Below are 57671 nucleotides of genomic sequence, written 5' to 3' on the forward strand. Positions count from 1 at the left end.
GAAAGGCTTAGAGGCCGAATTACCGGTGTATTTGTCAAACGGACAGAATAACCTTGAATTGGCTGAATGGAAAGAGGAAATGGAATACTTAATTGATAATATTGAAGGCAACGGCAATTATGGAGAAGAGATGGAGGCTAGTGTAACAGCCGTTTTTTCATAATATAAACCGACGTACATAATAGAAGAAACCTATTTAAAATGGGGTGTTATATATGCAGTGGGAGCAATTTTTAGCCCCTTATAAACAAGCGGTTGATGAACTGAAAGTTAAGTTAAAGGGCATGAGGAGACAGTTTGAGCATGAAGAGGAGCATTCTCCGATTGAATTTGTCACAGGAAGAGTAAAGCCGATTGCAAGCATTCTTGATAAGGCCAATGAAAAGGGTATACCTTTAGACAAATTAGGAACAGAAATGCAGGATATTGCCGGCTTGCGTATGATGTGTCCGTTTGTTGACGATATTATAAGAGTAGTAGAATTATTAAGGGCTCGCAATGATTTTGAAATTGTGGAGGAAAGAGACTATATTCTCCACCGAAAAGAGAGCGGCTACCGTTCCTATCATGTCGTTATTAGCTATCCGGTGCAAACAATCAACGGAGAGAAAAAACTCCTGATGGAAATACAGATTAGGACGCTTGCCATGAACTTTTGGGCAACGATTGAACATTCGCTTAACTATAAATATAAAGGGCAATTCCCGAAGGACATCCAAATGAGACTTCAAGGAGCTGCCGAAGCTGCATTCCGCCTGGATAAGGAAATGTCGCTGATCCGAGGGGAGATTCAGGAAGCACAAGCCTTTTTCAATCGAAAAAAGGAGCAGAAAGACAGGAAAAAATGATGGAAATCATTTCAAAGAGGAGCTAATCGAAAATGAAATTTGCCGTAACCTCAAAAGGTGATTCAAAGTCGGATAATTTAGTACAGCGGTTAAAGCAATATTTATTGGATTTTGAGCTGGAGTATGAGGAGGAAGAGCCAGATATCGTCATTTCAGTCGGCGGTGACGGCACGCTTTTATATGCATTCCACCGCTACAGCAGCCGCTTGGATAAAACCGCATTTGTCGGTGTTCACACAGGCCATCTCGGCTTTTATGCAGACTGGACGCCTGATGAAATTGAAAAGCTTGTTATTGCTATTGCTAAAACACCATACAGTGTAGTCGAATATCCATTGCTTGAAGTGACTGTTCAGTATCAGGATGAAGATAAGGAAACACGATATCTTGCCTTGAATGAATCTACTGTAAAAAGCATTGACGGCACATTTGTTATGGATGTAGAAATCAGAGGAGAGCATTTTGAACGGTTTAGAGGAGATGGACTATGTGTATCTACTCCTTCCGGCAGCACGGCGTACAATAAGGCTTTAGGGGGAGCGCTGCTGCACCCGTCTATCAGAGCCATTCAATTGGCTGAAATGGCTTCTATTAATAACCGTGTTTTCCGGACAGTCGGCTCACCGCTCATCATTCCTGAGCATCATACTTGTGTGCTGAGACCTGTCAATGAGCCTGATTTTCGTATCTCCATCGATCATTTGACATTATTGCATAAAAAGGTTAAATCGATTCATTATCGAGTTGCCGAAGAAAAAATACGGTTTGCGAGATATCGGTCATTCCCTTTCTGGAAAAGGGTTCATGACTCTTTCATCTCAGAATAGAATTAGGAGTGCAAGGCATGTGACATTTAAGCTAGACTGGGTTATGGAAGAAGACGGGAAGATAATGCTGAAGGAGTTTCTGAAAGAAAGGTCCATCTCTAAGTCTGCTCTGACGGATATCAAGTTCAAGGGCGGCAGGATTACTGTCAATGAGGTGGAGCAGAATGTCCGTTATATGGTGAAAAGAGGCGATCGGATTTCAGTATTATTCCCTGTTGAGAAGCCGAGTGAGGGCTTGCTTCCCGAAGAAATACCGCTGAATATTATATATGAAGATGACTATCTTCTTATCGTGGAAAAGCCGAGCGGGATGAACACCATTCCTTCAAGAGAGCACCCTTCCGGCAGCCTTGCGAATGCTGTTTTCGGCTACTATGTGAAAAAAGGCATTGCAGCAACAACACATATTGTCACGAGGCTTGATAGAGATACATCGGGGATGGTCCTTATTGCGAAGCATCGTCATGTTCATCATCTTTTGAGTGAACAACAGAAGGCCCGCTTGGTCAAACGACATTATACAGCGTTAGCAGAAGGGTTGTTCTCCAATAAGAGCGGCACCATCAATTCGCCTATCGGCAGGTGTGGAGACAGCATCATTAAAAGGGAAGTAAGAGAGGACGGGCAGACAGCCATTACTCATTACAACGTGCTAACTCAGCTGTCTGATTTTGCCGCTGTTGAGCTGTCTTTAGAGACTGGCAGAACACATCAGATTCGTGTACATATGTCTTATATAAGCCATCCATTAATTGGAGATGATTTATATGGCGGTTCACGCCATAAGTTAGGAAGGCAGGCGCTGCACTGCTCAAGACTTGCTTTTATCCATCCAATCACACAGCAGGAAATGGAATTTTCCGTCAGCCTTCCTGAGGATATGAAAAGGTTATTTACATTAAATAACCAGGCTGGGACATAAATATGTAAATTCGCATAAAAACCGAACTATTTTTATTATTTATTGATAAAAAGTTTGGTTTTTTATGTTTTCGTTTAAATAAAATAATAAATAATCTTAGTGGAATGGAGCGGAGGACACTCGACTCCTGCGGGAAATAGAGGAAAGGCTATAGACCCCGCAGGCGAAGACGAGGAGGCTCAGCTTCCTCCCCGCGGAAAGCGAGTGGGACGAGAGCGCAATGAAACGAACTAATTTTAAAGCCATATTCTATTTTTATTGTTTCAAAGTTAGATGAAATTTTATTATTCTTGTTTAGATAGGCTTATTTTGTTGTGCCATCCCCTTTATTTATGCTAATCAAATGTCCGGAATTTCTCTGCTATATAAGGCATTGCAGAAGAAACCGATTGAACAGTCATTTCAGGGTAGCTTAGTGCGGATAAATGTCCACCAAAAACAGCTCCTGTATCAATATTATAAGTATTGTTAATGGCACGCACCTCTTTAACAGGAGTATGTCCGTAGACAATCGCTGCTTTTCCTGTATAAGATTTAGCCCAATCCCGTCGGACTGGTGAACCGTCAGGATGGCTTTCTCCCGTAATATCACCATAAAGAACGAATGTTTTTACCTTCTCAGAATGCTTGCCAATATAATCTTCCTTAATCCCTGCATGGGCAATAACTAACTTTCCACCATCAAGTACATGGTATAAAGGAGAATGATCATACAGCTTCATGAACTTGTTTTTGATAATTTCCCTGTCCTTTTTTTTCAAGCTCTCCAATTCTTCTACTGTTGTTTCCAATCCATGCTTAATTTGCACCTTTCTTCCTAAAAAATAACGGTAAAGCTTGTTGCAGTGATTTCCTGGCACATAATATCCAAGTTTTTTTTCAATAAGTGTGCAAACAACCTCTATCACACGCAGAGAGTTAGGACCTCTGTCTGTTAAATCCCCGACAAAGGCAAGCAATCTGTTCTCTTGATGAACGGGATAGCCTAAATCCCATGTATAGCCAAGCTTTTCTGTTAATGCTTGCAGTTCTTCATAACAGCCGTGTATATCACCGATAATATCCAGTTTCATATTTGTCCTCCCAATTCAATCCTTCGTACCAATTATCTTTTGTAGGGAAACAAAATATTATAAGGTCACAATCTAAAGTTTTACATGTAAAAGAATGGGGAATATATATTAGCTGTCTCCTGTTTCCTTTAGGTTGTTTGTAAAGGTATCATAATTTTTTTATTGGAAATTAGTGAGATGGACGACAAACTCTAAGAGATTTGTTAGTATAGAGAGAAACTTTTGAAAGGAGTATGTTTTGAAAGAGATAACGAGCAGCTATGAAGAAAAACTAGAAGAAATCCTCCATTCTTTACAAAATGAAAACTTACAAACATTCAGAGAAGCATTTTTAGAGCTGCATCCATATGATCAAGCTTCATTTTTTAAGGAATTGGAGAAAGTAGAACAAGAGAGTGTATTTCATTTTTTATCACCTGAGGAGATTGCAGAGTTATTTGAGCATCTCGATATGGAAGACCATGATTACCAGGAGCTGTTTGCAAGACTGCTGCCTTCCTATGTGGCTGACATATTCACACATATGTCAGCAGATGATGCAGCAGATATCCTCATCGCTTTGGAAAAGCAGCAAGCACTTAGTTATATCGCCCTTATGCCGCTTGAAGAGGCAAGCAATGTCAAGGCACTAATGGATTATGAGGAGGAAACTGCAGGGAGCATCATGACACTTGAATATGTCAGCCTGTATTCTCATATGACAGTTCATGCTGCAATGGCCTTGCTTAAAGCGGAAGCACCTAATGCGGAGACAATTTACTATATTTATGTGGTGGATGAACAGAAGCATCTTGTCGGAGTAGTATCCTTAAGGAATTTAATCGTAAGTGATGACAGTACAGTGATTGCTGACATTATGAATGACAGTATCTACTCTGTTTCTGTCACTCAAACCCGTGAGGAAGCAGCAAGGAAGATGCGGGATTATGACTTTCTTGCATTGCCTGTCATTGATTTTCAAGGGAGGCTGCTCGGCATCATCACGATTGATGACATTGTCGATGTATTGGAGGAAGAAGCAACTGATGATTATTCAAAGCTTGCGGCTGTTTCTAATATGGACTATGTTGATCAACATCCCGTTTCTGCTGCAAAAAAACGATTGCCGTGGCTGATTATCCTGTTGTTCTTAGGAATGTTTACGGCAAGCTTAATCGGCAGGTTTGAGGAGACGTTAAACAAGGTTTCTATCCTTGCTGTTTTCATTCCCTTGATTGCAGGGATGGCAGGAAACACGGGGACACAGGCACTCGCAGTTGCAGTGCGGGGCATTGCGACAGGAAACCTGGAGAAGGAAAGCAAGTTCAAGCTGATCATGCGCGAAGCGGGAACAGGACTAATAACAGGTGGAGTCTGTGGAATACTTGTAACATTGGTCGTTTATATTTGGAAAGGCAATATTTTTTTAGGGCTTTTAGTTGGTGCATCTATTTTAGGAACACTAATTGTAGCGACAATTGCAGGTTCTATAATCCCTCTATTGATGAATAAATTAAAAATTGATCCTGCCGTTGCATCTGGACCATTTATTACAACTTTAAATGATATTATCAGTATCCTCATTTATTTTGGAATGGCAACGATGTTTATGGGATTGTTGACCAGTTAAGTTATTTTAGAAAGAAAAAAGCAGTTATCAAGGAGGAAATAAAATGGAACACGGCGCTTCTGTAATGTCCTTAATGATTGTAATCATTGTGGCATTATTGACACCGATTATTTTGCACCGCCTAAAGCTAAATGTTATTCCTGTCGTGGTTGCAGAAATTATCATGGGGCTTATTATTGGAAAAAGCGGTTTTAATCTTGTCGAGCAGGATACTTGGCTGGAGACTTTATCAACATTAGGCTTTATTTTTCTAATGTTCTTAAGCGGGCTGGAGATAGATTTTAAATCTTTTTCCAGCAATAAAAAAAGAGAGACACTGCCGAATGGGAGGCTTGAACCGAAGCCGTTCTCAACATCTGTCATCATCTTTGCCGCTATTTTTGCGTTATCGGTTATTTTGAGTTATCTATTTGTCCTTGCAGGCTTTGTAGATAGTATTTTCTTAATGACTATCATCATTTCTACTATTTCACTTGGTGTGGTTGTGCCAACATTAAAAGAAGCAAATATCATGAAAACGGCAATAGGGCAAATCATCCTGCTTATAGCAGTCATTGCTGATTTAGCGACAATGATATTGCTGGCAGTTTTTGCTTCGATTCATGAAAGCGGCGGTAACACTTGGCTGTTACTAATCCTATTTGCAGCAGGGGTGTTATTATATTTTGCAGGCAGACGCTTCAAAAACAAAAACACTTCAGATTCGATGTCAAGAGGAACAGTGCAAATCGGAACAAGGGCAGTGTTCGCATTAATTATTTTCTTAGTAGCGCTGTCTGAAACTGTCGGTGCAGAAAATATTCTTGGTGCTTTCTTAGCAGGGGTGCTTGTGTCGCTCTTGTCCCCGAATGAAGAGCTTGTGCATCAATTAGATTCCTTTGGCTATGGCTTTTTAATTCCGATATTTTTTGTAATGATTGGTGTTGACATGGATTTATGGTCACTATTTACAGATCCTATGCTTCTTTTATTTATACCGCTCTTATTGCTTGCTTTGCTAGCAAGCAAGATGCTGCCTATTTACTATTTGAAAAAATGGTATGATAACAGGACAATAGTAGCATCAGGGTTTTTATTAACATCGACATTGTCTCTAGTAATTGCAGCTGCAGCGATTGGGGAAAGAATGAATATAATAACCTCGCAGATGAGCGGGATATTTATTCTTGTAGCAATTATTTCCTGTATTATCACACCGATTGTTTTCAAAAAACTTTTCCCAAAGGAAACAGCAGGAGAAAGGGCAGTAAATATTTCAATCATCGGTGTGAATCAGATTACTATGCAGCTATACCAAGAGTTAAAATCCCCTTACTATAAGGTGGAATTCTATCATAAAAAACAAGAAAAACATGATCTGCAAATTGCAGATTCTCTGTTTGAAATCACAGAGCTGGACAATTATACCGAGGAAGTTATCAAGGCTACAAACATTTCGGCAGCGGACATTGTAGTAGTTTCTACTGGCGATAGCAGTGAGAATGAAAGAATGAGTCTTTTATTAAAGCAGGCAGGGATTGATAGGGTTATTTGCAGAATGGAAGATCTCGATAAAGAGGCCTCTTTGCAAAAGGAAGGAATTGAAGTGTTTTCATCCTTTACATCAACTAAAGCACTGCTAAAAGCGATGATTCAATCTCCGAGCATCCTTGCTTTGTTAGGGAATAATGAAACATCTTTACATGAAATTACAATTAGGAACAAGGGGTTTGAGGGAATGACATTAAGAAAGTTCCCGTTCACTGGAGATGTTATTTTTGTACGAATCTTCCGTGGAAGAGATTCCGTTATTCCCCATGGAGACACCGAGCTGCAGCTACATGACCATTTAATTGTAACAGGTTCTGAAGAATATGTCAGGGAGCTGAAAAGAAACCTAGAACGTGAGTACTAAGTGGCAACGGAAAAATAAGCCAAATGACTACGGTAACAGCACTTTTCTTTTTGAAGATAGTATAGTAAAATTAGTACTAGGTACTAATAACTTGTAATATAATTTAGGAGGATAAATTATGAGCTTTTCATTAAAGGGCAAAACCTATGTTGTAATGGGTGTTGCGAACAAAAGAAGCATTGCATGGGGGATTGCTACATCTCTTCATAAAGCAGGTGCCCGTCTAGTATTCACATATGCTGGAGAAAGACTGGAGAAAAGTGTTCGTGATCTTGTAGCAACACTTGAAGCAAGTGACAGCATCGTTTTGCCATGTGATGTTACGAATGACCAGGATATCGCACAGTGCTTCCAAACGATCAAAAACGAAGTTGGAACTATTCATGGAATTGCTCATTGCATCGCTTTTGCAAACAAGGAAGAATTGCAAGGGGATTACATGAATACAACAAGAGAAGGCTTCTTGCTTGCGCATAATATCAGCTCTTATTCTTTGACTGCTGTAGCGAAGGAAGCTAAAGGTTTGATGACAGAAGGCGGAAGCATTGTTACATTAACATATCTTGGTGGAGAACGTGCTATTAGAAACTATAATGTTATGGGTGTTGCAAAAGCTTCACTTGATGCAAGTGTCCGTTATTTAGCATCTGATTTAGGCAAGGACGGCATCCGTGTTAACTCTATTTCAGCAGGTCCGATTCGCACACTTTCTGCAAAAGGTATCAGTGACTTTAACTCAATCTTGAAAGAGATTGAAGAACGCTCACCGCTAAGAAGAACAACAACACCTGATGAAGTGGGAGATACGGCTGTATTCTTGTTCAGTGATATGGCAAGAGGAATTACAGGCGAAAACATCCACGTAGATTCAGGCTTCCATATTATTTCATAAGCAATAAATAAGCGCTGACCTAAAATGGGTCAGCGTTTTTTGTTTTGCAGAATAGAGCAGCACCATGATGAATATCTTTTTTAAAGAAATACCTGACACAAACTCCTTGATTAACATTAAAGCATGCCCCAGCATAGATTAAGATGAAGTAGGCAAAAAAACCTGCTGTATATTATGTATTAGGAGGTGACTTTAACTTTATGAGGAAAAAAACAGCAAGAAAAGCTTCACCTCTCTTGTTTCAGCATACTCCTTTTCCTGCTGAAAACATGCAAAGCACATTCTCTGCTCGTAAAGCGCAAACACGTAAGCGAAGAGAGGAAATAGAAAACGCAGCATTGCAGGCTGCTAAAACTAAAACAGAAAAACAAACCGATAAAGAGCATATCGGTATGATTGAGTCTCCAGGGGCTGTTCGGGATAAAATACATGACTACAATGTAGAGCAGGCGGAACAACAAGAAAGCCAAGAACGGAAACCTGCATTCCGCAGGCTGAAAAGCTTTAGGGAGATGGGGATAGAGGAAAGGCTGACATATCTTTTTAACTTTCCGAAACAGCTTCCTCCTGTTGCATGTATCCTGACGGTTGAAGAAAACCAGCAAATAAGAGGATTTATAACTGGCAAAGATGACAAGAAAGTGTCAGTAAAGTTGATGGATGGCGAGGAAATCTCCCTTTTTACGAAGAAAATTACAGATGTTAGAATGGTCGGTATTTAAGCATCGGCTCAGGAAAAAAACGCACTGTTAAAAGTGCGTTTTTTTTGCACATATGTAGCTTTCTTTAGTCTAGGGAATTAAAGAAAAGGGAGCCAGCACCTATTACCAGAAATAATAGGGAATAGGCAACAAGAGCAATTTGCGTAGAATGATTTGCTTTGTGGAAAATCTTTATCAACACTCTCACCTCCGAAGTAAGATAAGATGAAGTTTCCTATATTGCAAAAAAAAATAAACAACCAGCCATATAAAATGACTGGTTGTAGGGTGTAAATTACGCTTATATTAATCACAGATGTCTAAATCAACGTCAGCAATGCATTGTACGGCACAGAAGCATTTCAAGTCAACTGTAATGCAGTCGCTTGTGCGACGGAATCCATCCACTTCACAGACTTTGCCAAGGTCAATGCCTTTTGGTCCTGTGATATCAAGTGTTTCTCTGCCAGAGTGAGTGTTAGTAATTGGTGCAAGCACTCTCAATACTGCACAGCAGTTGTCAAACACATCTTCTACGCGGAAGAAGATAGACACACATGCACAGTCATCTCCTCTGAAGAAAGCATGGAAAGGTGATCCGTCAGCTGTTTTTAGAACAAATACACGAGTATCTGCTTTACTGCGTTTTGTTGGGGAAACAAGTGAACCTAGTGGCTCAGAAAAGCAGTTTGTTTCACATTCGCAGTTGTCTTCTGCACTATCTTGAATATCTTTAATGGCGCGAACCACTTCGCAAACACAGCTAGAAGTACCGAAAACATCATCTTTTTTTCCACAACCCATAATTGATTTCCTCCTTGTTTGTTTCTTTCTTTGTGATACTACACTACTAACATATTGCCAAAGACCGTTATGGGTTACGGACAAACGCCTTTTTTCTTGAAATTTAGGCATATGCCCAAATTTCCAAGTGTGTTTAGATGTCTGTCATGAAAATAGGCACTGAAAGACTGCTTTCTTCATATTAGTGTGTGTATAGAGGAGGGTAATAAAAGTGAATATAGAGTGGATAGAACTGCTGCTGTTAGTGTTAGCCACATTTCGCCTGACTAGATTATTAGTGTTTGACCGCATAACGGAATTCCTTCGCATGTTAGTGCTTGATGAAAAGCTTGAAAAAAATGAAAATGGTGAAGATGAGATATATTATGTTCCAAAGGACGGTTTGGTTAGAGGCTTTTTAGGGGAATTGATTAGCTGTTATTGGTGTACTGGAGTTTGGTCAACTGGCTTTCTTGTCCTATTGTATTTTTTCCTTCCAAGCATTTGCACACCAGTTGTACTGATACTTGCCATTGCAGGGGCTGCTTCTATAATCGAGGCTATCGTGCAGAAATTGACGGAATAACATTGAAATTCATTTTCTATATTTAGGCTAGTTGTTTACACATAGACAAAAAGAGCCTCATACAATATGGTAGACATATTCTAATGTCATTCTAAAAAAAACGGGAGTGCTTGTAATGATGAAAAAACTGACAAAAAAAGAAGAAGCACCTGCTGCTATTTCCCGGAAAAAAAAGGTGAAAAAGAAAGGCTGCGGCTGTGGGAAAAAAGTTAAAACAAATGGCTAAAAGCCAAGAAAGAAGAGCGGATCTGCCGTTCTTTTTTTTGTCTTTACAAAAATTGGGGCTGTATGCTTCCTTTTTTTTTTCATAAAAAACAGTAAAAACGAAAAAAATAAACAAAGGAAAAACATACATCTTTTACATAGGAAGGGACAAATATGACACATCAAAAACGTTTTTTTGTATTTTTTATTTTCATGTGCTTTCTTCTGGCCGGTTGTGAAGAATCATCTCCTTCCAGCCGGACCGCTTTATTCAAAAGGGTTGATCCTGCTCCATTAACAGTTACCAAAAATCCAGATCAGCTTGAACAAATATTAGTGCGTCAAGTAAAAGATGAAGCAAGTTCGGTTAAATCCATCTATGACGTAGCGGTGATTAAAGGCCAAAAGGAAATTCTGGTTGCTTATAAAGTAAAGCATATGTCCAGGTTTAGAATGAAGGGCATTGAGAGTGACTTGAACAAAATCTTAAGTGATAAGTTTCCCGACCATACATTCACTGTATCAAGTGACTATAAGATATTTCTAGAAGCGATAAGGCTTGGGGATAAGATGAAGAATGCCGATTACAGTGAAAAAAATGCGGATAAGCGGCTTAAGCAAATAATCAATCTCACCAATGAACTAACATAAGGAGAAGGTATTAATGGCGAAGAAAAAGAAAACACCACAGCAAAAACAGTATGAACAATTAGAGAAAAAATACGAAACGAAAAGACCAGTAGTAAAGAACTGCATAAAGGCTTTTTTTGTCGGAGGCTTTATTTGCATGCTCGGACAGCTGTTGTCTTTTATGTATATTTATTTTTTCCACTTTACAGAGCAAACTTCCGGAAACCCTACAAGTGCCACAATCATATTCCTGTCTATGCTGCTCACCGGATTTGGCATTTATGACCGGCTTGGCCAGTTTGCCGGAGCTGGAAGTGCAGTGCCGGTTTCAGGGTTCGGGAACAGCATTATTTCTGCGGCAATAGAGCATCGGACCGAAGGCTTTGTATTAGGTGTAGGAGGAAATATCTTCAAATTAGCAGGCTCCGTTATTTTATTTGGTGTCTTTGCTGCCTTTGTTGTTGCTTTAATTAAAACGCTTATTCTAATGGCCAGGGGGGTTATGTAATTGCTTAAAGGAAAACAGTCATGGCTTTTTGACAATCATCCTGTCATACAGTCTACAGGTGTAGCAGGCGGTCCATTTGAAGGGAACGGAAACTTAGCGAAGGATTTTGATATTTTGCATGAAGACTTATGGATGGGCAAGACATCTTATGAGCAAGCGCATAGAGTGCTTTTGGAGGAAGCAACAGAGACTGCTTTAAAAAAAAGCGGACTGTCTGCAGAGGATGCCCAATTTTTTATTGCAGGCGACCTTATCAATCAAATCACACCAACCAGCTTTGCTGCCCGTGACCTGAAAGTGCCTTATTTCGGCTTATTTGGCGCTTGTTCTACCTCGATGGAGGGGCTGGCAATGTCTTCTTTTATAATCAACTACAAAGGTGCTAAGAATATCCTTACAGGTGCTTCGAGCCATAACGCAGCTGTTGAAAAGCAGTTCCGCTATCCAACAGAATATGGCGGTCAAAAGCCGCCGACAGCACAATGGACTGTCACAGGCGCAGGCGTTGCTTTGTTAACAGAAAATGACGGAACGCATGAAAATTGCCCGTACACGACGTCAGCAACAATAGGAAGAGTAATGGATATGGGTTTAATTGATCCATTTAATATGGGCGGGGCAATGGCTCCAGCTGCTGCTGATACTATTTGTGCCCATTTCAATGACTTAGGTGTTGATGCATCTCATTATGATTTAATTGTTACTGGTGATTTGGGTAAAATTGGCAGAGATTCTGTACTCGCACTTCTTGAGGAAAAAGGAATTCATATTGATAAAAATAAATTTAATGACTGCGGTTTACTTATCTATAAAGCTGATCAGCCAGTCCAATCAGGCGCTAGCGGTCCTGGATGTTCTGCGACTGTATTATACGGTCACTTGTTGAACGAAATGAAAAGAGGTGTTTATAAGCGGATACTTGTCGTGGCGACAGGTGCATTGTTATCTCCGCTTACGGTTCAGCAGGGAGAATCTATTCCATGTATTGCTCATGCAGTATCAATCGAAATATAGAAGGGAGGAAATTGAGTATGCTGCCAATGTTTTTTTGGGCATTTGTAATAGGTGGCTTGATTTGTGTAATTGGCCAGCTAATGTTTGATGTGGCCAAGCGTACACCAGCACATACTTTAACGACTTTAGTTGTGGCAGGTGCTATATTAGATGGACTAGGTCTGTATGAGCCGTTTGCCGACTTTGCCGGTGCTGGTGCAACTATTCCTATTACGAGCTTCGGTAACGCACTGGTTCATGGTGCTATGCAAGAAGCAGAGACACATGGGTTAATTGGGGTACTCACAGGAATGTTTGAGGTTACCAGCTCAGGAATTTCAGCCGCAATCGTCTTCGGTTTTATTGGCGCTTTAATTTTTAAACCAAAGGGTTAAGAATTCTTCCGTTTCATCCGCTAATAGTCAATCGTACAAATTCACATAGCTTAGGAGCTTGCCTATACACAATACCTCAATTTCCATATGCTATTAAAGAATAAAGGAGAAGTGAGGTGAAGGTGTATGTGTTTCGGCGGATATGGATATGGAGGCGGCGGCTATAGCGGCGGCGGTTATGGTTCTTCATTTGCTTTGATCGTTGTACTTTTCATTCTATTGATTATTGTTGGAGCTAGCTTCTACGCTTAATAATTAGTAAATGAACGAAAGGATAGGCTTTCCATGGGAAAGCCTATCCTTTTTAATTTTTTTAACTGAAAATTTTCACCTTTTACTTTTACCTACATACTATGTAAAGTAGCTCAAGAAGGAGGAAATACAGGTATGAATAACAACTTCTTTAAGAATATAGAATCAAAAACAGGTGTGAATATGAAAGACATTTTTGACCTGGCTAATTCATTACAAAATGCAAACTTCAAAGATGAAAACACAGTAAGAGGGGTCATTCGCCGAGTATCCCAAATCGCTGGCAAACCTGTTCCTAAAGAAACAGAGGACAAAATTGTTCAATCCATTGTTAAGGATGGGAAACAGCTTGATTTCAACACACTATCCAAGATGATTAATAAAAAGTGATTTGGCGGGTAACCTCTTGTCTAAAGGTTACCCTTTTATTCTTTATTCTTGTGTATTGGTGCCAGTCTTAAAGCAGATAAGAACCGGGAAGCTTTTGCTTTTCTTCCCCTCAAGTGCATCGGAATGGATACATACAGCTCTGCCATTGATCTTGTCATCGCAACATATAATAGTCGCCTTTCTTCTTCCATAGGCAGATTGTCGCCATTTCGGAAGGCTTCCAATGCATAATCGTGAGGAAGGGAACCGTCAACACCGCCTAGAATATAGACGATTTTATATTCTAGTCCTTTGGCACGATGAATGGTTGTCAGGCTGATTGCATTTTTTGTATCTTTATATTGTTTTTTCAGTTCTGCGTTCATGGCAATCATATGGTCTGTATAGGCAACAAATTCAGCAATGGTGCCAAACTTTTTAGCGACAACTTTAAGATCTCGAAGATCGTCAGAGCCTTTATCCCATTGATTTCCTTCATTTCCCCGTTTTTTAATGAACTCTTGGAAGCCGAGTTCTTTTTCAATAAAGGCAATGGCCTCTAAAGGGGGAGTTGATTTTAGTTTTTTCAGAGCGTCTGGAATTTTTTTTAGTCTCGATTCCTGAAAGGCAAATCCGGTTTTAATTTTTGCGAATCCGTCAGCCAGGCTGCAATCTTCCAAAATACTTAATGCTTTTAAGTCTTGAAGCACACTTTTCTTGAGAAATAATGTCGGCAGCAAACTGTTAACAGCATGCTGATCATCTGGGTCAACAGCAAGCTTTAAGTAAGCAATCATGCTTTTGACGATAAAGCGGCTGTAAAAGGAACCAGAATCCTGCTCGAGTCTAAATGGAAGACTTGAGGAAGACAGTCTTTCAAACATTGCCCTGCTGTTTGTATTAGTTCTAAACAGAATGGCGAAGTCCGTCGGTTCTGCCCCTTTTTGAATTTTTTCTAATATGTCTGTGACTATCATTGTTGCTTCTTCCTCTTCATCATAAGGATAGAAGAGGAGGGGATTTTGTCCAGTATAGGTCGCAGCCATTTTTTTGGGACGTCTGTTTTTGTTTGCTTTTATAATATCATTTGCTGATGATACAATTTCATTAGTAGAGCGGTAATTATTCTTCAGATAAATAATTTTGGCGTTTTTAAAGTCCTTTTCATAATCCAGCAGGTATTTCGGGTCACTGCCTCGAAATGCATAAATAGCCTGATCATCATCTCCAACTGCATAAATACTTTTCGCTCGTTGGGACATCAATTTTATCCATTCATACTGGACTTTATTAATGTCTTGAAATTCGTCTAGCAGGAAATAGGAAAATCTGTTTTGGTATGTTTCAAGTATTTTAGGATTTTCAAGGAAAAAGTAATATCCGCCGACAAGCATATCGTCAAAATCATATTGGCCTTTGTTATGCTTTGTCTCTTCATATTTTTTGTAAAGTGGCAATACCTTCTCTTCCCAATCAGAAGCAGGCTTAATTTCATTTGGAAATTGCAAAGAATTCTTCCATGCTCCAATCAATTGAAGGGCAGCATCATATGGGAATTCTTTCATATCAATTCCTAATTCTGTGCCAATTTCTTTTAGGATTAATTCTTTCTGCCAGTTGCTGCTCAGCAAATTGGTCCTTTTCCATTTATTTGGTTCGTGAAAAAGGAGTATTTGATACAGGATACTGTGGAAGGTCCCTGAAACAATCCGGCTGATTACCGTTTTGGTCATGTCAGGATACTTCATAAGCCGTTCTTTCATTTCTAATGCAGCTTTGCTCGTAAATGTTACTAGCATGATGGAGGCAGGATCAATTTTCTTCTCATGGATGAGATAGGCAGTTCTCGCCGTCAGAACTCGTGTTTTTCCGCTTCCGGCACCTGCAACAACCAATACTGCTTCCTCATCTGTTGTGACGGCATTGCATTGGGATTCATCAAGCTTGACGCCACTAAGGGAAAGAGCATGAAGATAACTGTCTGGCGCGTTATAATCAGGTCTGCCCACCTTAGCAGCAGTATCTGTAACAGTTTGGATGATTTTAGGCTGTTTAAAGCTAATTTCTTCAATCGGTGTTGAAATGCTTCGAGATTTAGGAAAACGAAATCCGTTTCTTTCTTCATATTCAACAGCAGCAGCTGCTTCACTGACAGCTGGAGTAATATTTTGCTGGCAAGGCTCTGAAGTGGAAGCATGGTAAAAATGCGGTTTTGCTTTAATACCCAAATAAAGCTTTACAGCCTCACCGCAGACTGAGCAAGCAAGAAGGCCTTTTTTTCCAGCTTCATGCCAAGTCTGCCAGTCGCTTCTCGTATCAGCATATAAATGTATCAATCTATCATAATAGTAGGCTGTTTCCATAGTTAAACCTCATTTTCATACAATACTTCTTTTTTTAACGTACTTATTATCATAGCAAAATAAAAGAGTATATAAAAGGGAAGAAGGAAGTTTAACAAAACCATTAATTGGGTATGGATAAAAAAATCAAGTAGGAGGCAATTCGTATGGGTTATATTCTTCCAGTAAATAACTATCAATATGAACAGTATGTTAGACAGGATATCGCGCAAAAAATTAGACCTGTTAAGAGCCAAAAGGTTTTTGCACCTGCTGTTATTTCCAATACATATGAGAGATTTGACCAGCCCTATTCTGCACATAATAAAGAGGCTTCCAAAAGGAGAATGGAAGATGCGGAGAAGCTCATTGCCGAACTGACAGGAAAAGGTCGGCAATTCAACAAGCTTGTCTAATTAATAGCTTTGAACATATAAAGGAGCATCTTCCTGCCATTCGGCATACAACACTGTTTTAGGAGAATGAATTCCTATTTGAGCTAATTCTGCGTTTAGCTTTTTTTCATCCCAGCCGACAGTAGTCAAATTTTCCTCGATGATTTCTCCATCTAGTATGAGACTTAAAGGCAGAGTGCTGTCTTGGACATTCAGCTGCATTTCTGTCCGGGAGGGACTTGTATATGCCTGTTTTTTAATCGTGTTAACCGTTCCATCTGTTTCTAAAATAGCATAATGGCATTCTTGGATGGAGAAAATATCCTTGGAACGGAGAAGATGCTGAAGCTGGTTCAAATCGAGATGGTTTTTCTTCAGTTCATCATAATCTATCTTTCCTTTTTGGATGATGATAGATGGCTTTCCTTCAAGTAAGCTGCGTGAGCGCCGGAACTTTTGTGTCAAAAATTCTGTCAGGAAGATTAAAAAACCCCAAATAATGACAGCATATAATATTTCCTTTATGCCTGTATTGTCATCATACATTGCGTTTCCGACTAATTCCCCAATAACTAGCACACAAACAAAATCGAACGTTGTTACTTGGGTTATAACGGTTTTACCGAGTATTTTAGTAAAGAGAAGAAGTGCAATAAATCCAAAAACAAGCTCTGAACCAATATGCAGGAAATCCATAAGTTTATCATCCTTTCTCCTCCGTTATTCTAGGCAAGAACAATAGAAAATAAACAAAGGGGAATGTCAGCTGACATTCCCCTAAAAATTTGTAAGTTCTCTTATTCATTATTACCGAGACGGAAAGTCTCAAATACAGTCCAAGAGCCGTTTTCCAACTCATACAAGAGATGAAAGCGGTCCGTACTTTCCTCATGGCTGAAACTGCGCATTCTTAAGCTGCTGTATAGATCGAGATGCTCATCGTTAGACAGCTGCTGCCCAAGTGTTACGTGAGGAATGAAAGGATGCTCCTCGGGCACACCGATTGTGTTAATGATTTCCGTATGTAGATCCTCTAAATCGGAATTTTGTTCGATCTTTAAATAAATAACATTATTAACAGGCTGAAATGTGCTTATTTTCAAAACTTTAATCGCAATGGAATGGTAATGGCTCGCCACCTTTTGCAACTTGGCACTGATTGTCTTAATTTCATCATTGTCTGCGTTGAATTCGCCTACTAGCGTGATGTGAGGCGGTACTAAAGCGTATTTCGGATCATAGCGTTTACGGTAAGAATTAGCTAAATCTTGCAGCTCTTTTCCTGGAAAAATAGCGATGCCATATTTCATGGTTGAAACCCCCATTTCTTCTCTTCAATAATGTATATTCCTTAAGACAGGTATTCATTGCCTTACAAGCAGTTTTGCAGTATCTGTAAGATATTATAACAAATTTATAAATTGATGTTCAAAAATATCTGTTTTTTCATTATTTTCATATATAAAAAATTGTTTTAACTGCTATACATATGTAACAGAATAGTCCTCAAATAAGGCTGCCAATATTTCCATGTATGATTTCCTTCGTATTCTTCGTAATGATAATCGGCATTAGATTCGTGCAGCAGTGTAGCCAAGTTCCGGTTTGGTTCAAGGAAGTCCTCGATTGTGTTGCTGGACGTTTTAACTGCTGTTTCCTCGCTTCCTATTATATGGAATATTTCGAGAAGATGAAAGGTCTGAAAGGCGTTTACTTCAGATAACACTTCCTCGTTAACATATGGAGACTGAAGCATCACTTTGCCGAATGTATGTGGATATTTCAAGGCTGCTCTAAGCGAAACGGTTGCTCCAAGGGAATCACCGATAAGTCCTCTGCCGAGCCCCATTTGGTATGTCGGAAATTCACTATCCAAAAACGGGACAAGCTCATGTGCGAGAAAGCGGATATAGCTTTGTGATTTTTCGCCATCTGGGTGATATTTTGACCTTCTGTCTGCAACATCCGCATATGGAATACCAACGATTATTGTTCCTTCTATGTCGTTATTCAACTGCAGTTCATCTGCAGTTCTGCCAATCCTGCCAAGCTGGAAATAATCTTTCCCATCTTGGGCAATCAAAAGCTGGTATTTATATAAATCAGAATAGTTTGGTGGTAAATAGACGAGCAGCTGAATTTCTTCATTCAAAGCATTGCTGTAAAACATGATTTCTTTAATTGTCCCTTGAGTAGACATAATTTGCTCCTCCATTTTTTATTATTATTTACGTTTAGTTTAGCATAAAATCCCTTTTCCTTGCAGATTCTCCGTTTATTTTCATAAACTGCTAATTCACTATATATTGTGTACATTCGGTGAACAAACCTACTATATGTTGATGTTTTTAGAGACGGTTATTTATAATGAGGAAGAATTGAGTGTAGAGGGAGAGAAGGAAATGGGTACATATGAAAAATTAATGAATGAATTTGCTGATATAACAACAGGGGAGCGCATAGACCTTATCCAAGAAAATGCCAACATGGACGGTGTTTCTCCGATGAGCCATATGATGCATTTTGCTTCTGCTTCAACAAAGCATTTTACAATCGAACAACTTTTGTCAGAAGAAGCGAAAAATGCGTATTTAAGCGGTTATATCCATATTCATGATTTAGACTTTTATGCGTCAGGAACGGCTACATGCTGCCAAATCCCAGTCGGCAAGATTTTAAAAGAAGGCTTTAATACGGGCCATGGATATATGAGAGAACCGAAGAGCATTATGAGCGCCATGGCGCTGACATCAATAATCCTGCAGGCAAACCAAAACCAGCAGCACGGGGGACAAGCAGTGCCTTTGTTTGATTATGACTTGGCTCCATATATCAAGAAATCCTATATGCGCCATAAAAACCGACTTGAAGGGCTTTTTTCAAGTGTCAAGCAAAGGGATGAAATTGCCTGGAAATGGACAGAGGAAGAAACCTATCAGGCATGTGAAGCGTTTGTGCATAATTGTAATAGCATGCATTCAAGAGGAGGGGGGCAGACACCGTTTGTCTCTGTTAATCTCGGTACCGACATATCAGTGGAAGGAAGATTGCTTACAAAAAGCTTGCTGCTTGCTGTAAAGGCAGGATTAGGGAAAGGGGAGACGCCAATTTTTCCAATTATCGTCTTTAAAGTAAAGGAAGGTATCAATTACAGCAAGGAAGATATAAACTATGATCTTTTTCAGCTTGCAATCGAGACAACAAGCAAAAGATTGTTTCCGAATTTTCTTTTTCTGGACGCACCGTTTAACAAAGAACATTATGACGGCACACCAGAGTCAGAAGCAGCAACAATGGGCTGCAGAACGAGAGTGATGGGAAATATTCATGGGTCAGCCAGCTGTATTGGAAGGGGAAATCTGTCTTTCACAAGCCTTAACCTGCCCCTTATCGCACTGGAATCCAACACTGTTGAGGATTTTTTTACACGCTTGGACAGTTATATACATATTGCCATTGAGCAATTGTATGATCGTTACGAGTATCAAGGGAATAAAAAGGCAGCAAACTTCAAATTTTTGTTCACTCAAGGAGTTTGGAAAGGAGGGGAGGCGCTTAGCCCTGAAGATAATCTTGAAGAAATCTGGAAACAGGGCACGCTGTCTCTTGGGTTTGTAGGCCTTGCTGAAGCTCTGGTTGCCTTAACAGGCTATCATCACGGAGAATCGGAAGAGGCTTATAAGCTTGGGTTGAAAATTGTTGCTCATATGAGAAAAAGAACAGATGAAGCAACGAAAGCTAAGCAAATGAACTATTCTCTTATCGCCACTCCAGCTGAATCGTTTGCAGGCAAAGCGCAAAGAGAAGTCAGAAAAAAATACGGAATCATAAAGAGGATTACCGACCGGCCTTATTTTACAAATAGCTTTCATATCCCCGTTCATTACAAAATTATGGCAATTGATAAAATTGAAAAGGAAGCGCCATTCCACCCATTGACGAACGGAGGCCACATCACTTATTTAGAATTGGATGGGGATGCAAGCAAAAACCTTATAGCAATGGAGCAGATTGTCCGGGCAATGAAGGAGGCCGGCATTGGATATGGAAGCATTAATCATCCTGTCGATCGGTGTCTTGCTTGCGGGTATAAAGGGGTTATAAATAACAGCTGCCCTAGCTGCAATATTGCGGGAGAGGAGAATTTTGAGCGTATCCGGAGAATTACAGGCTATCTCGTCGGGTCACTAGATAAATGGAACTCAGCTAAACGGTCGGAAGAGAAGGACAGAGTGAAGCATAGATGAGAGTGCTAAATATTATACAAGACAGCATTGTAGACGGCCCGGGACTGAGAAGCACTGTTTTTTTTGCCGGCTGTCCTCATCGATGCAAGGGGTGCCATAACCCGAACAGCTGGAACAGAAGAGGCGGTACAGAGATGGAAGCTGCTGATATTTTTAATATATTGATGGCCAATCCCTTTAATGATGTCACCTTCAGCGGCGGGGAGCCTTTTTATCAGAATCATCACGAGCTCCTCACACTTGCATCAGAACTGAAAAGGAATGGAAAAAATATTTGGTGTTATACTGGATATAAATGGGAACAATTAATTAGCTGCGCAAGCAGCAAAGCCGTTTGCGAATATTTAGATGTTATTGTAGATGGCCCGTTTATTATGGAGAAGAGAGATTTAAATCTGCAGTTTATGGGAAGCAGCAACCAGAGACTGATTGCTGTTTCCCGCAGCTTGGCAGCGCAAGAACCCATTCTTTTTGAATGATAAAAAAAGCATGTGCTTTTCGCACATGCCTTTTAGCTTCTATATTTACGCTCTTAAATTTGGAGATAACGGCTTTTCTTCTTTGTCTTTCATGATGTACTTTCGCAAGATTGGCAGCACCCATCTGTCTAGGCCATAGTAGCCTGCATTTGCGCCAGCAAACATAATGATCATTCCCATGAGTATATCTGTTGGGTTATGAGAAATCGTACCTGCGAGAATGAAAGAGAAATTCATCACAACTCCAAAGAATGTAGCTGCAGTTGTCAGACAGCCAAGAATTAAGCCTAACCCTACCAGCAATTCGCCAATCGGAATTAATACGTTAAATAGTCCAACATTAGGAAGTGCAAATCCTTCTATAAAGCTCGTATACCAGCCGTAAACGGCACCGTCAGGACCTGTGACAGGATTTTTAATCGCATTTGTTAAAAATCCGCTTGCATCAAAGCCCTCGCCAGTCAGTTTTCCGAAGCCGGATTTAAACCAAGAATATCCAAGGAATAAACGAATAACAGTTAAAACAATGGCAGCAATCTTATTTTCTCTAATAAAGGCATTAATCATAGTTTTCATCCTTCCTTTATTTCAATATTTCTTACAAGTTAAATATAGCAAAAAAAGAGGGAAGAAAATGATTATTGTGAAACAGTTCACAAAGAAGCCAAGATATTGTGTCTGATATTTGAACATTTATTAAAGAGTGTGTCAGAAATCACTGTAATGTGATTAAGGAGAAGCTCCCAGTTACGAAGGGAGCTTTACTTCTCGATGCTTGGTTTTATTACAGAAGCTGTTGTATTTCTATTGATGATTAGCAATAATTGCTCTGCCATATAGCTTGAGCTGTATTTAAAACCGCCTTTAATCCATTCAACGAGCAGACCAAAGAGGGCGTAGGCAGAATAACTAGCAGCTAGTTCTTTGTCTATGGGGGAGTCCACTACAGGTGTATGAAAATCTTGGAGCGATAATTCCTTTAGAATTTCACACAGTCTATACTGGAAACTATGCAGCAATTCTGCATGGATAATCAGCTTATAAAAGTTTGCGTTTTTTTGGACATGGTCGAACAATTTAATGGCATTTGCCGTCAGTTTACTTACTTCAAAGATTTCGGAATTTTTATAAGGTTCCCGGTAAGAAGCAACCAAATCAGTAATAATGTCATCAATAATTTCATTCAGCAAATCTTCCCTATAAGTATAATGCTTATAGAAGGTGCCGCGATTCAAGTCTGCTAGCTGGACGATATCTGTTATGGTTATTTCCTTAAAGCTTTTTTCCTGCATAAGGGAAAGAAATGCTTCTTTTAGTGCTCGTTTTGATTTAATCACTCGCCTATCAAGGTATTCATTTTTATTAGACATATTCCACCTCTAATGTTCATCAAAAAGGATTTGGCAGCAGAAAGCCTGCGATTTGTTGACTAATAGACAAATTCCACTTTATTTGCTGATTGTCCTTCATCGTTTAGTGTCATTATACTATAAGTGTAGTAAAAATTCGCAATGTTGAAAGCGTATTCTAACAGTTCATATATGGGGGTATCTTAATGAGACTTGAAAACAAGGTTGCAATCGTAACAGGTGCTGGTTCTGGTATGGGAAAACAAATTGCTCTTCTTTATGCAAAGGAAGGAGCAAATGTGGCTGTATCAGACATTAATTTGGATGCAGCAAATGCAACAGTAGAAGAAATAAAAGCAAATGGCGGCAATGCATTCGCAGTATCAGCGAACGTGGCAAAAGAAGAGGACATACAAAATCTTATAGATACAACAGTGCAAAACTATGGAACGCTCGATATTCTTGTTAATAATGCTGGAATTATGGATAATTTTGAACCTGCAGGCGATATTTTGGACGAGAATTGGGAAAGAGTATTTGCCGTCAATACAACAAGTGTTATGAGAGCAACACGGAAGGCGCTGCCGATTTTCTTGGAAAAAGAGAGCGGTGTGATTATCAATGTAGCTTCAGCTGGAGGCTTGCAAGGAGCAAGGGCAGGTGCTGCTTATACAGCTTCTAAGCATGCTGTTGTCGGCTTCACTAAAAACACTGGCTTTATGTATGCCCAAAAGGGAATTCGCTGCAATGCAATAGCTCCAGGAGGCGTGGAGACTAATATCAGTGCTTCAATGACAAATGTTAACCCATTTGGAATGGGCAGAGTACAACCGGGGCTAGGTGTAAACCCTCGTATCGGCAAGGCGGAAGAAGTCGCAACCGTTGCTCTATTCCTCGCATCAGATGAATCAAGCTTTGTTAATGGAACAGTGATCACTGCAGATGCAGGGTGGACAGCATTTTAATAAAAACAGGCGTACCAGAAGGTACGCCTGTTTTCTTAGATTAAAGTACTTTGTTTAAGAAGTCTTTAGTCCGTTCGTTTTGCGGATTACCGAAGATCTCCTGTGGAGTGCCTTGTTCGACAATATAACCGCCATCCATAAATATAACTCTGTCTGCTACTTCTCTTGCAAATCCCATTTCATGTGTCACGATAACCATAGTCATGCCTTCTTGTGCCAATTGCTTAATAACATTGAGCACTTCTCCAACCATTTCAGGGTCAAGGGCACTTGTTGGTTCATCAAACAGCATAATATCTGGATTCATTGCAAGCGCACGGGCGATAGCCACCCTTTGTTTTTGACCGCCAGATAACTTCGCTGGGTTTTCTGGAGCCTTATCCTTTAATCCAACACGATCTAAAAGCTGAAGGGCTTTTTCTTTTGCTTCTGCCTTGGTTGCTTTCTTCAATTCGACAGGAGCAAGTGTAATATTCTCCAGAACACTCAAGTTTGGAAAGAGGTTAAAGTGCTGGAAAACCATTCCGATATTTTCTCTTACCTTGTTAATATCAGTGTTTTTATCTGTCAGCTTTTGGTCGTTAACAACAACTTCTCCGCTTGTTACTTCCTCCAGCATATTCAAACAGCGCAGCAAGGTACTTTTTCCAGAACCAGAAGGACCGATAAGGCAAACGACTTCACCTTCTTGGACCTGCACATCAATCGATTTTAAAACTTCAAGGTTTCCATATGATTTTTTCAGATTGGTCACTTTAAGCTTTGCCATTTTTAATCCTTCTTTCTAAAACATTTGATACTTTAGTTAGTATTGTAATAACAATTAAGTAAATCACGCCGACGATAATCCACATTTGGAATGATTCCAGATTTCTTGCAATGATGATTTTACCGCTTTGTGTCAATTCGTTTATGCCAATAATAGACAGAATCGATGTATCTTTCAGTGTTATGACAAACTGGTTAATAAATGCCGGAATCATCAATTGAATAGCTTGTGGAAGAACTACCTTCATCATAGCTTTTCCATAAGGAAGTCCTAAACTGCGGGCAGCTTCCATTTGGCCTTTATCTACAGATTGAATACCGCCTCTGACGATTTCAGCCATGTAAGCACCAGCATTTAAGCTTAATGTAATGAGACCTGCAACAAATGCAGTGATTCGGAAATCAAATGCAGCCGGTATACCAAAGTAAATGAAGAATGCTTGGACAATCAATGGTGTTCCACGGAAAATATCAATATAAATCATTGCAATAGTGCTTAAAACTTTACTTTTTGCAATTCGCATTAAGCCAAAGACAATTCCCACTATTGTTGCAATAATTAAAGAAACAACAGTAAGGATTAATGTCATTTTTAATCCTGTCATCAAGCTTGGCATGCTTTCTTTTAGAAGTCCGAAAAATCCAGTGTCTTCTGCAGCAGCGGTGTCAGAGCCTGTTTCCAAGTATTTATCCATGATTTTCTGGTATTCACCAGATGCTTTTAAGTTTGCAAGTCCTGCGTTAAACATTTCTAAAAGTTCCGTGTTTTGGCCTTTTGAAACAGCAAATCCGTAAGAAGCGCCTGCTTCTTTTTCAGTCACTGTTTTTAAGCCATTGCCTTGTTTAATTCCATATGCTAATACAGGGTAGTCATCAAATACAGCAACGGAATTTCCTGTTTTTACATCTTCGTACATATTTGCAGAGTCATCAAAAGTAACAATATTAAAGCCATATTCGTCTTTAATGCTTTCAGCGAAGCTTGCACCTTCCGTTCCTGTTTTAACAGCGACCTTTTTGCCTTTTAGGTCATCGTAGGAAGTAACAGTGTCATTATCTTTACTAACAGCCATGATGATTCCAGAATCAAAATATGGATCAGAGAAATCAAATTTCTGTTTTCTTTCATCGGTAATGCTCATTCCCGCAATAACTGCGTCAACTTGCTTTGATTCTAATGCCTGAACGGCAGCATTAAACCCAAGCGGTTTAATTTCGTATTTAAAGCCTTGGTCTTTTGCAATTGCTGCAACAAGGTCCATATCAATTCCAACGAATTCACCACTCGTATCTTGGAATTCAAATGGAGCAAAAGTAATATCTGTAGCAATCTGATATGTTTTTTCTGCAGCCTTCACATTTGTTAGTGGAGAAAGCATGCTTAAGGTAGTCAGTAAAACTACAAAGAACAAAATTAACTTTGGAAATCTTTGTTTTATCTTCATTCATATAGCTCCTTTTGTACTTTTTCTGTGTTGGGAAATTAGGATAAATAAATCCTTTTTAATAAACATTTGTTTGTATGTAAGATAATCTGACATAAAACATAATTAAAATCATACTAAATAAACGCAAAATTGTACAGATATGATTTTTAATTGAGTATAATTTACCTTTTTATTAATAATTGCATTAGTTCTTTCATACAGCTTGTTTTCTGATATGAAAGAGGTTTCATACCTAGCGATGAAGAAGGTAACGGCAAAATTTCTTCTATGATAGTTTTTTTTGTTTGGCGTTTGCTTGATAAAAGAAATGCTTTTTCTAATTCGTTTTATTTTTTCTTACAATGGTGTATCTAATGCCTGTAATTGAAAAAATTTTTCTATAGCTTTTTAAAGAGGGAAGGGGAATGGGTGGATGCTTAAAAGCGTACATGTTTATGCACGCTTTTAAGATAGGTTTACTTAAATTGATTGTCTGGGTGAAGATTGTTTTGCATGAGTTCTTGTACTTTGTTGATTTGATCTGTTGAGGCAATCTCTGTTTTGTACCAGCCTTTGTCATCCATGATTGAAAAGAGCTCGTATTGGTTGGAGCTGGCATTGGCATAGGCTCCTTCGTAAATCACTCGCAGTCCTTGATGCTTTGTCTCGAGTATAACGTTATTGATGCTATGGCAGCGGCCTTTTTCAAGCTCCAAACAAAGCTGGAGCAATTCCCGGTCTGTCAGTCCGCGTCCTTCGATATTGTTTGGCATAAGATCATTCCTTTCCCATAAGCTATTGAATATTTTGCGTCCTGTTAAAATATTGGGATAGGTCGGCAATCTTTAACTGGTGCTTTTCTGCCATTGCTTCCAATATGTTTTTTAATGTTTCATCCTCACATTGTGTTGCACACCAATTTAATGTTTTAGCGGTAATTGCTTCTGCACGTATCTCATCCTCAATAAATGCCAGTTCCTTCATTGTTAGTTCGGTCAAAGCTTACTTCACCTCCCACAACCATATATGCTTAGTATTGTTTCGGTACGGCTGTTTTATCCTTGTTTGCAGATAATGGCTGTTTATTACGAAGATATTCGGATTTAATAACATGCTCTTACGCTATATGAGCCATAATATAGGCATCGATCCGATTACGATAGAAGGGGCTTATTTAAATTAGATTTGTTTATGCTATAATAGTATTAGAACCAAGTACTAAAACTAGGTGTAATATTATGAATACGACTTGTCGAACTAGGGGGACAATATGGAAGATTTATTAAAGCTAAAAGGCAAAAATATCGTCATTATGGGCGTTGCAAATGAACGGAGTCTAGCTTGGGGTGTGGCTAAATCATTATTTAAAGCAGGTGCAAATCTGATATTTACATACCGTCTTGACCGCTCTCTTGCTAAGTTGAACAAATTGCTGGCAGATAACAGCTATAATGCCGATTTGATTGTGCAATGTGATGTTAATAGTGATGAAAGCACAAAAAATGCCTTCCAGGAAATTGGGGAAAAGGTTGGCGTGATCCATGGAATCGTCCACTCTGTTGCGTTTGCTCATTCGGAAGATTTAAAGGGAGATTTCATTAATACTTCAAGAGAAGGATATGCATTTGCACAGGATACTAGCAGCTATTCATTAGTTGCTGTTGCAAGGGAAGCGAAGCCCTTCATGACAGAAGGCGGATCTATCACGACAATGAGCTATCTAGGAGCAGAACGTGCTGTAGGCGGATATAATGTGATGGGTGTTGCTAAAGCAGCACTAGAATCTTCTGTGAGATACTTGGCATTAGACATGGGTAAAGATAATATCCGCGTTAATGCAATCTCTGCTGGAGCAATCCGCACACTCGCTGCTAAAGGTGTCGGTTCATTTAATGAAATTCTTCATAAGATTGAAGATACTGCGCCATTGAAACGGAATGTAACACAGGACGAAGTTGGTGACATGACATTAGCTATGATCAGTGAGCTGTCCAGAGGGGTTACAGGCGAGATCATTTATGTAGATTCAGGCTATAACATTCTAGGGTAATATAAAGCAAAAAAACGAGGCTATGATATAGCCTCGTTTTTTATTATTTAGATTTTGTTCTAGGCGTTGATCTTCTAATGAAAAATGCTAAAAGAAGAGCTAGTGCCGAGATACCTGTAGCAACGATAAAAGCATCGTTAATTCCGTCAATTGTCGCTTGCTGAACTGCTTTCCCATAAATAGAGGATACAGCCAGTGCCTGACCAGAGCTTGTCGGAATGCCAGCTAATGCTGCAAAGCCTTGACCAAGCTGTGCCATTTTTTCGGCGATAAATGGATTATCACTTGTAATAATATTGCTGTAATTAGCAGTATGGTATGTGGATCTGTTTGTCATAACGGTAACAAGGAATGCTGTCCCAATACTTCCTGCAACTGTTCTTGCAGTATTAGAAGCAGCTGTACCATGACTTGTTAAATGCATAGGCAGCTGATTCATTCCTTCTGTCATAACTGTCATCATGATAAACGACATTCCGAACATGCGGAAAATATAAAGCATCATGATATGTGCATAAGTTGTTTGCATCGTCAATTGGGTAAAGCCCCATGTTGTCAAAACAGTAATGACAAGTCCAATAACTGCGAGCGGTCTTGCCCCGAAGCGGTCAAACAGCTTACCGGCAATCGGCGACATGATACCCATCACGATAGCACCTGGGAGCATTAATAGGCCAGAATCCAATGCTGTAAAGCCACGGATGTTTTGCAGGTAAACAGGGAGCAAGATCATCCCAGCAAACATTGCCATATTAACAACCATGCTTACTACTGTAGTTAAAGCATAAATATCATATTTAAATACTCTTAAATCAAGCATCGGTACATCTGTTGTGAATTCACGCCATACGAATAGAACTAAGAACACAATCCCGATGAAAAGAGATAAGACAACTACACTGCTGTCCCAGCCATCGTTTCCAGCTTCACTGAAACCGTACAGTAAGAAGCCCAACCCGATAGAGGAAGTAATAAAGCCCCAAAGGTCAAATTTAGGATTTGTACGCGGTGTAACATCTCTCATCCAAATGGAGGCGATAATTAAATCGATAATACCAAAAGGAATGACTAGATCGAAAAGCACCCTCCAAGAATAGTGTCCGATAAGCCAACCTGAAAGTGTCGGTCCGATTGCAGGGGCAAAGATCATGGCAACACCCATGATACCCATTGCAGTTCCTCGTTTTTCAGGAGGGAAAATAGTTAAGAATGTTGTCATTAGAAGCGGCATAATGACACCTGCTCCGGCTGCCTGAATAACGCGTCCAACCATCAGCATGCTGAATCCGGTGGAGACAGAACAAACTAATGACCCTATCGTAAAGGCACTCATTGCAAGGATTAATAGTTTCCTTGTACCAAGCTTGCTGATTAAAAACGGAGTAATTGGAATGAATATACCGTTTGTCAGCATATAGCCTGTTGTCAGCCACTGTACAGTGCTTGTTGATACATTCAAGTCGTTCATAATATGCGGGATGGCAACATTCAATAATGTTTGGTTCAAAATCGCAACGAATGCGCCGAGCATAACTGCAGCAATAATTTTGCCTTTACTGCCTTCAAAATCAACCTTCGCTTTTTCTTTTACTGTTTTTTCTACTTCAGGTATTTCTTCTTCGCCAGGTTTTTCGGCATCATCTACATCTACGACATACTCTAGGCTTGGCTCTGTAATCGCAGATTTTGCTAATGTATCATTTATGGCATCATCCATCGGACTCTCTTCAGCGATGGAGCTGGTTTGCAATGTTTCTTTATTAAGGATTGGTTCATCCTTTTCATAATTTTTTGCCGGTTTTGGCTTCCTGCTTTGTTTCCTAATCAGGTAATTGATGGTGAGGAGCAATATAATGCTGATCACTGCATAACTTGCGATATATATCGTCATCGTCATCACCTACTTATGAATTCGCACAGTTACATTCATACCAGGTACTAAATCTAAACCACCATAGTTATCAATCGAGATTTTTACAGGAATGACTTGCGTTTCTTTTGTGTAGTCGCCTGAAGAATTGCTGCTAGGAAGCAAAGAGAATGTGCTTGATGTTGCTAAGCCTAAAGAATCGACTTTACCAGTAAGAGTTGTATCTGGATATGCATCTACATAAAGATCGACATCTTGACCGACCTTTACATCATTTAAGTCCGTTTCATCAACATTTGCTGTAACCCAAAGATTGTTCATATCATATGCTTTAGCAAGAGAAGTACCTGCTGCTACGAATGAGTTTTCTACTGCTGAAGATTGGACAACCGTGCTGTTAGCAGGAACGTTTACATTGATTTTTGAAGTTCCAGTTTCTGTTGTTACTTCAACTGTACCGATTTTTTCGTTTTTGCCGAATTTTTCTCCGACATCACCGCTCCAGTTCGTTAATTTACCTGTTGCAGGGGAAGCAATGCTTACTTGCTGTCCAGCGATTTGGGCATTATCTGTTGAGATATACGAAACTGATTTGTCATAGAAATAATAGCCGGTAAAACCGCCGCCTACTAAGACAACTAGTAGGATGATGTTAATAAGTATCATGCGTCTTGCATTCATTCTTGAAAGTCCTCCTTAGAATTGAGAATCGTTAAGATTTTGTTGTTTAATTCAAGCAGTTTTTGTATATCTTCGTCTGGGAATTGCATTATTTCTTTTATTTTGCGGGCAACGACAGAGTCAGAATGCATCAGTGCTTCTAATTTTTCATTTCCTAGCTTTGTCAGATGTAGATTGACAGCTCTTCTGTCGGTTGTTTGAGTTGTCCGTTCAATCATATCCTGCTGCACAAGGCGGTCAATCACACCGCTGACAGTACTTTTTGTCAGACGTAATTTGTCTGCAAGCTCGCCTAAGCTTATATTCGGCTGAAATGAAACCCGATATAAAGCTTTTAGCTGAACAGCAGTCAAACCCATCCGGTCTGCATCTTCCTTTAGGAGCTGATAGTAAGCCTTGCTTATTCTTGCGTACGATCGAATCAGCTCATTGTTTAAAGCTTCTTTCACGCCATGCCTCCTTTTCCCTTATGAAATAAACTACCCAACCAGACATAAAAAATGCTGGAATTAATACCTTGTCAAAAATAGTTCGTATACGAACTATATCGCAAGAGCTATCTTCGCATAATTAATTAGGAGTATCATTAAAAGAAGTTAAAAAAATGATGAGAAAATAATGAGTGGAAAGTAGCTATATTAAAATAGAAGAAAAGCGGTTTATAAAACAGAGGAAAGACCCTTTTCAAAGGAAAAGGGCCATAGAAATCAACTGTTTAAATCATATAATCCTGGGCTGTGCTCATTTGGCATATCAGGAAGTTCAGGGACAGGATAGCCTTGAGGAGGCTCAACGACTTTAAGCTCTCCTTTATTTCTGCTTGGTGACTCACCTTGGAAAATCTCGCCGATTCTAGTGTCATCAAGACGGAAGTTGAATTGAGCATTATGGAAGCCTAAGTCTACATACTTGCGGCATTCAGGGTACTTATTGATGTCATAGTTTGGAACTGGGAATAGTTTTGCCCAGTTTACGCCTAATGTTTCAAGTGCTTTGGCGAAGGCATTTTGGTGTGCGTTGTCACGAACAATTAAAAATGCCAAAGTTTCACGGAATGTTTTGTTTGAGCTCATTTCATATAAACGTGATTTTTGCAAAACACCTGTTGACTCAAGAACTAAGTTATCAAGAAGATCAGCAACTAAGTTCCCGTGGCTGTATACATAGTTTCCTGTCCATGGGTTTCCACCGGCATCAACTGGCAGAGAAGCCTGTGCACCCATTATATAATGATGTGGGTTAACATTTTCTGTTGCAACATGAAGTGGTGCATTGCTTTCGCCAACAGAACCTACACCTATATCACCTGAACCATTGAGCAGCTGATTAATAGTTGTCTGAACGAGCTCCACATGGCTTAGCTCTTCAAGGAATACACCACGGATCAAGTCGCGATATTGTTTAGCTTTTCCACGGAAGTTAGCACTTTGGAAAGAGAACTGCATCATTGTTCTCATTTCTCCAAAACGTCCGCCTAATGCTTCTTGAAGGACTTTTGCTGCGGCTGGGTCTGGTTTATCAGGAACAATTACATTTATTAAATCTTCTTTATAGAAATACAAGATGATACCTCCAATGGTATTTTTTTAATTTTTATCATTTTTTATTGTTGATTAATTTTCTTTTTTTATTCCACCCTTTTTAGAAACGAACCAAAAAGGGGATAGTAAATATATAATGAACAATCGAAATTGTTAAAATATTTTTTTCGAAAATAATAGTTGATGAAAGAAATTTTTTTTCGTATAATAAGTACATAGGAAATGAAAACACTTACAAATAAACAACTTTGACTAGGAGGTACATCATATGGATGCCTACTTATTAATTATCACACTAGTTTCAATCGTCCTTGTTATATTAGGAGTTTCCCTGTTTAAATGGCATGCATTTATCAGCTTAACAGTTGCAAGCTTATTTCTAGCCATTTTCTCAGGACTATCTTGGGATAAAATTGTAAGCGCTTATGAGACGGGCGTAGGTGGCGTATTAGGTCATTTAGTCGGGATTTTGGCGCTTGGAACAATACTTGGAAAAATGCTGTCCGAATCTGGGGCAGGGCTGCAAATTGCAAACTTCTTTGTTAGAGTTTTTGGAGAAAAGAAACTGCCATGGGCAATGTTCTTCTCTGGGTTTATTATCGGAATTCCCGTTTTCTTTGAAGTTGGTATTTTAATACTGCTTCCACTTGTTATCTCTATACAGAAAGCAACAAAGAAAAACATTCTTTTGATTGCTTTGCCAGGTATTGCTGGTTTGTCAATCGTTCATGGTTTAGTGCCGCCGCATCCAGGTGCTATTGCGGCAATCGGAATCTTTGATGCAAATCTAGGAAAAGTATTGCTTTACTCACTTATCATTGCACTTCCAGCCGGGATTGTCGGCGGACCGCTGTTTGCTAAATATATTTATAAACGTGTTGTACCACAAGGCGAGCCAGAATTAGTTCGTGTGGAAGAAAAAGACGAAAAGGCACTGCCAAGTGTAGGTATTTCTTTCTTCTCTATCTTGCTGCCTGTTATTTTAATGATTATCGGAACTGCTGCACCATATATGAAATTCTTGCCTGGTGAAGTTCAAAAAGCACTAGCATTTATTGGAAGTCCATTGGTTTCACTGCTGCTTGCTGTATTCTTTGCATTCTATTTCCTTGGCTTCAAGCAGGGAATAGGCAAGGAAAAATTGAAAAAATTCACAGAGGACTGCATCTTGCCAGTCGGATCAATCGTGTTAATCATCGGTGCTGGCGGAGCATTTAAACAAGTGCTGATTGACAGTGGTGTTGGTACTACAATCGGTAATATGTCTGAAAGCTTATCTTTGTCTCCATTAGTTTTAGCCTTTATGATTGCAGGACTTATCCGAATTGCGACAGGGTCTGCGACAGTTGCTTTAACAACTGCAGCAGGAATTGTGTCTCCAATAATTGCAGGTATGTCTGGAGTTAATGTGGAATTGCTTGTATTAGCAACAGGAGCAGGTTCCTTAATGTTCTCTCATGTCAATGACGCTGGTTTCTGGATGGTGAAGGAATATTTAGGATTGTCAGTAGAGGAAACATTCAAAACTTGGACAGTTCTTGAGACGGTTCTTTCATTCGTTGCCTTTGCAGGAGTATTGATTTTGGATCTGTTTGTATAATAAATAAAGAAAAAGGGTGCCAACCTTGAAGCTATCAAGGTTGGCACCCTTTTTATGTTACATTCTCGTATCGGAGATAGCATTTCTGATTTTCTTTAGTGACTTATTGGCTGTATCTTTATTTAAAATCATCATATTAACATACAGAGCATCAATCAGGCTTAATTGAGCAATCCGGGAGGAAAGGGCCTCAGACCTGAATTCTGTTTCCTCTGAGCTTGTAAACAGTGCCACATCTGCATGTTGAGCGATTGGTGATTTTGGATATCCTGTAATGCTAATCGTTTTGGCGCCATTGGTTTTTGCTGTTTTTAAGATATTGATTGTATCTTTGTTCGTACCGGAATGGGAGATGACGACAGCTACATCACGATCAGAAAGCTGGGAGGCAGACATCAGCTGAAAATGTGAATCAATGAATGTAAACGCTTTTATTCCTGTGCGCACAAATTTATGAAATGCATCCATTGCAATGACTGCTGATCCTCCAGTTCCATAAAACTCTACACGCTGTGCTGCAAGCAAAAAATCTGCCGCTTTTTGTATGGACGAACCGTTTACCAGCTGCAAAGTATTTTCCAATGTGCGAATATTCGACATAAACACCTTTTCTGTCACTGTTTTCACATTATCCTGTTCATTTATCTCTTCATGGATATGCTGGATAGGCTCAATGATTTCAGATGCGAGCGCGATTTTCATCGCTTGATAGCCTTTAAAGCCTATTCGTTTGCAAAATCGAAATACAGTTGCATCTGCAACGTTTAAATCCTCTGCAAGCTCATTGATTGTACTGTGAATAATTTTTTCAGGGTTTTCTAATATATAATCTGCAATCTTTTTTTCTTTTTCACTTAGTCTTGCATAATAGGAGCGGATTTTTCCTAAGCAGTTTTGTGCCATATCATTTGATTCCTTTCGACATATTATAAGTATAGTATAGCATATTCAAAATTAGAAAAAATATTTTTTAATACGCTTTCATTAATGAAAAAAATTTCGTATAATAAAGATGAGAGAGAAAATTTTTTTCATGAGGGAGCGTTATAAAAATGAATATTGGATTAATAGGTCTAGGAAAAATGGGATTCAATTTAGCAGAGAATTTATTGGATCATAATTATAGTGTAACAGCTTTTGACGTAAATGTAAGCGCTGTAGAAAAAATTTCAGCAGCTGGTGCCCTTGGTGTAAAGACAATAGCAGATTTAGCTGCTAGTTTGCCAAGTCCGCGGGTGATTTGGGTAATGGTACCATCAGGAAAAATTACCGAGGATGTTATCTTAGAGCTTAGCGAGCAATTAGAAGAAGGGGATATTATCATAGAAGGTGGCAATTCCCATTATCAGGACACAAAAAGGAGAGCAGCTGAGCTGAAGACAAAAGGCATTCATTATCTTGATGTAGGCACTAGCGGGGGAACAAGTGGAGCTAGAAACGGTGCGTGCATGATGATTGGAGGAGACAAAGACGTCTTCACAAGTGTGGAAGGCCTTTTTAGAGATATTTGTGTGGAGAATGGTTATTTATATACAGGAGAAATTGGCAGCGGCCATTTCTTAAAAATGGTTCATAACGGAATTGAGTATGGAATGATGCAGTCAATTGCAGAGGGGTTTGAATTGCTTGAGAAAAGTGAATTCAACTTTGATCATGAGCAGGTTGCGAAAGTTTGGAATAATGGCTCTGTCATCCGCTCATGGCTGATGGAATTAACACAAAATGCCTTCTCGAAAGATCCAAAACTTGAAAGCATTAAAGGAGTAATGCATTCATCAGGAGAAGGAAAGTGGACACTGGAAACAGCACTTGATCTGCAAGTGGCGATGCCTGTGACTGCGATGTCGCTTATGATGCGCTACCGTTCGTTAGAGGAGGATACATTCACAGGAAAAGTCGTAGCTTCATTAAGAAATGAATTCGGAGGCCATAGTGTAGAGAAGAAGTAAAAAAAGCTGCAGCTAATTGCTGCAGCCTCTTTTTATTTAACCCACTTGCGCTGGAAGTCAGCGATATACTCATACTCATTATTAAGCAATCTGGAGATACGGATAAAGATTGGTGTTAAATCTTCATAGATGACAACATTCTCTTTGATAGGCTTATGAGCATGTGTGCTGCCGACAAGCTCTTTCATAATGCTGAAATCTTCAATTTCTCCAAGTCCATACATGCCGAGAACGACTGCACCAAGGCAAGAGCTTTCAAAGCTTTCAGGGACTGTCACTTCCTGATTAAAGATGTCAGCCATCATTTGCCTCCAAAGCTCAGACCGGGCAAAACCGCCAGTAGCCTGGATTTGCTTCGGCTCACCGATTACCTCCTGCAAAGCAAGCATTACTGTATACAGATTTAATATAACGCCTTCAAGCACAGCTCTAACCATATGTTCTTTCTTATGGTGAAGACCAAGTCCAAAGAAGGAGCCTCTTGCGTTCGAATTCCAAAGCGGAGCTCGTTCTCCTGCTAAATATGGATGAAACAGAAGTCCGTCTGCTCCAGGAAGAACGCGGGAAGCAATCTTCGTTAACACTTCATACGGATCAATGCCTAGACGCTTTGCAGTCTCCACTTCTGATGAAGCCAGTTCATCACGAACCCATCTGAACGTCATTCCGCCGTTATTGACAGGACCGCCGACTACCCAATGGTTTTCTGTGAGGCAGTAGCAGAAAGTCCGCCCTTTTGGATCTGTCACAGGTTTATCTGTTACAGTTCGGATTGCACCGCTCGTGCCGATTGTGACAGCTACCACGCCAGGATCAATAGCATTTACACCTAGATTGGATAGAACTCCGTCATTGGCTCCAACGATAAAAGGAACTTCTTGAGAGAGACCGAGCTCTAAAGCAAGCTCTTCCTTGAGACCTGTGACAGCGTGTGTTGTCGGAACAGGTAAAGGCAAATGGTCTGGAGTTATTCCAGCAATTTCAAGTGCTTCTTTATCCCAGTCAAGCTGTTCTAGGTTAAACAAACCTGTAGCAGAAGCAATGGAATAATCGACAATGAATTCTCCAAAGAAATGATGAAAGATATATTCCTTTATACCAATAAATTTAGCAGTTTTTGTGAAGATCTCCGGATGATCAGCTCTAAGCCAAGCGATCTTTGCAAGAGGAGACATCGGATGGATTGGAGTGCCTGTGCGCTTGTATATTTCCATCCCATTTAACTCATTCTTAATTTTATCTGCCCATTCAGCTGAACGGCTGTCTGCCCACGTGATGCATTTAGTCAGGGGTTTGTTTTTATTATCGAGAGCAATTATACTGTGCATCGCAGCACTGAAGGAAACAAGCTTTAATTTCTCCAGCTCGACATTACCTTTTTTCAATGTAGTCTTGATTGCTTCTTTCGCAGCAGAAAGTATTTCATCAGGGTCTTGCTCGGCAATGGCAGGTGCAGGGCTGTAAAGCGGGTATTCAACATGATGCATGCTGATTACCTTGCCAGCTTCGCCGAATAATACAGCTTTTGTGCTTGTCGTTCCAATATCAACACCTAAATAGAAGGAATCCTTAAACATTACGAAATCTCCTTTATCATAAAATCCTTAAATATAAATTAAGAGTAAACGGTAACAAAAAAAATTTCTAGAAAACATAAACTTGTTAGAAAAATTTTTTCTTCTCTTTTATTTTAAAGCATCTTTTTTATTTTTGGAACTGTTTTCATTAAAAGAATAAAAGAAACAGGACAAGAAATCAAACATCACGGCGACAAATATCCCTTCGTAACTCGAATTATAGGGAAATTTTTGTAAGGGATATTCTTGAAAAAGCGGAAGCGGGCACTTAGACTAAAACTTGTAATTGGTAGCGGTTACATATTGCGCTATTAGGAATGATCCCCGTCTGACATCATAGAAATACAAAATTTTTTCTTTAAGTTTGTAAGCGGTTGCAAGTTTGTCTGATGTTTTAAAGAGATGAACGTGTTAGACTCTGAGTTTATTTAAGGGAGTGGGGTCCTCTTGGATAGTCAGAAATCAAACAGAGAAAAGAGGGGAAGAAACATGAAAAAAAGCAAGCTGATTTTGTTAACAATCGTCATGATTTTAGTGCTTGTGCCAATACTGCAAGCCTGCAGTTCCAAATCAGGCACTTCGGGGTCAGACGATACAGTCCAGCTCACCTTCTCAGCATGGGGAAATCCAGCTGAAATAAAGGTGTATCAAAAAGCGGTCGATGGATTCATGAAAGAAAATCCAAATATTAAAGTGAAGTTAGTACCAATCCCAAGTGATGGGTATATTCAGAAGCTGCAAACACAGCTGCAAGGAAGCCAAGCACCAGATGTATTCTATGTCGGTGACGGTGATATTTCCAAAATTATTGAAACGGGCAAGCTTGCACCGCTCGGTGAATTTATGAACAGCTCGGAAAGCTATGCAAAACCAGATGAATTTGCAGAAGGGTTATGGGGAGCGGCTAAAAAAGACAATGAGATTTACGGCATCACAGTCGATTGCAATCCGATGCTTATATATTACAATAAAAAGCTGTTTTCAGAGCTTGGAATTAAGTCTCCTCAGGACTATTATGACGAAGGCAAATGGAACTTCGAAGCGATGAAGGAAGTGACTGATGCCCTGCGTGACGGCGGCAAATACGGATTAATTGTTGATAACTCATGGAATACTCTTTTCAGCTGGATTTGGGCTAACGGCGGGGAAATTTACAACAAAGAGACTGGCGAATTCATTCTCAATCAAAATGAAAAAGGAATTGGCGCAATGAGTTTCTTGGAGCAAATGATTAAAGGAAAGAACTTCACTTATTCAGGATCTCTGCCGAAAGGTCAAGGCTCTGAGGCGATGTTTATGTCAGGGCAAGTTGGCATGGTTACTGCAGGCAGATGGTTCACACCACTTTTCCATGAAAATAAATCATTAGAATGGGATTATATTTCATGGCCATCTAATACAGAAAATAAGCAAGAGCCTGTTGCCATTCCGACTGCATATCTAGCTGCTAATAAAGATTCAAAAAATAAAGAGGCGGCGATGAAATTTGTTTCTTACTACACATCTAAGGTAGGGCAAGAGCAGCGTCTTAACGGTATCGGAAATGCAATTCCTTCTATCAATGGTATTGATGAAGCAATTACTAGCTCCAATGTTCCAGAGCATGTCAACTATATTATTGAAGCAAGGGAAAAAGGCTATGCAAACGCAATTCAATCCACCATTCCTGGGTTGGATAAGGAAGTCAATGACATAATGGACTTGATGTATCTTGGCAAAGATGATGCCCAGACAACTGTAGATAAACTGACGAAAAAAGCGAAAGAAATGATTGAAGAACATAAAGCGGAATAAAAAAGTAAATGGAGGAAGGGGAAGGAATTCCTTTCCCCCTTCTATTTTAAAAAAAGTGGGTGAACGCTGATGAGAGGCCGACAAAATCTTTGGGGATATGCATTTTTAGCTCCGCAATTAATCGGATTAATACTATTTTCATTGATTCCAGTTATCTTCACATTAACATTGAGCTTTATGAAATGGGACGGGTTTGGCGCTAAAGAATTTATTGGGTTAGCTAACTATATCGATCAATTTCAAGATGCCGACTTTTGGAAGGCCTTAGGAAATACGGTTTATTATACAATTTTAGTCATTCCTGTCAGTATCGCTTTGTCATTAGCGGTTGCAATTGCTCTCAATAAAATTAAGGGCAAAAATTTCTACAGACTTTTTTATTTTATGCCTGTTGTTACAAGCTCTGTTTCTATCGGGGTTATCTGGATGTGGATTTTAAATGGAGACTTCGGCATATTAAATCAAATTCTAGTAAACTTTGGAATTAAAGGACCAATGTGGCTGACAGACACAAACTGGGTCATGCCATCGATTGCTATTCTAAGTATCTGGTGGGGACTAGGACATAATATGGTTATTTTTTTGGCAGGCCTGCAGGGGATTTCTAAATCCTATTATGAGGCGGCAGAAATAGACGGAGCAACAAAGTGGCAAAAGCTTCGCCATATTACCTTGCCTCTGCTATCACCAACGACCTTCTTCATTGCTATAATGGCAATTATTTCTTCTTTCCAAGTTTTTGATCAGGCTTATGTTATGACAAGCGGAGGACCTGCTAAATCGAGCTACACGTTTGTGTATCATATTTACGAAGCCGCCTTTGTTGATTTCAAAATGGGTATCAGCTCGGCAGCAGCAATGGTATTGTTTGTCATCATACTCGCATTTACGCTAATCCAATTCAAAATGTCGAAAAGGTGGGTGCATTATGAAGATCAATGACGTACCGGTTAATACAGCCCCCAAGCCTGTGGTTCCATTGCCAACAAAGAAAAAAATCTCTGTTCTGCGCATATTGCTCCATCTTGTCCTAATTGCTGGTGCCTTTTTGATGGTTGCACCTTTCCTTTGGACAATAAGCAGCTCACTGAAAGATATGTCGCAAATTTTCCTTGTGCCGCCGAAATGGTTCCCTAATCCTATTAATTTCCAAAACTATCCCAATTCCTTAACAGCCATGCCATTTGCAAAAGCTTATTTTAACAGCTTCTATATAACAGCAGTTGTTGTGCTTTTAAACTTGCTGACTTGTTCCATGGCTGCATTTGCTTTCGCAAAAATGCGCTTCCGCGGTTCCAATCTGCTGTTCATTATGTTCTTGGCAACAATGATGATACCGAAGCAAGTGACGATGGTGCCATTGTACTTAATTATGGATGCCTTTGGCTGGATTGATACACATCTATCCTTAATTGTTCCAGCTGGCTTGTTTAATGCATTCGGGGTGTTTTTATTGCGGCAGTTTATTAGAGGGATACCGAATGAACAAATCGAGGCAGCTGTATTAGATGGGGCAAACCCAATTCGGATTTATCGAAGCATCATACTGCCATTGATCAAACCAGCACTTGCTGCCTTCGGAATATTTGCCTTTATGGGAATATGGAACAGTTTTTTAGAGCCGCTGATTTATTTAACTTCACCAGAAAACTTCACTGTTCCGCTGCTCTTGAATACCTTTAAAGGCTTATATTTTACAGACTGGTCCTTGATGATGGCTGGAACGACCATTTCCATTATTCCAGTTATTATTGTCTATATTTTTGCCCAAAAACAAATTATTGAAGGCATCGCCTTAACGGGCTCTAAAGGCTAAAGTCATTGATGGTTAGAACTATCCTTAATGAGGTGATCTTATTAACAAGCTGATGAATGCGTGCACATGGATATACCGCCTGCTGTATGCTAATCTTCTCTGGCTGCTGTTTACAGCCGCAGGACTTGTCCTGTTTGGAATTTTTCCTGCAACTGCAGCCATGTTTTCTTTAACGAAACAATGGCTCGAGGGAGCGGGAGATGACCATATGTTCCGAGAGTTTATGCTAAAGTTCAAAGCGTATTTCATCCAGGCAAATATTTTAGGGGCAATCGTTCTATTTACTGGTATCTTGCTGTATGTTGATTTCCATTTTTTTTTACAAGCAGAGAGTACTATTTTTGTAGTTTTCAGATATACTCTACTGACTATTGCATTTGTTTATATCATTATGCTTCCATACTTATTTCCTCTATTAGTGGAAAAGAAACAAACTATAAGGGAAGTGCTGAAAAGTATGCTGTTTATGAGCATTACCCGGATTGCACACAGCGCAATTATGGTGATCGGCACTATCACGATTTTTGCTGTTTTCAGCCGATTCGCCGGCTTCTTCTTGTTATTCCTAGGAAGCACGATAGCGCTGTGGCTGACTTGGAATGTTAATACAGCATACAGGAACATACTGCGTAAACAAGCATAGCGGTTTTATAGAAGAATAGAGGGGAGAAAAACATATGTCCAAAATTACTTTCATCGGAGCAGGAAGCACTGTGTTTGCAAAAAATGTACTAGGAGACTGCATGATGGTCCCTGCACTGGAAGGTTTTGAGTTTGCTCTGTTTGATATTGATGAAGGCCGCTTGAAGGATTCGGAAAATATGCTGAACAATTTGCGTAACAACTATAATTGCTCTATTACGATAAAAGCTTATTCCAATCGGAAGGAAGCATTAAGAGGAGCAAAATATGTGATAAATGCCATCCAAGTTGGCGGGTATAAGCCTAGCACAGTTATCGACTTTGAGATTCCGAAAAAATACGGTCTGCGTCAAACAATTGCAGATACTGTTGGAATTGGCGGTATTTTCCGCAGTTTAAGGACTATTCCTGTCATGCTTGAGTTTGCGAAGGATATGGAAGAAGTTTGTCCTGATGCCTTGTTTTTGAATTATACAAACCCAATGGCAGCACTTACTGGTGCGATGCTCCGTTATACGAATGTTAAGACAGTCGGACTGTGTCACAGTGTTCAAGTTTGTACATCCCATCTTTTAAAGTCTTTAGGGATAAAAGCTAGTAATGTAGAGGAGAAGATTGCGGGGATTAATCATATGGCATGGCTTTTGGAAGTAAAAGCAGACGGGCAGGACTTATATCCAGAAATAAAGAGGCGTGCGAGAGAAAAGCAATTGCAAAAGCATTCGGACATGGTCCGGTTTGAATTGATGGAGAGATTTGGTTTTTATGTGACTGAATCATCAGAGCATAATGCTGAATATCATCCATATTTCATTAAGAAGCGCTATCCTGAATTAATTGACCGCTTTCAAATTCCGTTGGATGAATATCCGCGCCGCTGTGTTCAGCAAATCGAAAACTGGGAAAAAATGCGCAAGGAGCTTGTACATAACAGCAATCTAACACATGTGCGCTCCCACGAATATGGTTCAAGAATTATCGAAGCGATGGAAACAAACATCCCTTTCAAATTTGGAGGCAATGTTTTAAACACAGGCGGCTTAATCAGCAACCTGCCTGAAAAGGCATGTGTCGAGGTGCCATGCCTTGTTGATCGCAACGGGATATTGCCATGCTATATAGGCGAGCTTCCAGAGCAGCTAGCTGCATTAAACAGAACTAATATCAATACACAGCTGCTGACAATTGAAGCTGCTGTCACCCGGAAAAAAGAATATATTTATCAAGCAGCCCTGCTGGACCCTCATACTGCAGCTGAACTGTCTATTGATGATATTGTTGCCATGTGTGATGATTTAATTGAAGCACATGGAAGCTGGCTGCCGAATTACGAATGAAAAATGGATGCATCTATTATGGATGCATCCTGTTTTTTCTTTATTTAATTTTCAAAGCAAGATTTTGATTAACAGTACAATAGAAATGACAGTTTTTACTCTGCTGTTTCTTTAAGCTTTCTATAGATGCCGGGATATGCAATTGCACCTTTTGATAGTCATTGTAGCGTAAATAAAGATTGTACACTGATTTTGGAAGAGCGCTTAGCCACTCGAGCGGTATGGCTATTATTCCTTCACCATTTTCATCGACGGATGCAGGAAGGCTGAATTCTGATGCTGCGGACTGCCTGTCCCGTAAAAGAAGTTCTTGGATCGCTGCATCAACACCTGTTGCCTTCAAATGAAGGCTAATATGGTCCGTGTTAGGGGTGCAGTTGGCAAGCTCTGCATGAGCTGGAAGCTCGATATATTTATAGGGCTCTGCTAATGGTGACACCATAAAGACTTGATCATCTTTAAAATGAAAGTTCTTTATTTTTGTATTCGCATGCCAGCGGGTGAGTTCTTCCACTTCCTTATAGCAACCGTTTTTAAAAAGCTGATAGCATGCTTTGTTAATAGGCTTAAAGAAATGATCGCTAATGTCATAATCTAAACTCTTAGCTGTCCTTAATGTTTTTTTCATTGTCCATACATAGGCTTTCCTTTTCAAATAGTCATTTGCTTTATGCTTTACTGAAGATTTTTCACTTCGCAAAGTATGGTAACGGTTGATAAAGCCGGTAAAGCAGTCAAATTCATATAATCTGTTCAGTATCATCTTTTTTATAACAGGATCAAGTTCTTTGCCCTTAAAGTAGCGAATCACCTTTTGATTACATTTCATCTTATGTAGGACATTCGTTCTTGAAGTTAAGGAATCTTTATTTTCGTTTAGTCTGTTTAAATAGTAAATGACATCTTTTGTTGTTGAGATGGATTTACAGCATGCGAGCACATCCATAAAAAATTGCTTATCTTCGGCAAATTTCATGGCAGGAAACTTTAGGCCATTTTCTTTAATAATGCTCGTTTTCATCATTCTTGCTCGTGGTCCTAAGTGATGAAAGATATGGGGGATAGAAACTGGCGGAACATTCCTTCGCTCTGTGCTTGATTCATGCTCTCCCACGATTGCTGTACCGTCTGTCCGTATTTTCACAGTTTTACCCACGATATAATCATCATTTGTTTCTTTAAGCACATTATAAAGCTTTTCAAGCCCGGATAATTCAAACCAGTCATCTGCATCAAGGAATGAAATATAGGGAGCCTTAGCAAGCTTTATACCTAAGTTTCTTGGGTAGGCAGGTGTCCCTGTATTCTTCTTTAGGAATGCTAGCTTAATATTTGGATGTTTCTTGCTGTACTCAAGCAGAATGGAGCGGGTATTATCTGTTGAACCGTCATCCACGAGGATGTATTCAATTTTTTCTCCTAATGTTTGATTCAAAACAGAATCGATTGTTTTTTTTATAGTGGCATCATTGTTGTATACAGGTGTAACCACCGTTACAATGGGGGCTGCAGTCTGGTTGGGATGCTGGAAAAGCTCATAATCGCTGGCAGTTTTAGTTTTCGGCCGAAAAAAGAGTAGATTCATCTATCATCCAAACTTTCTTTAATGTATTTATTTGAAGCTATTAGTTAAACTAGTGCTATCACCATTATGAAATATTTAGTATAAAACTATACATTTTTCACGAAATTATGCTAGTTTTAGAAATAAAATCCAAGGGAAAGGGGAGAATAAAATAGAAGTATTGACAATATAAAGGGCAGTCATTTATAATCTGCTTGTAAGCGGTTTCGATTGATCGCTAAAAAAATAGGTCAGATAATCTAACAAAAACCAAGCATTATTTTTAATATTTGCTAGAATTGGTTTATATTGAATTAACTGGTCTAGACATCTAGTTATATAGTTGATAAATTATTTTCAGTTAGAAGGGATCATGTTATGACAATGAAGGAACAAGGTGAGCTTTTGCTTCTTAAAGACTTAACCATTTACACAGAAGAGGGAGTGCTCTCAGATGGTTATTTGCTTATGGAGAAAGGAAGGATTCATTCTTACGGAAAATTAGCGGAGCTTGAGAAGACAGAGAACGTGCAAACAATATCATTCCCTAAAGGAAGCAAGCTTATTCCAGGGATGATTGACATTCATATTCATGGGGCGAAAAATGCCGATGCGATGGATGGTTCACACGATGGACTAAAGACGATCGCCGAAATCCTGCCATATGAGGGAACAACAAGCTTTTTAGCGACAACGATGACACAAGGGCAGGAAGAAATTGAATCTGCGCTTACGTGTATTTCGGCATTTATAGAAACAGACAACAAACCAGGCCAGGCAGAAATTCTGGGCGTTCATTTAGAAGGACCATTTATTAATGAAAAGAGAGCAGGAGCACAGCCGCTCGATGCAATTAAAACGGCAGATATTGAGCTTTTCCAAAGATGGAATCAACTGGCTGGTAACCAGATTCGACTGGTTACATTAGCGCCTGAGAAGGAGAATGGGCTAAAGCTTGCAGCTTACTTAAAAGAGAATGGTATTGTCGCGTCAATGGGACACACAGATGCTGTTTATGAGGAAGTAGTTGAAGCCGTACAAGCAGGAATGAATCATGTTACACATCTATATAATGGCATGAGAGGTTTCCATCATAGAGACCCAGGCACAGCTGGAGCTGTCCTCCTTCATGAGGAGTTAACAGCAGAGATGATTGTAGATGGAGTTCATATCCATCCAGAAATCGTCAAACTGACCTATAAACAAAAGGGGAAGGATAAAATCATTCTGATAACAGACAGCATGAGAGCAAAATGGCTTGAAGATGGTGTTTCCTCACTAGGCGGTCAGAAAGTAATTGTAAAAGACGGCAAAGCGTTGCTCGAAAATGGGGCTCTTGCTGGAAGCACTTTAAAGATGAATGATGCACTCACCAATATGATGGCTTTTACAGGCTGTTCGTTAGAGGATGTCATCACAATGGGTGCTTATAATCCAGCTAAACAAATTGGCGTTTTAGATAGAAAAGGCAGTATTAAAACAGGCAAGGATGCAGATTTAGTCGTACTAGATGACAACAATAAAGTAATCTTAACCATTTGCAGAGGAATAATCGCAGCAAAATCCGGAGGTGCAGAATAATGAAATGGATCGAAGTAGATAACTATGAAAAAATGAGTGCGCAGGCAGCAGATGCCATCATCAGACTTGTGAAGGAAAAGCCTGATGCTATTCTTGGTTTGGCAACTGGCGGAACACCTGCTGGGACATATAAACGTCTTGCAGAAGACTTTAAGCAAAACAAAACATCCTATGAAAACATCAAAACTGTTAACTTAGACGAATATGTGGGCTTAGAGGCAAATAGTGAACAAAGCTATTCCTATTATATGGATAAGCATCTGTTTGATCATATTGACATTAAAAGAGAAAATGTTCATCTTCCAAAGGCGGAAACACCGCCATATGAACAAGATGCCGCAGAATATGAGGAGCTGATCGACAAATTAGGAGGAGTGGACTTACAAATTCTTGGTATTGGCGAAAATGGCCATATTGGCTTCAATGAGCCGGGCACATCATTTACCTCGAAGACAAGTGTTGTCGAATTGGATGAGTCAACAAGAGAGGCAAATGCAAGATACTTTGAAAATCGCGATGACGTACCGACACATGCGATTTCTATGGGGATCTCTACCATCATGAAAAGCAGAAAAATTATTTTGCTCGCTTCAGGCAGCAAAAAAGCGCCGATCTTATATAATCTTTTCCAAACAGAGGTGACAGAAGATATTCCTGCATCTATTCTGAAGCAGCATCCAGATGTAACAATAATTGCAGACAGTGAAGCTTTGGCAATTTTGAAGGATAAAGAAGGAAGTGTGTATCGTTGATTATTAAGGATTCCCATATTCCAATCTATTTTCAGCTGGAAACGGAAATAAAGGAGCTTGTAAAGGGCTTAAATCCTGGGGACCCAATTAGTTCTGAAAGAGAATTTGCAGAGAAATATGACATCAGCAGAATGACTGTCCGTCAAGCTATCAATAATCTTGTCAATGAAGGTATTTTAGTTAGAAAGAGAGGCAAAGGAACCTTCGTTGCAGCACAGAAGGTAGAGCAGCCTCTTTCCGGCTTGACGAGTTTTTCAGAGGATATGCGTTCAAGGGGGATGAAGCCGCAGACGAAAATCCTTTCTTTTCAACAAATCAGTTCTGACAAAAATATTGCTGCAAAGCTGAAAATAGAAGAAAACATGCCGGTATATGAAGTGAGCCGTCTAAGGCTAGCAGATGAAAGTCCAATGGCGCTGGAGGTTTCTTATTTACCGGCCCATATTATCACTGACCTGACCGAAAAAACCATTCACGCCTCCCTTTATGATTATATTGAAAAGGAGCTGCAGCTTACAATCAGCCATGCATCACAAACGCTGGAGTCATCCCTTGCTCAAGGAAATGAATGCAATTTATTAAAAATTGAGGAAGGCGATCCTGTGCTGCTTATTGAACGCTACAGCTATTTGGAAAATGGAGCGGCCTTTGAGTATGTTAAATCCATTTACAGAGGAGACCGCTATAAATTTGTCATCGATATGAAGAGGTGAAAATATGAGCGAATTAAGAGGAACAGAGCAGCGCAATCCACACAGTCTTCATTTAGATGAATGGTCAACACTAGAGATTGTTCAATTTATGAACAAGGAGGATGAAGGAGTTGCTCAGGCAGTCCGTGGAGCACTGGCAGAAATTAGCCTTGCCGTCGATGGGATTGCTGACAGATGGAAGCGCGGCGGCAGATGCTTTGTTGTTGGGGCAGGGACGAGTGGCAGACTGGCGGTAGTTGATGCAGTAGAGCTAGTTCCGACGTTTTCAATCGCGCAAAACAGATGGGTGCCTCTCCTTGCTGGCGGATATGAAGCAATGTGGAATTCCCTTGAAGAAACAGAGGATGATGATAACTGGATTATTGCTGCACTGAACAGCCACTCTCTTGCAAAGGACGATGTGGTGATAGGGGTAACAGCCAGCGGGTCAACACCTTTCGTTCTCGCTGCTGCAAAACTTGCAGCTCAAGTCGGTGCGATGACAATTGGAATCAGCAACAACGAACAAACTGTTTTATCCTCTATATGCGAAATCGGGATCGAGGCGCCAACAGGACCTGAAGTGATTAGGGGATCAACAAGGCTGAAGGCAGGCACAGCTCAAAAAATGATTTTGAATATGCTGTCAACAGCAACGATGACAAAGCTCGGCAAAGTATATCAAAATGAAATGGCAGACATGAAACTGATTAACAAAAAGCTTGTGGACAGAGCTGTGCAGATGCTGATTAACATAACAGATACAACAGAGGAAGAGGCGCGGGCTGCTCTTATGAGTGCAGACCTTAACTTGAAATCAGCAGCATTTTTGATTCTGACAGGTGCAGCAGCTGAGGAAGCAGCGGAATTCTTAACACAATCAGAGGGGCATTTAAAAAAAGCGATTCAGCTTTATTTCCAGGACGTAAAGGAGGGGAGGGCTTAAACGAACAAAGAAGATTAATCTAAGCTATTATATATAATTTTTTTACTTTGAAAAACTAAAGGGGTAATAGTATGAAAGCTTATTTGCAAAAACTTGGTCGAGCTTTAATGCTGCCTGTAGCTGTATTGCCAGCGGCAGCGATTTTAATGGGGATAGGTTATGCAATCGACCCTTCTGGATGGGGAGCAGACAGTCCAACAGCAGCTTTTCTAATAAAGGCTGGTTCTTCCATTCTTGACAATATTCCATATTTATTTGCAGTTGGGGTTGCATTAGGATTATCTAAGGATAAGGATGGATCTGCTGCGTTAAGCGGTTTAGTAGCATTTCTAGTTATTAAGACATTGTTATCCACAAATTCCGTTGCGATGCTTCAAGGAGTTAATCCAGAAGATGTGAATATTGCCTTTACAAAAATTGAAAATGCCTTTATTGGGATGCTTTCTGGTATAGTCGCATCGATTATGTATAATCGCTTCAGCAAAACACAGCTTCCAGCCGCATTTGCATTTTTCAGCGGCAAAAGGCTTGTTCCAATTCTAAGTGCTGTCAGTATGCTTGTAGTTGCTGTTATCTTATTATTCTTATGGCCGGCTATCTACAGCGGATTAGTATCATTTGGAACACAAATCAGTAAGCTAGGAGCAATCGGAGCAGGTTTATATGGTTTCTTCAACAGACTGCTTATCCCGACAGGTCTCCATCATGCGCTGAATGCCGTATTCTGGTTTGACTTAGCAGGTATTAATGATATCGGGAACTTCTGGGCTGGCAAAGGGGAAAAAGGTGTGACCGGTATGTATCAAGCAGGCTTCTTCCCTGTTATGATGTTCGGATTGCCAGCAGCTGCTTTGGCAATGTACCATACAGCTAAGACGAAAAGAAAGAAGCAAGTCGCATCCCTTATGCTTGCAGCAGGAATTGCGGCATTCGTAACAGGTGTAACAGAGCCAATTGAATTTGCCTTTATGTTTGCAGCACCTGGATTGTATTTAGTTCATGCCGTGCTTACTGGTTTCTCACTGGCAATCGCGTCCTTCTTCCATTGGACGGCCGGGTTCTCCTTCAGCGGTGGCTTAATTGATTTTATTTTAAGCTCACGGCTGCCTTTGGCAAACCAGCCGTATATGCTGATTGTTCAAGGGTTGGTTTTCGCCGTTATTTATTATACGCTGTTCCGCTTTTTAATCACGAAGTTTAACTTGACGACACCAGGACGTGAGGAAGAGACTGCTGAAGAAGCAGCGGTAACAACACAGACTGGTGATAACAAATTTGCTGCAATGGCTTCACAAATATACGAAGGTTTAGGCGGAGATGAAAATGTCGCTTCTGTCGATAACTGTGTAACAAGATTAAGAATTGAAGTGAAAGACATGAATGCAGTAAATCAGAATAAAATCAAAGCGACGGGAGTGCCGGGAATTAATATCGTCGGCCCAACTAGCATTCAAGTCATTGTCGGCACACAAGTGCAGTTTGTTGCAGATGAAATAGAGAAAATCAGACACGAAGACTAACAGCTGTCTCTTAAAATACGAACAAATCCCGATTAAAAGGTAATCGGGATTTGTTGTATGTTAATGGAGGCGTAACTCCTGTTATAAATAACCTTAAGAGTGATATTCACAAGAATTCTGCTCTTTTATTAAAAAAGTAATTTTCTAAATAATTTTATAATGATATGATATGTAACAAGATTAAAGAGATTTGGTTAAAGTGAAAACTGGTCAGATATTCTGACAAGTGTCTCGTTTTTTTACATGAAAAGAGGTAAACTAACGCGGAAGAGTGTTTTTTTTCTATTTAATAGGGAATGTTGTTTTTGGATATAGTTCGTATTTTGCTTGGATTTTATTACTTTAGAACTGTTTTTTTATAATTTTTTATTTAAAAAGCGCACATTTTGTTGTAAATAAATAAAAAGGTATGTATAATACAGGTATAAACAGTTTGGCAGGTGATTATCATAGATTCGAATGAAACGAAAAGATTACTTTCTCAAATCTATAATAAAGTATCAAAGGAATTGTTTGGTGCTGGTACCACATTGCTGAAAGTAACCATCGATCAAAACGTAATAACCTTGCAAGCCAAGCATCCGAGGGCTTCCCGATCAGCTGCACTGGAAGGGGAAGTGCCGAGCTTAAAGCTAGAGGTGGATTTCCATCTGTCTCTATTGTTTAAGAAAAAGTTCAGGCAGCAGCTTGAGGAACAAACAGGCTGGAATATTGAAGCTTTATTAAGAGATTACGATTCATTCACTCAATTTGCTTTTACAAATATCGTCTTAAATACTAAATAATGAGGATTTTTGCTTGGATTTATCTGAGTGAAACGCCAAAATATAAGACTAAGATAGTTTTCCCTTTGTTTATCAAAGAAAAGACAATCTTAAGTAGAAGAATGATTCTATTTAAGATTGTCTTTTTTTGTTTTGCTTCGCGCCTTTAAGGCGGGCAGGATAAAAAAAGGGAGTATTATACAGCATTTATTATAAAAAAATACCTAATAGAAATGAAAATGGAGGAGCATAAAAAATGAAAAAAATAGTTCAAGCATTTGCAGCATCATCTTTACTGTTATTGGCAGCTTGTGGTTCTAATGATTCAGGCAGCAACGAAGGAAAAGAGAAACTTGTTGTATCGACATGGGGCTTTAATGAAGACTTTTTCCGTGAAGAAATTTATAAGCCTTTTGAAGAGGAAAACAATGTAGAAATCGTTTTAGATACAGGCAATAATGCTGATCGTCTCAATAAAATCAAGCAAGGCAATTCAGATGTAGATGTTATTTTCTTATCAGACTACTATGCACAGCAAGGCATTCAAGATGGATTATTTGAGACGATTGACCGCGAGAATATTCCTAATGTTGACAAAATCTATGATGTAGCGAAAGCTCCGCTAGGGGAAGAATACGGACCAGCGTACACAATTGCTCAGTTTGGAATTGCTTATAACCCTGATGAGTCTCCAATTGAAATCACTTCTTGGAAGGATTTATGGAGTGCAGATTTAAAAGGGAAAATTACCATTCCAAGCATCACTTCTACAACAGGTCCGATGATGGTTGATTTAGCATCACAGGTGAGCGGTCAAGAAATATTTAACGAAGATGCAGCTTTCACATCCTTGAAAGAAATTATGCCAAGTGTTGTGAAGGAATACGGACAAACTTCTGAATATGTAAACATGTTTGCACAAGGCGAAATTGCAGCTGGACCAATTATGGAAATGTATTTTGCTGACTTGAAAGAAGCAGTTCCAAATGCAGAATTTGTAACACCGGCTGAAGGTGGTTATGCAGTAATGAACACAATGAATGTTATTAAAGGAACAGATCAAAAAGATCTTTCTGAAAAATTCATCAACTACATTCTCGGTCAAGAAGCTCAAGAGAAATCAGCAAAAAATAAAGTGGATTCTCCTGTAAATATTGATGTTGAGCTGACAGAAGAGGAAGCTGAGGGACTAACATATGGAGAAGACTTGATTAACAGTCTTCACACAATGGATATGAAATTCGTTAATGAGAACTTGAGCAAGTGGATAGACCGCTGGAACCGTGAGCTTATTCAATAAGAGTAGGAGGAACTTGGAATGCCTGAAAAGCTGATACTTGATGTGGATACAGGGATTGATGACGCGATTGGCATTTTGCTCGCCGTTAAAAGCAAAAACTTTGACCTGTTAGGTATAACGACAGTGAGCGGAAACGTCTCCTTGAATACCGCGACTATTAATACATGCAAAATACTTGATTTGCTTGGTAGTACAGAAATACCGGTTGTTAAGGGAGCAGAGTCTCCCTTGTTTAGAAAGCCGGTTTTTGAACATCGTATTCATGGAGAGGATGGCCTTGGCGGAGCGTTAAAGGATATCCCTGTAAGCAATGAGATAAGCGATGGCTTTGCACCAGACTTCATAATCAATTCAATTTTAAGTTTTTCTGGAGAGGTTACCTTAATCTGTACCGGTCCTCTTACCAACTTGGCATTGGCTGTGAAAAAATGTCCTCAAATTACGAAGCATGTCAAAAAGGTGATTTTCATGGGCGGTGTAGTAAGAGGTGTCGGCAATATTACCCCAACAGCTGAGTTCAATGCTTATGTTGATCCAGAGGCTGCAAAGATTGTCCTTCAGGCTGGCTTTCCGTCCATTGTACAGGTTGGCTTGGATGTAACTAGAAAGGCATTGCTTACTAGAGATCATATTCAACAGTTGAAAGATGAAAAGCTTGCGAGCTATATAGATGAAAGCACAAGCGATTATCAGCAAAAGTACTACTCCCGCTATAATGTGCATGCATGTGCCATGCACGACCCGTTAGCGGTCGGAATTGCCATTAACAGCAAGCTGGTGGTAACAGAGAAGCATTATGTGGATGTGGAAACAAAGAGTGAATTATGCGATGGTCAGTTTGTGTGTGATTTCCAAAACCGCTTGAACAAGGAGCCTAATTTAGAGGTATGTCTTGAAGTGGATACGGAAGCCTTTTTTGAAATGTTTATTGAAACTTTAAATTCTAAAAACTAAACAGGGAGTGATGAGATGAAGAAAAGATATCTATACCTGTTGCTTCTACCAGGATTGCTGTTTTTAACTGTCTTTATGGTTATCCCAATCTTGTCGATGATTGGTACAACCTTTCATGATAATGGAACAATTAGTGTAAAAGGATATATCGATTTTTTTAAGGATGATTATTTCATCAAGATTTTACTGACTACCTTGCGTGTCAGCTTGTTGACGACGCTTATCTGTATCTTGATTGGCTTTCCGGTCTCTTATTATATTTCTAAACTTCAAGCTCGGAAAAAGGCAGTTTTCCTGCTGTTAACTATTTTTCCGTTGTTGACAAGCCCTGTTGTCCGCTCATTTAGCTGGATGATTATTATCGGGAAAAACGGAGTTCTGAACAAGATTTTACTAGGAGCCGGGCTTATCGACCAGCCGCTTGAAATTTTGTATACACCAACAGCTATTATTATTGGTTTAGTGCATTTATTCCTGCCTTTAGTAATTGTTACACTTGTTGGAGTAATGGAGAATATCGAAATGGATTTACTGCAGGCAGCAGAGAGTCTTGGGGCATCAAAACTCGGAGTCTTCTTGAAGATTGTTGTGCCGCTTTGTGTGCCAGGGCTGGTAATCGGCAGCATTCTCGTGTTTGTCGGCAGCTTTACAGCTTATACGACGCCAGCATTGCTAGGCGGAAAACAAAGGGTTATTTCGACGTTTTTATATCAAAATGCGATTACATTAAATGATTGGAAGCTAGCATCCATTGTAGCAACAATCATGATTGTCGTGACCTTTATTATTATTTCCATTATGAATGGAGTAGCAAAAAAACTTAATCCGAAGGGGTAGAGGTGTATGCAGGAAAAGAATAGAGGGTTGGCCCTGTTTACCTTCCTCGTTTTTGTTTTTTTACTAGGGCCTTTGCTTATTATATCAATTACTTCATTTGAGGGCGGAAGCATCTTGAAGTTCCCTCCTGAAGAGTATTCGTTTAAATGGTATGAAAATATTTTTCAAGTAGAAATGTTCTTGAGCACATTCAAGACATCTATCCTTGTTTCCATTGCCGGAAATATTTTAGCATTATTACTTGGCGTGCCAGCTGCATATGCGTTAAGCAGATTTGACTTTGCGGGTAAGGGAATTATCAATGGGATTTTTGTTTCGCCAATTCTTATTCCGGGAATTGTGTTAGGTTTTTCCTTCTTACGTTATATTGTGGTTGCATATGAGCTGCCGATCTATACTTCCCTATTTATCGGTCATACTGTCATCATGCTGCCGTTTGTTATTCGTGTTATCTCGTCAAGCTTAACAAACTTTGATTTTTCGATAGAGGAAGCTGCACTTAGTTTAGGAGCAAGCAGAATTGGCACCTTTTTCTCGATAGTTGTCCCGAATATAAAATCAGGCATAATTGCAGCTGTAATGATTGCCTTCTTAGAGTCATTCAATAATGTTGATATCTCTGTTTACATGACAGGACCAGGTGTGAGCACATTCCCAATCCAGATGCTGTTGTATGTAGAGAACTACTTTGACCCTACTGTTGCAGCTATATCTGTACTGTTAATGATTATTACTGCATTGTTCATGTTTATAGTAGAACGATTAATGGGATTATCCTATTTTACAAAAAGATAGAAGGGATTGTTAAATGTGGCTTTGTTTACATTACAAGACATATCTGTAGCTTATAACAAAAAAGAAATTCTTAAGGATTTCAATCTTGAAATCGAAAAGGGGCAGCTTGTATCCCTGCTTGGACCAAGCGGCTGCGGCAAGACAACAACGCTTCGTCTAATTGCCGGTTTCCTGCAATCAAATAACGGGAAGTTCTTGTTTAAAGATAAAGATTATACAAAGGTTCCTGTTAACAAAAGAAACTTTGGGTTTGTGTTTCAAAACTATGCTTTGTTCCCCCATATGACTGTTGCTGATAATATTGCCTTCGGTCTTCGTTTGCGAAAGGTTCCGAAAGCAGAAGCTGTGAAGCGAGTAGAGCGCATGTTGGAAATCGTCAATCTAGAAGGATACGGTAAAAGATACCCTGCAGAGCTCTCAGGTGGACAAAGACAACGGGTCGCAATCGCAAGAGCACTTGTCATTGAACCGGATATTCTCCTTTTTGATGAACCATTAAGCAATCTCGATGCTAATTTGCGTGTCAATATGCGTGTTGAAATAAGAAGAATACAGCAAGAGCTTGGAATAACAACGGTATACGTTTCTCACGATCAAGAAGAATGCTTCTCTATTTCTGATCAAGTAGCCATTATGAATAAAGGCATCATCGAGCAATTGAGCGATCCTGCAACCATTTATAAATATCCTGCAACAAAATTTGTCGCTGATTTTATCGGCTTCAAAAACTTTATTGAGTTTGATAGAAGAGAAGATAAAGGGGATATAGTGGAGCTGTATAAGAATGGCAGTATGTTTACTGTTGAAAAACATTCCCATATGACGCCAGCTAAAAAGGTTGGAGCTGTCCGGCCAGATGACTTCCTGCTTGCAGAATGGAACGAAACACAAGTCCTTCCTTCTAATGGCATACCAGGAAAAATAAAGATTACAACATTCCTCGGCAGAAGCTATCAATATGTTGTCAGCACACCAATTGGTGAATTTACTGTTAATAAAGAGATGACAGCACCATTTAATGTCGGACAAGTTGTAGTCCTGATTATTCCAAAGGATCAGATGGTGCTTGTAGAGTAGGAGGGGTCAAACAATGAAAGTAGATATGCTTATTAAAGAAGCAATGGTTTTTAACAGCTATTTCAAACAGTTCACAAAAGCAAATGTCGCTGTTAAGGATGGCAAGTTCTTTTATATAGGTGCAAAAGGCAGTGAAACGTTTACGGCAGAGAAAATAATAGAAGCTGCTGGCATGTATCTTGTTCCAGGATTGATTGATATCCACCTCCATATTGAAAGCACGATGGTTACTCCAGCGACATTTTCATACGGTTTGCTAAAAAATGGGGTCACCACGATTGTACCTGAGCCTCATGAAATGGCAAACGTGTTTGGAATAGCAGGTGTAAAAGAGATGATCAAGGCAAGCAAGAACTGTCGTTTGGACATGTTCTATGCTATTCCAAGCTCGGTTCCTGCAACTAGTATGGAAACTACTGGCGGAGCAATTGAGATAGAAGATATCGAAGAATTGCTGCAGACAGAGAGAATAAAATGCCTTGGGGAAATCATGAATTATTATGATGTTATTTCCAAACCAGGCGGAAAAACAAACAAGATATTATCATATATGTCAGAGAATTATCCTGAGCTTATTATTGAAGGACATGTTCCAAAACTCCTTGATCTCGAATTACAGAGTCTGGCATTTGCAGGAGTTACATCCGATCATACCCATCAAACAGTAGCAGGGATGAAGGAGCGTATAGCAATAGGGATGTTCCTTGAAATTCAAGAAAAATCAATGACAAAAGAAGTTATAGATTATTTAATTGATCAAGATGTTGATGAGCATTTCTGTTTTGTGACAGATGATGTAATGGCAGATTCCCTGCAAAACAGAGGGCATTTAAATGTTCTCCTGAAAAAAGCTATCGCAATGGGCATGTCTCCTGAGAAAGCGATTTATGCTTGTACTTATACACCAGCTGCCCGCATGCGAATGTATGACAGAGGCGTAATTGCACCAGGCAAGCTCGCAGATTTTCTGCTAATTTCAGAGTTAGAAAGCTTTCATATCCAAGAAGTATATAAAGAAGGAACAAAGGTCTATGATGAGACAATTCCTTACGTACAGGAAGAAAGCAGCCAAGCATTTCCGAGCAGCTTCTACGAAAGTGTAAATCTAAACAAACTGGATGAAGATGCTTTTCAAGTGAAGCTTATGAAAAATGATGGCAAAGTAAAATGCCGAATAATGAATGTGAAAAACGGCTCTACCTTCACAGAAGAAAAACATGATGATTTAAATATAGAAGCGGGTATGCTGCAGTGGGAGGAAAGTGAATACGGACTTCTTGCTACATTTGAACGCTATGGCAAGAACGGCAATAGTGCAAGAGGGCTTATTGGCGGGGATGTCCTGAAAAGAGGTGCTGTTGCCACAACTTATTCACATGATAACCATAATCTCCTTGTCCTAGGTCAAAATAAAGAGGATATGGTGATAGCAGCGAATGAAGTAATAAAGCAGCAAGGAGGAATCTGCTGTGTTCATAATGGCGAAATTCTTGCAAATGTGCCGTTGCCTGTTGGCGGTATTCTTTCAGAAGAGCCTTTATCTATCATTTCTAAGCAGGTAGAACAATTAACAGCAACACTCCAAGCGCTTGGCTATGAACATTATAATGCGATTATGTCGTTAAGCACTTTATCGCTGCCAGTAAGTCCTGCATTAAAAATTACAGATCATGGCTTAATTGATGTTAATAAAGGGATGGTTGTTCCTTTAGTGGTTAAGTAAGCAATAAAAAAAGAACAAGATCTAAATGGATCTTGTTCTTTTTTTATATTTATTTAATGCCCTTCATTTTGCCTTGAATCATAGGTGATAGAAGGAATAATACAAGAGCTAGTACAATCGAGCAGCCACCGATGATGCCGAAGTACAACATTTCAGTTTTTTCTGAATAGAACTTAACAATTTGTGCATTCAATCCTTGTGCTGCAGCATTAGATAAGAACCAAAGGCTCATCGTTTGTGCAGAGAATGCAGCCGGCGCTAATTTTGTTGTTGCTGATAATCCTACAGGAGATAAGCAAAGCTCTCCAATTACAACGATAAAGTAGCTAAGCACAAGCCATAAAGGATTAACAAGCGAGTTCGCTCCGCCAAAATAAGCTGGAAGCAGGATTACTAGGAAAGAAAGACCTGCAAACAGCAATCCTATTGAGAATTTCTTTGGGATAGAAGGTTGGCGGTCACCAAGCTTAACCCATAGCCATCCTATAATTGGTGCAAAGATAATGATAAACAGCGGGTTCAATGATTGGAATAGTGTTGGCGATAAGTGCAAGCCAGCAAATTCAAGTTGTGTACGTTTATCAGCATATCCTGCAAGAATTGTAGAACCTTGCTCCTGTATTGCCCAGAACATTACAGATGCTAAGAACAATGGGATATAAGCAATCAAACGAGAACGTTCGTCAGATGTTGTTTTTGGACTGCGGTACATTACCGTAATATAGATTGCTGGAATCAAGAATCCAAGGATACCGACTACAATAGCAAAAGTGTCAAATGTAAGAAGGCCTGTTGGAATAGTAATGGCTAAGATGATAGCAAGAACAACGATTCCAATACCAATAATAGAA

General features: G+C 39.6%; 59 protein-coding genes (2 of these 59 running past the window's edge). 39 read left to right on the top strand and 20 right to left on the bottom strand.

Translation table 11 applies throughout. The annotated features are described in order from the left end of the window. The 4 genes in view from LXM54_RS18545 to LXM54_RS18560 are tightly spaced (at most 52 nt apart) and all read left to right on the top strand, a layout consistent with a single transcriptional unit that may run on beyond the window. On the top strand, positions 1 to 163 hold the end of the coding sequence (locus tag LXM54_RS18545; RefSeq protein ID WP_233316733.1) for a hypothetical protein. It extends 206 nt beyond the left edge of the window; the window shows 163 of its 369 coding nt (coding positions 207-369); the start codon falls outside the window, past its left edge; its stop codon occupies positions 161 to 163. Positions 164 to 215: 52 nt separating this feature from the next. Then, entirely contained in the window at positions 216 to 848 is a 633-nt protein-coding gene (locus LXM54_RS18550) for a GTP pyrophosphokinase (protein WP_245399842.1), read from the top strand. Positions 849 to 880: 32 nt separating this feature from the next. After that, positions 881 to 1675 carry an NAD kinase gene (locus LXM54_RS18555; RefSeq protein WP_233316735.1) on the top strand — a complete coding sequence of 265 codons (795 nt, stop codon included), beginning with the start codon at positions 881 to 883 and terminating at the stop codon, positions 1673 to 1675. Further along, positions 1653 to 2597 (top strand): RluA family pseudouridine synthase, encoded by a 945-nt coding sequence (locus tag LXM54_RS18560; protein ID WP_442780507.1) that lies wholly within the window; start codon positions 1653 to 1655, stop codon positions 2595 to 2597. Before LXM54_RS18555 ends, LXM54_RS18560 begins: the two co-directional genes overlap by 23 nt. A gap of 335 nt (positions 2598 to 2932) precedes the next feature. Here LXM54_RS18560 and prpE read toward each other — a convergent pair whose 3' ends face one another. Then, positions 2933 to 3670 carry a bis(5'-nucleosyl)-tetraphosphatase PrpE gene (gene prpE, locus LXM54_RS18565; RefSeq protein WP_233316737.1) on the bottom strand — a complete coding sequence of 246 codons (738 nt, stop codon included), beginning with the start codon at positions 3668 to 3670 and terminating at the stop codon, positions 2933 to 2935. 247 nt (positions 3671 to 3917) lie between these two features. On the opposite strand from prpE, the gene mgtE reads away from it, so the two are divergent. From mgtE to LXM54_RS18585, 4 genes are all read left to right on the top strand, one after another. Next, positions 3918 to 5279 (top strand): magnesium transporter, encoded by a 1362-nt coding sequence (gene mgtE / locus LXM54_RS18570; RefSeq protein ID WP_396953797.1) that lies wholly within the window; start codon positions 3918 to 3920, stop codon positions 5277 to 5279. A 43-nt stretch (positions 5280 to 5322) separates the two neighbouring features. Beyond that, positions 5323 to 7173, top strand: coding sequence for a monovalent cation:proton antiporter family protein (locus tag LXM54_RS18575; RefSeq protein WP_233316739.1), 1851 nt, complete (start codon positions 5323 to 5325; stop codon positions 7171 to 7173). 118 nt (positions 7174 to 7291) lie between these two features. After that, the gene (gene fabI, locus LXM54_RS18580) at positions 7292 to 8065 is read left to right on the top strand and encodes an enoyl-ACP reductase FabI (RefSeq protein WP_233316740.1); all 774 of its coding nucleotides are present in this window, start codon (positions 7292 to 7294) and stop codon (positions 8063 to 8065) included. Between the two features lie 200 nt (positions 8066 to 8265). Continuing rightward, positions 8266 to 8787, top strand: coding sequence for a CotO family spore coat protein (locus LXM54_RS18585; protein WP_233316741.1), 522 nt, complete (start codon positions 8266 to 8268; stop codon positions 8785 to 8787). 285 nt (positions 8788 to 9072) lie between these two features. On the opposite strand, the gene LXM54_RS18590 is transcribed toward LXM54_RS18585, so the two are convergent. Then, positions 9073 to 9570, bottom strand: a complete 498-nt coding sequence (locus LXM54_RS18590) for a CotY/CotZ family spore coat protein (RefSeq protein ID WP_233316742.1) — start codon at positions 9568 to 9570, stop codon at positions 9073 to 9075. 211 nt (positions 9571 to 9781) lie between these two features. On the opposite strand from LXM54_RS18590, the gene LXM54_RS18595 reads away from it, so the two are divergent. The 7 genes from LXM54_RS18595 to LXM54_RS18625 all read left to right on the top strand — a co-directional run bounded on the left by LXM54_RS18595 (position 9782) and on the right by LXM54_RS18625 (position 13507). Continuing rightward, positions 9782 to 10135, top strand: coding sequence for a DUF1360 domain-containing protein (locus LXM54_RS18595; protein ID WP_233316743.1), 354 nt, complete (start codon positions 9782 to 9784; stop codon positions 10133 to 10135). A 378-nt stretch (positions 10136 to 10513) separates the two neighbouring features. After that, complete coding sequence (locus LXM54_RS18600) at positions 10514 to 10990, top strand: sporulation protein (RefSeq protein WP_233316744.1); 477 nt, start codon at positions 10514 to 10516, stop codon at positions 10988 to 10990. 13 nt (positions 10991 to 11003) lie between these two features. Continuing rightward, the gene (gene spoVAC / locus LXM54_RS18605) at positions 11004 to 11477 is read left to right on the top strand and encodes a stage V sporulation protein AC (protein WP_233316745.1); all 474 of its coding nucleotides are present in this window, start codon (positions 11004 to 11006) and stop codon (positions 11475 to 11477) included. After that, positions 11478 to 12491, top strand: a complete 1014-nt coding sequence (gene spoVAD / locus LXM54_RS18610; RefSeq protein WP_233316746.1) for a stage V sporulation protein AD — start codon at positions 11478 to 11480, stop codon at positions 12489 to 12491. It abuts the gene before it with no gap. Positions 12492 to 12508: 17 nt separating this feature from the next. Then, positions 12509 to 12865: a stage V sporulation protein AE gene (gene spoVAE, locus LXM54_RS18615; protein WP_233316747.1), complete on the top strand. Its 357-nt coding sequence runs from the start codon at positions 12509 to 12511 to the stop codon at positions 12863 to 12865. A gap of 126 nt (positions 12866 to 12991) precedes the next feature. Next, positions 12992 to 13117 carry a YjcZ family sporulation protein gene (locus tag LXM54_RS18620; RefSeq protein WP_233316748.1) on the top strand — a complete coding sequence of 42 codons (126 nt, stop codon included), beginning with the start codon at positions 12992 to 12994 and terminating at the stop codon, positions 13115 to 13117. Positions 13118 to 13252: 135 nt separating this feature from the next. Beyond that, a complete protein-coding gene (locus tag LXM54_RS18625) occupies positions 13253 to 13507 on the top strand; it encodes a stage VI sporulation protein F (RefSeq protein ID WP_233316749.1) in 255 nt (84 codons plus the stop codon). Between the two features lie 35 nt (positions 13508 to 13542). Here the strand turns inward: LXM54_RS18625 and LXM54_RS18630 are convergent, their stop codons facing one another. Beyond that, on the bottom strand, positions 13543 to 15849 hold the full coding sequence (locus LXM54_RS18630; protein ID WP_233316750.1) for a UvrD-helicase domain-containing protein: 2307 nt from the start codon (positions 15847 to 15849) through the stop codon (positions 13543 to 13545). Positions 15850 to 15995: 146 nt separating this feature from the next. On the opposite strand from LXM54_RS18630, the gene LXM54_RS18635 reads away from it, so the two are divergent. Then, positions 15996 to 16244, top strand: coding sequence for a hypothetical protein (locus LXM54_RS18635; protein WP_233316751.1), 249 nt, complete (start codon positions 15996 to 15998; stop codon positions 16242 to 16244). On the opposite strand, the gene LXM54_RS18640 is transcribed toward LXM54_RS18635, so the two are convergent. The 3 genes from LXM54_RS18640 to LXM54_RS18650 form a co-directional block, all read right to left on the bottom strand. Then, a complete protein-coding gene (locus LXM54_RS18640) occupies positions 16245 to 16919 on the bottom strand; it encodes a DUF421 domain-containing protein (RefSeq protein WP_233316752.1) in 675 nt (224 codons plus the stop codon). It lies immediately after the preceding gene. A gap of 101 nt (positions 16920 to 17020) precedes the next feature. Continuing rightward, on the bottom strand, positions 17021 to 17533 hold the full coding sequence (locus LXM54_RS18645; protein ID WP_233316753.1) for a 2'-5' RNA ligase family protein: 513 nt from the start codon (positions 17531 to 17533) through the stop codon (positions 17021 to 17023). A 164-nt stretch (positions 17534 to 17697) separates the two neighbouring features. Further along, complete coding sequence (locus tag LXM54_RS18650) at positions 17698 to 18423, bottom strand: alpha/beta hydrolase (RefSeq protein WP_233316754.1); 726 nt, start codon at positions 18421 to 18423, stop codon at positions 17698 to 17700. Positions 18424 to 18625: 202 nt separating this feature from the next. Here LXM54_RS18650 and LXM54_RS18655 point away from each other — a divergent pair, with 202 nt between their 5' ends. Both LXM54_RS18655 and nrdG read left to right on the top strand, forming a co-directional pair. Continuing rightward, positions 18626 to 20470, top strand: a complete 1845-nt coding sequence (locus LXM54_RS18655) for an anaerobic ribonucleoside triphosphate reductase (RefSeq protein ID WP_233316755.1) — start codon at positions 18626 to 18628, stop codon at positions 20468 to 20470. Next, on the top strand, positions 20467 to 20949 hold the full coding sequence (gene nrdG / locus LXM54_RS18660; protein ID WP_233316756.1) for an anaerobic ribonucleoside-triphosphate reductase activating protein: 483 nt from the start codon (positions 20467 to 20469) through the stop codon (positions 20947 to 20949). Before LXM54_RS18655 ends, nrdG begins: the two co-directional genes overlap by 4 nt. Positions 20950 to 20994: 45 nt before the next feature. On the opposite strand, the gene LXM54_RS18665 is transcribed toward nrdG, so the two are convergent. Next, the gene (locus LXM54_RS18665) at positions 20995 to 21516 is read right to left on the bottom strand and encodes a DoxX family membrane protein (protein WP_233316757.1); all 522 of its coding nucleotides are present in this window, start codon (positions 21514 to 21516) and stop codon (positions 20995 to 20997) included. 194 nt (positions 21517 to 21710) lie between these two features. Further along, on the bottom strand, positions 21711 to 22319 hold the full coding sequence (locus LXM54_RS18670) for a TetR/AcrR family transcriptional regulator (protein WP_233316758.1): 609 nt from the start codon (positions 22317 to 22319) through the stop codon (positions 21711 to 21713). Positions 22320 to 22504: 185 nt separating this feature from the next. Here LXM54_RS18670 and LXM54_RS18675 point away from each other — a divergent pair, with 185 nt between their 5' ends. Further along, positions 22505 to 23263 carry an SDR family oxidoreductase gene (locus LXM54_RS18675; RefSeq protein ID WP_233316759.1) on the top strand — a complete coding sequence of 253 codons (759 nt, stop codon included), beginning with the start codon at positions 22505 to 22507 and terminating at the stop codon, positions 23261 to 23263. A 40-nt stretch (positions 23264 to 23303) separates the two neighbouring features. Here the strand turns inward: LXM54_RS18675 and LXM54_RS18680 are convergent, their stop codons facing one another. The 4 genes from LXM54_RS18680 to LXM54_RS18695 all read right to left on the bottom strand — a co-directional run bounded on the left by LXM54_RS18680 (position 23304) and on the right by LXM54_RS18695 (position 26457). Continuing rightward, positions 23304 to 24032, bottom strand: coding sequence for an amino acid ABC transporter ATP-binding protein (locus LXM54_RS18680; RefSeq protein ID WP_233316760.1), 729 nt, complete (start codon positions 24030 to 24032; stop codon positions 23304 to 23306). Then, positions 24019 to 25476 (bottom strand): amino acid ABC transporter substrate-binding protein/permease, encoded by a 1458-nt coding sequence (locus LXM54_RS18685; protein WP_396953792.1) that lies wholly within the window; start codon positions 25474 to 25476, stop codon positions 24019 to 24021. Before LXM54_RS18685 ends, LXM54_RS18680 begins: the two co-directional genes overlap by 14 nt. Positions 25477 to 25934: 458 nt before the next feature. Next, a complete protein-coding gene (locus LXM54_RS18690) occupies positions 25935 to 26231 on the bottom strand; it encodes a spore coat protein (protein ID WP_233316761.1) in 297 nt (98 codons plus the stop codon). Positions 26232 to 26253: 22 nt separating this feature from the next. After that, positions 26254 to 26457, bottom strand: coding sequence for a hypothetical protein (locus LXM54_RS18695; RefSeq protein ID WP_233316762.1), 204 nt, complete (start codon positions 26455 to 26457; stop codon positions 26254 to 26256). A 271-nt stretch (positions 26458 to 26728) separates the two neighbouring features. On the opposite strand from LXM54_RS18695, the gene fabI (LXM54_RS18700) reads away from it, so the two are divergent. Then, a complete protein-coding gene (fabI, locus tag LXM54_RS18700) occupies positions 26729 to 27508 on the top strand; it encodes an enoyl-ACP reductase FabI (protein ID WP_233316763.1) in 780 nt (259 codons plus the stop codon). A gap of 43 nt (positions 27509 to 27551) precedes the next feature. Here fabI (LXM54_RS18700) and LXM54_RS18705 read toward each other — a convergent pair whose 3' ends face one another. From LXM54_RS18705 to LXM54_RS18720, 4 genes are all read right to left on the bottom strand, one after another. Then, complete coding sequence (locus tag LXM54_RS18705; protein WP_282581421.1) at positions 27552 to 29399, bottom strand: DHA2 family efflux MFS transporter permease subunit; 1848 nt, start codon at positions 29397 to 29399, stop codon at positions 27552 to 27554. Positions 29400 to 29408: 9 nt separating this feature from the next. Next, positions 29409 to 30059 (bottom strand): HlyD family secretion protein, encoded by a 651-nt coding sequence (locus tag LXM54_RS18710; RefSeq protein WP_233316764.1) that lies wholly within the window; start codon positions 30057 to 30059, stop codon positions 29409 to 29411. After that, positions 30056 to 30508, bottom strand: coding sequence for a MarR family winged helix-turn-helix transcriptional regulator (locus tag LXM54_RS18715; protein ID WP_233316765.1), 453 nt, complete (start codon positions 30506 to 30508; stop codon positions 30056 to 30058). The genes LXM54_RS18710 and LXM54_RS18715 overlap by 4 nt, the downstream gene beginning before the upstream one ends. 258 nt (positions 30509 to 30766) lie before the next feature. Next, entirely contained in the window at positions 30767 to 31621 is an 855-nt protein-coding gene (locus LXM54_RS18720) for a manganese catalase family protein (RefSeq protein ID WP_233316766.1), read from the bottom strand. 247 nt (positions 31622 to 31868) lie between these two features. On the opposite strand from LXM54_RS18720, the gene LXM54_RS18725 reads away from it, so the two are divergent. Further along, the gene (locus tag LXM54_RS18725) at positions 31869 to 33200 is read left to right on the top strand and encodes a GntT/GntP/DsdX family permease (RefSeq protein WP_233316767.1); all 1332 of its coding nucleotides are present in this window, start codon (positions 31869 to 31871) and stop codon (positions 33198 to 33200) included. A gap of 57 nt (positions 33201 to 33257) precedes the next feature. Here the strand turns inward: LXM54_RS18725 and LXM54_RS18730 are convergent, their stop codons facing one another. Continuing rightward, complete coding sequence (locus LXM54_RS18730; protein WP_233316768.1) at positions 33258 to 34103, bottom strand: MurR/RpiR family transcriptional regulator; 846 nt, start codon at positions 34101 to 34103, stop codon at positions 33258 to 33260. 149 nt (positions 34104 to 34252) lie between these two features. Here LXM54_RS18730 and gnd point away from each other — a divergent pair, with 149 nt between their 5' ends. Then, positions 34253 to 35149: a phosphogluconate dehydrogenase (NAD(+)-dependent, decarboxylating) gene (gene gnd, locus LXM54_RS18735; protein WP_233316769.1), complete on the top strand. Its 897-nt coding sequence runs from the start codon at positions 34253 to 34255 to the stop codon at positions 35147 to 35149. Between the two features lie 32 nt (positions 35150 to 35181). Here gnd and gntK read toward each other — a convergent pair whose 3' ends face one another. Next, positions 35182 to 36726: a gluconokinase gene (gntK, locus tag LXM54_RS18740; protein WP_233316770.1), complete on the bottom strand. Its 1545-nt coding sequence runs from the start codon at positions 36724 to 36726 to the stop codon at positions 35182 to 35184. A 489-nt stretch (positions 36727 to 37215) separates the two neighbouring features. On the opposite strand from gntK, the gene LXM54_RS18745 reads away from it, so the two are divergent. From LXM54_RS18745 to LXM54_RS18765, 5 genes are all read left to right on the top strand, one after another. Beyond that, positions 37216 to 38520, top strand: coding sequence for an ABC transporter substrate-binding protein (locus LXM54_RS18745; protein ID WP_233316771.1), 1305 nt, complete (start codon positions 37216 to 37218; stop codon positions 38518 to 38520). A gap of 69 nt (positions 38521 to 38589) precedes the next feature. Then, on the top strand, positions 38590 to 39462 hold the full coding sequence (locus LXM54_RS18750; protein WP_442780509.1) for a carbohydrate ABC transporter permease: 873 nt from the start codon (positions 38590 to 38592) through the stop codon (positions 39460 to 39462). Then, complete coding sequence (locus LXM54_RS18755; protein ID WP_233316772.1) at positions 39449 to 40336, top strand: carbohydrate ABC transporter permease; 888 nt, start codon at positions 39449 to 39451, stop codon at positions 40334 to 40336. Before LXM54_RS18750 ends, LXM54_RS18755 begins: the two co-directional genes overlap by 14 nt. A 52-nt stretch (positions 40337 to 40388) precedes the next feature. Continuing rightward, positions 40389 to 40979 (top strand): YesL family protein, encoded by a 591-nt coding sequence (locus LXM54_RS18760; RefSeq protein ID WP_233316773.1) that lies wholly within the window; start codon positions 40389 to 40391, stop codon positions 40977 to 40979. 34 nt (positions 40980 to 41013) lie between these two features. Further along, on the top strand, positions 41014 to 42315 hold the full coding sequence (locus tag LXM54_RS18765; RefSeq protein WP_233316774.1) for an alpha-glucosidase/alpha-galactosidase: 1302 nt from the start codon (positions 41014 to 41016) through the stop codon (positions 42313 to 42315). Positions 42316 to 42355: 40 nt separating this feature from the next. Here the strand turns inward: LXM54_RS18765 and LXM54_RS18770 are convergent, their stop codons facing one another. Next, positions 42356 to 43900: a glycosyltransferase family 2 protein gene (locus LXM54_RS18770; RefSeq protein ID WP_233316775.1), complete on the bottom strand. Its 1545-nt coding sequence runs from the start codon at positions 43898 to 43900 to the stop codon at positions 42356 to 42358. Positions 43901 to 44263: 363 nt separating this feature from the next. Between LXM54_RS18770 and nagA the strand changes: the two genes are divergently transcribed. The 12 genes from nagA to LXM54_RS18830 all read left to right on the top strand — a co-directional run bounded on the left by nagA (position 44264) and on the right by LXM54_RS18830 (position 56820). Continuing rightward, complete coding sequence (gene nagA / locus LXM54_RS18775) at positions 44264 to 45460, top strand: N-acetylglucosamine-6-phosphate deacetylase (RefSeq protein WP_233316812.1); 1197 nt, start codon at positions 44264 to 44266, stop codon at positions 45458 to 45460. After that, positions 45460 to 46212 (top strand): glucosamine-6-phosphate deaminase, encoded by a 753-nt coding sequence (gene nagB, locus LXM54_RS18780; protein WP_233316776.1) that lies wholly within the window; start codon positions 45460 to 45462, stop codon positions 46210 to 46212. The genes nagA and nagB overlap by 1 nt, the downstream gene beginning before the upstream one ends. Next, the gene (locus tag LXM54_RS18785; protein WP_233316777.1) at positions 46209 to 46925 is read left to right on the top strand and encodes a GntR family transcriptional regulator; all 717 of its coding nucleotides are present in this window, start codon (positions 46209 to 46211) and stop codon (positions 46923 to 46925) included. Before nagB ends, LXM54_RS18785 begins: the two co-directional genes overlap by 4 nt. Positions 46926 to 46929: 4 nt before the next feature. Further along, positions 46930 to 47850 carry an N-acetylmuramic acid 6-phosphate etherase gene (murQ, locus tag LXM54_RS18790; protein ID WP_233316778.1) on the top strand — a complete coding sequence of 307 codons (921 nt, stop codon included), beginning with the start codon at positions 46930 to 46932 and terminating at the stop codon, positions 47848 to 47850. Positions 47851 to 47921: 71 nt separating this feature from the next. Next, on the top strand, positions 47922 to 49370 hold the full coding sequence (gene nagE / locus LXM54_RS18795) for an N-acetylglucosamine-specific PTS transporter subunit IIBC (RefSeq protein ID WP_233316779.1): 1449 nt from the start codon (positions 47922 to 47924) through the stop codon (positions 49368 to 49370). A gap of 440 nt (positions 49371 to 49810) precedes the next feature. Further along, a complete protein-coding gene (locus tag LXM54_RS18800) occupies positions 49811 to 50155 on the top strand; it encodes a DUF2294 domain-containing protein (protein WP_233316780.1) in 345 nt (114 codons plus the stop codon). Positions 50156 to 50390: 235 nt separating this feature from the next. Next, positions 50391 to 51434 (top strand): ABC transporter substrate-binding protein, encoded by a 1044-nt coding sequence (locus tag LXM54_RS18805; protein ID WP_233316781.1) that lies wholly within the window; start codon positions 50391 to 50393, stop codon positions 51432 to 51434. A gap of 18 nt (positions 51435 to 51452) precedes the next feature. Further along, complete coding sequence (locus LXM54_RS18810) at positions 51453 to 52388, top strand: nucleoside hydrolase (protein ID WP_233316782.1); 936 nt, start codon at positions 51453 to 51455, stop codon at positions 52386 to 52388. Positions 52389 to 52403: 15 nt separating this feature from the next. Further along, positions 52404 to 53225 carry an ABC transporter permease gene (locus tag LXM54_RS18815; RefSeq protein WP_233316783.1) on the top strand — a complete coding sequence of 274 codons (822 nt, stop codon included), beginning with the start codon at positions 52404 to 52406 and terminating at the stop codon, positions 53223 to 53225. Positions 53226 to 53231: 6 nt separating this feature from the next. Further along, positions 53232 to 54020 carry an ABC transporter permease gene (locus LXM54_RS18820; protein ID WP_233316784.1) on the top strand — a complete coding sequence of 263 codons (789 nt, stop codon included), beginning with the start codon at positions 53232 to 53234 and terminating at the stop codon, positions 54018 to 54020. 15 nt (positions 54021 to 54035) lie between these two features. Continuing rightward, complete coding sequence (locus LXM54_RS18825; protein ID WP_233316785.1) at positions 54036 to 55097, top strand: ABC transporter ATP-binding protein; 1062 nt, start codon at positions 54036 to 54038, stop codon at positions 55095 to 55097. Positions 55098 to 55110: 13 nt separating this feature from the next. Next, positions 55111 to 56820, top strand: a complete 1710-nt coding sequence (locus tag LXM54_RS18830) for an adenine deaminase C-terminal domain-containing protein (protein ID WP_233316786.1) — start codon at positions 55111 to 55113, stop codon at positions 56818 to 56820. Between the two features lie 49 nt (positions 56821 to 56869). Here LXM54_RS18830 and LXM54_RS18835 read toward each other — a convergent pair whose 3' ends face one another. Beyond that, positions 56870 to 57671 carry the 3' portion of a peptide MFS transporter gene (locus LXM54_RS18835; RefSeq protein WP_233316787.1) on the bottom strand. The gene runs 692 nt beyond the window's last position, so only the last 802 of its 1494 coding nucleotides appear in the window; the start codon falls outside the window, past its right edge; the stop codon is at positions 56870 to 56872.

Origin of the sequence: Bacillus sp. Au-Bac7, from assembly GCF_021341655.1 — a bacterium.
Classification (GTDB): Bacteria; Bacillota; Bacilli; order Bacillales; family Cytobacillaceae; genus Niallia.

What these genes read in the sequence shown, in the direction of transcription:
- prpE (WP_233316737.1), bottom strand. Translation starts at nt 3,670, where the DNA reads ATGAAACTGGATATTATCGGTGATATACACGGCTGTTATGAAGAACTG.
- LXM54_RS18730 (WP_233316768.1), bottom strand. Translation starts at nt 34,103, where the DNA reads ATGGCACAAAACTGCTTAGGAAAAATCCGCTCCTATTATGCAAGACTA.
- LXM54_RS18750 (WP_442780509.1), top strand. Translation starts at nt 38,590, where the DNA reads ATGAGAGGCCGACAAAATCTTTGGGGATATGCATTTTTAGCTCCGCAA.
- LXM54_RS18685 (WP_396953792.1), bottom strand. Translation starts at nt 25,476, where the DNA reads ATGAAGATAAAACAAAGATTTCCAAAGTTAATTTTGTTCTTTGTAGTT.
- LXM54_RS18585 (WP_233316741.1), top strand. Translation starts at nt 8,266, where the DNA reads ATGAGGAAAAAAACAGCAAGAAAAGCTTCACCTCTCTTGTTTCAGCAT.
- spoVAE (WP_233316747.1), top strand. Translation starts at nt 12,509, where the DNA reads ATGCTGCCAATGTTTTTTTGGGCATTTGTAATAGGTGGCTTGATTTGT.
- LXM54_RS18745 (WP_233316771.1), top strand. Translation starts at nt 37,216, where the DNA reads ATGAAAAAAAGCAAGCTGATTTTGTTAACAATCGTCATGATTTTAGTG.
- murQ (WP_233316778.1), top strand. Translation starts at nt 46,930, where the DNA reads ATGAGCGAATTAAGAGGAACAGAGCAGCGCAATCCACACAGTCTTCAT.
- LXM54_RS18760 (WP_233316773.1), top strand. Translation starts at nt 40,389, where the DNA reads ATGAATGCGTGCACATGGATATACCGCCTGCTGTATGCTAATCTTCTC.
- LXM54_RS18830 (WP_233316786.1), top strand. Translation starts at nt 55,111, where the DNA reads ATGAAAGTAGATATGCTTATTAAAGAAGCAATGGTTTTTAACAGCTAT.
- LXM54_RS18600 (WP_233316744.1), top strand. Translation starts at nt 10,514, where the DNA reads ATGACACATCAAAAACGTTTTTTTGTATTTTTTATTTTCATGTGCTTT.
- nrdG (WP_233316756.1), top strand. Translation starts at nt 20,467, where the DNA reads ATGAGAGTGCTAAATATTATACAAGACAGCATTGTAGACGGCCCGGGA.
- LXM54_RS18805 (WP_233316781.1), top strand. Translation starts at nt 50,391, where the DNA reads ATGAAAAAAATAGTTCAAGCATTTGCAGCATCATCTTTACTGTTATTG.
- LXM54_RS18770 (WP_233316775.1), bottom strand. Translation starts at nt 43,900, where the DNA reads ATGAATCTACTCTTTTTTCGGCCGAAAACTAAAACTGCCAGCGATTAT.
- gntK (WP_233316770.1), bottom strand. Translation starts at nt 36,726, where the DNA reads ATGTTTAAGGATTCCTTCTATTTAGGTGTTGATATTGGAACGACAAGC.
- LXM54_RS18680 (WP_233316760.1), bottom strand. Translation starts at nt 24,032, where the DNA reads ATGGCAAAGCTTAAAGTGACCAATCTGAAAAAATCATATGGAAACCTT.
- LXM54_RS18645 (WP_233316753.1), bottom strand. Translation starts at nt 17,533, where the DNA reads ATGAAATATGGCATCGCTATTTTTCCAGGAAAAGAGCTGCAAGATTTA.
- LXM54_RS18820 (WP_233316784.1), top strand. Translation starts at nt 53,232, where the DNA reads ATGCAGGAAAAGAATAGAGGGTTGGCCCTGTTTACCTTCCTCGTTTTT.
- gnd (WP_233316769.1), top strand. Translation starts at nt 34,253, where the DNA reads ATGAATATTGGATTAATAGGTCTAGGAAAAATGGGATTCAATTTAGCA.
- LXM54_RS18625 (WP_233316749.1), top strand. Translation starts at nt 13,253, where the DNA reads ATGAATAACAACTTCTTTAAGAATATAGAATCAAAAACAGGTGTGAAT.
- LXM54_RS18665 (WP_233316757.1), bottom strand. Translation starts at nt 21,516, where the DNA reads ATGATTAATGCCTTTATTAGAGAAAATAAGATTGCTGCCATTGTTTTA.
- LXM54_RS18575 (WP_233316739.1), top strand. Translation starts at nt 5,323, where the DNA reads ATGGAACACGGCGCTTCTGTAATGTCCTTAATGATTGTAATCATTGTG.
- LXM54_RS18555 (WP_233316735.1), top strand. Translation starts at nt 881, where the DNA reads ATGAAATTTGCCGTAACCTCAAAAGGTGATTCAAAGTCGGATAATTTA.
- fabI (WP_233316763.1), top strand. Translation starts at nt 26,729, where the DNA reads ATGGAAGATTTATTAAAGCTAAAAGGCAAAAATATCGTCATTATGGGC.
- LXM54_RS18635 (WP_233316751.1), top strand. Translation starts at nt 15,996, where the DNA reads ATGGGTTATATTCTTCCAGTAAATAACTATCAATATGAACAGTATGTT.
- LXM54_RS18755 (WP_233316772.1), top strand. Translation starts at nt 39,449, where the DNA reads ATGAAGATCAATGACGTACCGGTTAATACAGCCCCCAAGCCTGTGGTT.
- nagE (WP_233316779.1), top strand. Translation starts at nt 47,922, where the DNA reads ATGAAAGCTTATTTGCAAAAACTTGGTCGAGCTTTAATGCTGCCTGTA.
- LXM54_RS18670 (WP_233316758.1), bottom strand. Translation starts at nt 22,319, where the DNA reads ATGTCTAATAAAAATGAATACCTTGATAGGCGAGTGATTAAATCAAAA.
- LXM54_RS18810 (WP_233316782.1), top strand. Translation starts at nt 51,453, where the DNA reads ATGCCTGAAAAGCTGATACTTGATGTGGATACAGGGATTGATGACGCG.
- LXM54_RS18650 (WP_233316754.1), bottom strand. Translation starts at nt 18,423, where the DNA reads ATGTCTACTCAAGGGACAATTAAAGAAATCATGTTTTACAGCAATGCT.
- LXM54_RS18705 (WP_282581421.1), bottom strand. Translation starts at nt 29,399, where the DNA reads ATGACGATATATATCGCAAGTTATGCAGTGATCAGCATTATATTGCTC.
- spoVAC (WP_233316745.1), top strand. Translation starts at nt 11,004, where the DNA reads ATGGCGAAGAAAAAGAAAACACCACAGCAAAAACAGTATGAACAATTA.
- LXM54_RS18550 (WP_245399842.1), top strand. Translation starts at nt 216, where the DNA reads ATGCAGTGGGAGCAATTTTTAGCCCCTTATAAACAAGCGGTTGATGAA.
- LXM54_RS18630 (WP_233316750.1), bottom strand. Translation starts at nt 15,849, where the DNA reads ATGGAAACAGCCTACTATTATGATAGATTGATACATTTATATGCTGAT.
- LXM54_RS18725 (WP_233316767.1), top strand. Translation starts at nt 31,869, where the DNA reads ATGGATGCCTACTTATTAATTATCACACTAGTTTCAATCGTCCTTGTT.
- LXM54_RS18560 (WP_442780507.1), top strand. Translation starts at nt 1,653, where the DNA reads ATGACTCTTTCATCTCAGAATAGAATTAGGAGTGCAAGGCATGTGACA.
- fabI (WP_233316740.1), top strand. Translation starts at nt 7,292, where the DNA reads ATGAGCTTTTCATTAAAGGGCAAAACCTATGTTGTAATGGGTGTTGCG.
- LXM54_RS18655 (WP_233316755.1), top strand. Translation starts at nt 18,626, where the DNA reads ATGGGTACATATGAAAAATTAATGAATGAATTTGCTGATATAACAACA.
- LXM54_RS18765 (WP_233316774.1), top strand. Translation starts at nt 41,014, where the DNA reads ATGTCCAAAATTACTTTCATCGGAGCAGGAAGCACTGTGTTTGCAAAA.
- LXM54_RS18590 (WP_233316742.1), bottom strand. Translation starts at nt 9,570, where the DNA reads ATGGGTTGTGGAAAAAAAGATGATGTTTTCGGTACTTCTAGCTGTGTT.
- nagB (WP_233316776.1), top strand. Translation starts at nt 45,460, where the DNA reads ATGAAATGGATCGAAGTAGATAACTATGAAAAAATGAGTGCGCAGGCA.
- LXM54_RS18675 (WP_233316759.1), top strand. Translation starts at nt 22,505, where the DNA reads ATGAGACTTGAAAACAAGGTTGCAATCGTAACAGGTGCTGGTTCTGGT.
- LXM54_RS18640 (WP_233316752.1), bottom strand. Translation starts at nt 16,919, where the DNA reads ATGGATTTCCTGCATATTGGTTCAGAGCTTGTTTTTGGATTTATTGCA.
- LXM54_RS18815 (WP_233316783.1), top strand. Translation starts at nt 52,404, where the DNA reads ATGAAGAAAAGATATCTATACCTGTTGCTTCTACCAGGATTGCTGTTT.
- LXM54_RS18690 (WP_233316761.1), bottom strand. Translation starts at nt 26,231, where the DNA reads ATGCCAAACAATATCGAAGGACGCGGACTGACAGACCGGGAATTGCTC.
- nagA (WP_233316812.1), top strand. Translation starts at nt 44,264, where the DNA reads ATGAAGGAACAAGGTGAGCTTTTGCTTCTTAAAGACTTAACCATTTAC.
- LXM54_RS18620 (WP_233316748.1), top strand. Translation starts at nt 12,992, where the DNA reads ATGTGTTTCGGCGGATATGGATATGGAGGCGGCGGCTATAGCGGCGGC.
- LXM54_RS18710 (WP_233316764.1), bottom strand. Translation starts at nt 30,059, where the DNA reads ATGAATGCAAGACGCATGATACTTATTAACATCATCCTACTAGTTGTC.